This window comes from Methylobacterium dankookense (assembly GCF_902141855.1).
Taxonomy (GTDB): Bacteria; Pseudomonadota; Alphaproteobacteria; order Rhizobiales; family Beijerinckiaceae; genus Methylobacterium; species Methylobacterium dankookense.
In genome coordinates, this window is record NZ_CABFVH010000026.1 from 1 (window position 1) to 55755 (window position 55755).

General features: G+C 72.2%; 48 protein-coding genes and 3 pseudogenes (1 of these 51 only partly in view). 32 read left to right on the top strand and 19 right to left on the bottom strand.

Annotated features, from left to right (window positions below; all coding sequences use genetic code 11):
- The 3 genes and pseudogenes from MTDSW087_RS18130 to MTDSW087_RS18140 all read right to left on the bottom strand — a co-directional run.
- Positions 1-156, bottom strand: a pseudogene (locus MTDSW087_RS18130) (Holliday junction branch migration DNA helicase RuvB); the annotation flags it as partial.
- Positions 157-363: 207 nt separating this feature from the next.
- On the bottom strand, positions 364-594 hold the full coding sequence (locus MTDSW087_RS18135) for a DUF6894 family protein (RefSeq protein WP_144766294.1): 231 nt from the start codon (positions 592-594) through the stop codon (positions 364-366).
- A 352-nt stretch (positions 595-946) separates the two neighbouring features.
- Positions 947-2071: an aminotransferase class I/II-fold pyridoxal phosphate-dependent enzyme gene (locus MTDSW087_RS18140; protein ID WP_144766374.1), complete on the bottom strand. Its 1125-nt coding sequence runs from the start codon at positions 2069-2071 to the stop codon at positions 947-949.
- A gap of 79 nt (positions 2072-2150) precedes the next feature.
- On the opposite strand from MTDSW087_RS18140, the gene MTDSW087_RS18145 reads away from it, so the two are divergent.
- The 3 genes from MTDSW087_RS18145 to MTDSW087_RS18155 all read left to right on the top strand — a co-directional run bounded on the left by MTDSW087_RS18145 (position 2151) and on the right by MTDSW087_RS18155 (position 4780).
- Positions 2151-3398, top strand: a complete 1248-nt coding sequence (locus MTDSW087_RS18145) for an adenosylmethionine--8-amino-7-oxononanoate transaminase (RefSeq protein ID WP_144766296.1) — start codon at positions 2151-2153, stop codon at positions 3396-3398.
- 184 nt (positions 3399-3582) lie between these two features.
- Complete coding sequence (locus MTDSW087_RS18150; protein WP_373321950.1) at positions 3583-3981, top strand: response regulator; 399 nt, start codon at positions 3583-3585, stop codon at positions 3979-3981.
- Positions 3982-4129: 148 nt separating this feature from the next.
- A complete protein-coding gene (locus MTDSW087_RS18155) occupies positions 4130-4780 on the top strand; it encodes a MarR family winged helix-turn-helix transcriptional regulator (protein ID WP_144766300.1) in 651 nt (216 codons plus the stop codon).
- Between the two features lie 200 nt (positions 4781-4980).
- Here MTDSW087_RS18155 and MTDSW087_RS18160 read toward each other — a convergent pair whose 3' ends face one another.
- From MTDSW087_RS18160 to MTDSW087_RS18175, 5 genes are all read right to left on the bottom strand, one after another.
- Entirely contained in the window at positions 4981-5748 is a 768-nt protein-coding gene (locus tag MTDSW087_RS18160; protein WP_144766302.1) for a DUF1698 domain-containing protein, read from the bottom strand.
- A 130-nt stretch (positions 5749-5878) separates the two neighbouring features.
- Positions 5879-6187: a hypothetical protein gene (locus tag MTDSW087_RS18165; protein WP_144766304.1), complete on the bottom strand. Its 309-nt coding sequence runs from the start codon at positions 6185-6187 to the stop codon at positions 5879-5881.
- A 135-nt stretch (positions 6188-6322) separates the two neighbouring features.
- Positions 6323-6475, bottom strand: coding sequence for a hypothetical protein (locus tag MTDSW087_RS30255; RefSeq protein WP_186383893.1), 153 nt, complete (start codon positions 6473-6475; stop codon positions 6323-6325).
- 73 nt (positions 6476-6548) lie between these two features.
- Complete coding sequence (locus MTDSW087_RS18170) at positions 6549-7859, bottom strand: leucine-rich repeat-containing protein kinase family protein (RefSeq protein WP_144766306.1); 1311 nt, start codon at positions 7857-7859, stop codon at positions 6549-6551.
- A 30-nt stretch (positions 7860-7889) separates the two neighbouring features.
- Entirely contained in the window at positions 7890-9479 is a 1590-nt protein-coding gene (locus MTDSW087_RS18175) for a gamma-glutamyltransferase family protein (RefSeq protein ID WP_144766308.1), read from the bottom strand.
- Positions 9480-9789: 310 nt separating this feature from the next.
- On the opposite strand from MTDSW087_RS18175, the gene MTDSW087_RS18180 reads away from it, so the two are divergent.
- From MTDSW087_RS18180 to MTDSW087_RS18190, 3 genes are all read left to right on the top strand, one after another.
- A complete protein-coding gene (locus MTDSW087_RS18180) occupies positions 9790-10371 on the top strand; it encodes a HupE/UreJ family protein (protein WP_238178929.1) in 582 nt (193 codons plus the stop codon).
- 203 nt (positions 10372-10574) lie between these two features.
- Positions 10575-11879 carry an MFS transporter gene (locus MTDSW087_RS18185; RefSeq protein WP_144766309.1) on the top strand — a complete coding sequence of 435 codons (1305 nt, stop codon included), beginning with the start codon at positions 10575-10577 and terminating at the stop codon, positions 11877-11879.
- 22 nt (positions 11880-11901) lie between these two features.
- Positions 11902-12786 (top strand): amidohydrolase family protein, encoded by an 885-nt coding sequence (locus tag MTDSW087_RS18190; RefSeq protein WP_144766311.1) that lies wholly within the window; start codon positions 11902-11904, stop codon positions 12784-12786.
- 138 nt (positions 12787-12924) lie between these two features.
- Here the strand turns inward: MTDSW087_RS18190 and MTDSW087_RS30260 are convergent, their stop codons facing one another.
- Complete coding sequence (locus MTDSW087_RS30260; protein ID WP_186383896.1) at positions 12925-13062, bottom strand: hypothetical protein; 138 nt, start codon at positions 13060-13062, stop codon at positions 12925-12927.
- A gap of 223 nt (positions 13063-13285) precedes the next feature.
- Here MTDSW087_RS30260 and MTDSW087_RS18195 point away from each other — a divergent pair, with 223 nt between their 5' ends.
- The 5 genes from MTDSW087_RS18195 (at position 13286) to MTDSW087_RS18215 (ending at position 18462) form a co-directional block, all read left to right on the top strand.
- The gene (locus MTDSW087_RS18195) at positions 13286-14605 is read left to right on the top strand and encodes a VpsF family polysaccharide biosynthesis protein (protein ID WP_144766313.1); all 1320 of its coding nucleotides are present in this window, start codon (positions 13286-13288) and stop codon (positions 14603-14605) included.
- A gap of 112 nt (positions 14606-14717) precedes the next feature.
- Entirely contained in the window at positions 14718-15809 is a 1092-nt protein-coding gene (locus tag MTDSW087_RS18200; RefSeq protein WP_144766315.1) for an endo-1,4-beta-xylanase, read from the top strand.
- A gap of 22 nt (positions 15810-15831) precedes the next feature.
- Positions 15832-16875, top strand: a complete 1044-nt coding sequence (locus tag MTDSW087_RS18205) for an acyltransferase family protein (protein ID WP_186383897.1) — start codon at positions 15832-15834, stop codon at positions 16873-16875.
- 66 nt (positions 16876-16941) lie between these two features.
- Positions 16942-17913 (top strand): phosphoribosylaminoimidazolesuccinocarboxamide synthase, encoded by a 972-nt coding sequence (locus tag MTDSW087_RS18210; RefSeq protein ID WP_144766318.1) that lies wholly within the window; start codon positions 16942-16944, stop codon positions 17911-17913.
- Between the two features lie 54 nt (positions 17914-17967).
- Positions 17968-18462 carry a DUF2721 domain-containing protein gene (locus MTDSW087_RS18215; protein WP_144766319.1) on the top strand — a complete coding sequence of 165 codons (495 nt, stop codon included), beginning with the start codon at positions 17968-17970 and terminating at the stop codon, positions 18460-18462.
- Positions 18463-18479: 17 nt separating this feature from the next.
- On the opposite strand, the gene MTDSW087_RS18220 is transcribed toward MTDSW087_RS18215, so the two are convergent.
- Together MTDSW087_RS18220 and MTDSW087_RS18225 are read right to left on the bottom strand one after the other, a co-directional pair.
- Positions 18480-21980 (bottom strand): CheR family methyltransferase, encoded by a 3501-nt coding sequence (locus MTDSW087_RS18220; RefSeq protein WP_144766320.1) that lies wholly within the window; start codon positions 21978-21980, stop codon positions 18480-18482.
- A 179-nt stretch (positions 21981-22159) separates the two neighbouring features.
- Positions 22160-23188, bottom strand: a complete 1029-nt coding sequence (locus MTDSW087_RS18225; protein ID WP_144766321.1) for a chemotaxis protein CheB — start codon at positions 23186-23188, stop codon at positions 22160-22162.
- 151 nt (positions 23189-23339) lie between these two features.
- Here MTDSW087_RS18225 and MTDSW087_RS18230 point away from each other — a divergent pair, with 151 nt between their 5' ends.
- From MTDSW087_RS18230 to MTDSW087_RS18240, 4 genes and pseudogenes are all read left to right on the top strand, one after another.
- On the top strand, positions 23340-23744 hold the full coding sequence (locus MTDSW087_RS18230) for a DUF6894 family protein (RefSeq protein ID WP_144766322.1): 405 nt from the start codon (positions 23340-23342) through the stop codon (positions 23742-23744).
- A gap of 143 nt (positions 23745-23887) precedes the next feature.
- A complete protein-coding gene (locus MTDSW087_RS18235) occupies positions 23888-24697 on the top strand; it encodes an IS5 family transposase (RefSeq protein ID WP_144766323.1) in 810 nt (269 codons plus the stop codon).
- Positions 24698-25068: 371 nt separating this feature from the next.
- A pseudogene (locus MTDSW087_RS31450) lies at positions 25069-25635 on the top strand (PAS domain-containing protein); the annotation flags it as partial.
- Positions 25615-27748 (top strand): annotated as a pseudogene (locus tag MTDSW087_RS18240) (ATP-binding protein). The pseudogenes MTDSW087_RS31450 and MTDSW087_RS18240, both read left to right, overlap by 21 nt.
- On the opposite strand, the gene MTDSW087_RS18245 reads toward MTDSW087_RS18240, so the two are convergent.
- The gene (locus MTDSW087_RS18245) at positions 27702-29171 is read right to left on the bottom strand and encodes a PepSY domain-containing protein (RefSeq protein WP_186383898.1); all 1470 of its coding nucleotides are present in this window, start codon (positions 29169-29171) and stop codon (positions 27702-27704) included. The pseudogene MTDSW087_RS18240 and the gene MTDSW087_RS18245 sit on opposite strands and share 47 nt — an antisense overlap.
- A gap of 48 nt (positions 29172-29219) precedes the next feature.
- Positions 29220-30434, bottom strand: coding sequence for an MFS transporter (locus MTDSW087_RS18250; RefSeq protein ID WP_144766324.1), 1215 nt, complete (start codon positions 30432-30434; stop codon positions 29220-29222).
- A 191-nt stretch (positions 30435-30625) separates the two neighbouring features.
- Here MTDSW087_RS18250 and MTDSW087_RS18255 point away from each other — a divergent pair, with 191 nt between their 5' ends.
- The 6 genes from MTDSW087_RS18255 (at position 30626) to MTDSW087_RS18280 (ending at position 37757) form a co-directional block, all read left to right on the top strand.
- Positions 30626-31633, top strand: coding sequence for an ArsR/SmtB family transcription factor (locus MTDSW087_RS18255; protein ID WP_144766325.1), 1008 nt, complete (start codon positions 30626-30628; stop codon positions 31631-31633).
- Positions 31634-31683: 50 nt separating this feature from the next.
- Positions 31684-32604 carry a methylenetetrahydrofolate reductase [NAD(P)H] gene (metF, locus tag MTDSW087_RS18260; protein WP_144766326.1) on the top strand — a complete coding sequence of 307 codons (921 nt, stop codon included), beginning with the start codon at positions 31684-31686 and terminating at the stop codon, positions 32602-32604.
- 162 nt (positions 32605-32766) lie between these two features.
- A complete protein-coding gene (gene metH / locus MTDSW087_RS18265) occupies positions 32767-36516 on the top strand; it encodes a methionine synthase (RefSeq protein WP_144766327.1) in 3750 nt (1249 codons plus the stop codon).
- A 65-nt stretch (positions 36517-36581) separates the two neighbouring features.
- Positions 36582-36824, top strand: a complete 243-nt coding sequence (locus MTDSW087_RS18270; RefSeq protein WP_144766328.1) for an antitoxin — start codon at positions 36582-36584, stop codon at positions 36822-36824.
- Complete coding sequence (locus tag MTDSW087_RS18275) at positions 36824-37225, top strand: type II toxin-antitoxin system VapC family toxin (protein ID WP_144766329.1); 402 nt, start codon at positions 36824-36826, stop codon at positions 37223-37225. Before MTDSW087_RS18270 ends, MTDSW087_RS18275 begins: the two co-directional genes overlap by 1 nt.
- Positions 37226-37316: 91 nt before the next feature.
- Positions 37317-37757, top strand: a complete 441-nt coding sequence (locus MTDSW087_RS18280) for a hypothetical protein (RefSeq protein ID WP_373321951.1) — start codon at positions 37317-37319, stop codon at positions 37755-37757.
- A gap of 30 nt (positions 37758-37787) precedes the next feature.
- On the opposite strand, the gene MTDSW087_RS18285 is transcribed toward MTDSW087_RS18280, so the two are convergent.
- Positions 37788-38027 (bottom strand): hypothetical protein, encoded by a 240-nt coding sequence (locus MTDSW087_RS18285; protein WP_144766331.1) that lies wholly within the window; start codon positions 38025-38027, stop codon positions 37788-37790.
- 50 nt (positions 38028-38077) lie between these two features.
- On the bottom strand, positions 38078-38221 hold the full coding sequence (locus MTDSW087_RS30265) for a hypothetical protein (RefSeq protein WP_186383899.1): 144 nt from the start codon (positions 38219-38221) through the stop codon (positions 38078-38080).
- Between MTDSW087_RS30265 and fae the strand changes: the two genes are divergently transcribed.
- A complete protein-coding gene (gene fae / locus MTDSW087_RS18290; protein WP_144766332.1) occupies positions 38220-38759 on the top strand; it encodes a formaldehyde-activating enzyme in 540 nt (179 codons plus the stop codon). The two genes, MTDSW087_RS30265 and fae, sit on opposite strands and share 2 nt — an antisense overlap.
- Before the next feature lie 34 nt (positions 38760-38793).
- Here the strand turns inward: fae and MTDSW087_RS18295 are convergent, their stop codons facing one another.
- From MTDSW087_RS18295 to MTDSW087_RS18305, 3 genes are all read right to left on the bottom strand, one after another.
- Positions 38794-39234: a hypothetical protein gene (locus MTDSW087_RS18295; RefSeq protein ID WP_144766333.1), complete on the bottom strand. Its 441-nt coding sequence runs from the start codon at positions 39232-39234 to the stop codon at positions 38794-38796.
- Between the two features lie 65 nt (positions 39235-39299).
- Positions 39300-39992, bottom strand: coding sequence for a spermidine synthase (locus MTDSW087_RS18300; protein WP_144766334.1), 693 nt, complete (start codon positions 39990-39992; stop codon positions 39300-39302).
- Positions 39989-41218 (bottom strand): TIGR03862 family flavoprotein, encoded by a 1230-nt coding sequence (locus MTDSW087_RS18305; protein ID WP_144766335.1) that lies wholly within the window; start codon positions 41216-41218, stop codon positions 39989-39991. The genes MTDSW087_RS18300 and MTDSW087_RS18305 overlap by 4 nt, the downstream gene beginning before the upstream one ends.
- Positions 41219-41411: 193 nt before the next feature.
- Here MTDSW087_RS18305 and MTDSW087_RS18310 point away from each other — a divergent pair, with 193 nt between their 5' ends.
- Entirely contained in the window at positions 41412-42437 is a 1026-nt protein-coding gene (locus tag MTDSW087_RS18310) for a TerC family protein (RefSeq protein ID WP_144766336.1), read from the top strand.
- Positions 42438-42559: 122 nt separating this feature from the next.
- On the opposite strand, the gene MTDSW087_RS18315 is transcribed toward MTDSW087_RS18310, so the two are convergent.
- Positions 42560-43729, bottom strand: a complete 1170-nt coding sequence (locus tag MTDSW087_RS18315) for a glycosyltransferase family 2 protein (RefSeq protein ID WP_238178930.1) — start codon at positions 43727-43729, stop codon at positions 42560-42562.
- Between the two features lie 453 nt (positions 43730-44182).
- Between MTDSW087_RS18315 and MTDSW087_RS18320 the strand changes: the two genes are divergently transcribed.
- From MTDSW087_RS18320 to MTDSW087_RS18360, 9 genes are all read left to right on the top strand, one after another.
- Positions 44183-44509: a hypothetical protein gene (locus MTDSW087_RS18320; RefSeq protein ID WP_144766337.1), complete on the top strand. Its 327-nt coding sequence runs from the start codon at positions 44183-44185 to the stop codon at positions 44507-44509.
- 55 nt (positions 44510-44564) lie between these two features.
- On the top strand, positions 44565-46283 hold the full coding sequence (locus MTDSW087_RS18325; protein WP_144766338.1) for an NAD(P)H-dependent oxidoreductase subunit E: 1719 nt from the start codon (positions 44565-44567) through the stop codon (positions 46281-46283).
- Between the two features lie 56 nt (positions 46284-46339).
- Positions 46340-49312 (top strand): formate dehydrogenase subunit alpha, encoded by a 2973-nt coding sequence (fdhF, locus tag MTDSW087_RS18330; protein ID WP_144766339.1) that lies wholly within the window; start codon positions 46340-46342, stop codon positions 49310-49312.
- A 125-nt stretch (positions 49313-49437) separates the two neighbouring features.
- Positions 49438-50532: a molybdopterin-binding protein gene (locus MTDSW087_RS18335; RefSeq protein ID WP_144766340.1), complete on the top strand. Its 1095-nt coding sequence runs from the start codon at positions 49438-49440 to the stop codon at positions 50530-50532.
- Positions 50529-52496, top strand: coding sequence for a molybdopterin biosynthesis protein (locus MTDSW087_RS18340; RefSeq protein WP_144766341.1), 1968 nt, complete (start codon positions 50529-50531; stop codon positions 52494-52496). The genes MTDSW087_RS18335 and MTDSW087_RS18340 overlap by 4 nt, the downstream gene beginning before the upstream one ends.
- A complete protein-coding gene (gene mobB, locus MTDSW087_RS18345) occupies positions 52493-53029 on the top strand; it encodes a molybdopterin-guanine dinucleotide biosynthesis protein B (RefSeq protein WP_144766342.1) in 537 nt (178 codons plus the stop codon). Before MTDSW087_RS18340 ends, mobB begins: the two co-directional genes overlap by 4 nt.
- A 3-nt stretch (positions 53030-53032) precedes the next feature.
- Positions 53033-54283, top strand: coding sequence for a molybdopterin molybdotransferase MoeA (locus tag MTDSW087_RS18350; RefSeq protein ID WP_144766343.1), 1251 nt, complete (start codon positions 53033-53035; stop codon positions 54281-54283).
- Between the two features lie 716 nt (positions 54284-54999).
- The gene (locus MTDSW087_RS18355; protein WP_238178932.1) at positions 55000-55146 is read left to right on the top strand and encodes a hypothetical protein; all 147 of its coding nucleotides are present in this window, start codon (positions 55000-55002) and stop codon (positions 55144-55146) included.
- A gap of 477 nt (positions 55147-55623) precedes the next feature.
- Positions 55624-55755, top strand: the 5' portion of a protein-coding gene (locus MTDSW087_RS18360) for a hypothetical protein (protein WP_144766379.1). The gene runs 114 nt beyond the window's last position; the window shows 132 of its 246 coding nt (coding positions 1-132); its start codon is at positions 55624-55626; its stop codon lies beyond the right edge, outside the window.

Genomic DNA, 55755 nt, shown 5'->3' on the forward strand with positions numbered 1-55755 from the left:
GCCGGTCTTGCGGGCGGCCTCGATGAAGACCTGGAGGTTGGCCCGCGCCGCGCGCTGGCCCACGAACTCCGACAGGCTCAGCGGCCGGATGCTCGACTCCGGCTCGCCGGCCTGTGCCTCCGGATTGAGCGGTGCCTTGTTTCTAGGCTGGGTCATGCGATGAGACTCCGCCCCATGACGGCAATCCGGCTTGCGATATCAAGGGCTTGGCCTGGAGGCGGCTTCACGGCCGCTTCGCGGGCGGCCTCAAGGCCGCCTCATACGACATCCGGGTGATCCCTGGGGATGCCGGATGTCGCCTTCGCTCAAGTGCCGCGCAGGCTTGGCCGAGACCGCGTCCGGTCCGATCAACCGGACGCGGTATCAGGCGGCCCGCGCCTCGGTGGGGAAGGGCTGGAGCAGGACGCGGCGGCCCTTCAGGTCGTGCACCGTGACCTGCCATTGCGACCAGTCGGTGCGCGCGTCGCTGCCCATCACGGCGTGGGCGACGCGCCTCGCCCGGTCGGTCAGCCGGCTCGGCTGGCGGATATCCGCGCCCTTCGCGTCGAGGACGCATTCGTAGCCGTTGGTGCAGTGAAAGCGGTACCGCGCCATATGCTCGCTCCTGATCGTGCCGTTCCGAGGCAACCTCCGTGGATATGTTCTACATATGTTCTTAACGGAGTCCAGGGCGAGACCCGGGCGGCGTGGCGGATTGTCCGGTTTCGTTCTCAGAGCTTGGTTGGGAGAGATCCACCGCGCGTCATGCGGAGGCTCGGCTCATCCCACCCTTCCACCTCATCCTGAGGCGCCGGAGCGAAGCGGAGGCCTCGAAGGAGCCTTCCAGTAGGCTCGGCGATGCCTGGAGGGCTCCTTCGAGGGCCGCTCACGCGGCCGCCTCAGGACGAGGGGGATGGGTGGGATAGGCTTCGCGTGAAGACCTGCTCGATCCGCTCGAACAGGCCCCTCAAGCCCGCCCGGTGAGCGCCGCGATCCGCTCGGCGAGCGCGTCGACATCCGCCTCGGCATGGGCGGCCGAGAAGGCGACGCGGAGCCGCGCGGTGCCCGGCGGCACGGTCGGCGGCCGGATCGCCACCACGAGGAAGCCGTCCGCCTCCAGTGCCCGCGACAGGGCGAGCGCGTCCTCCGCCGCGCCGACGAGGACGGGCACCACCGCGCTCTCGGCCTCGGGCAGGCCGAGCCGGGCGGTGAAGCGGCGGGCGAGCGCCAGGGGCCGCGCGCAGCGCTCCGGCTCCGCTTCCAGGATCTCCAGGGCCGCGAGCGCGGCCGCCGCGGAGGCGGGGGGCAGGCCCGTGGTGTAGACGAAGCTGCGGGCGCGGCTCGTCATCAGGTCGACGACCGCGCGCGAGGCGCAGAGATAGCCGCCATAGGAGCCGAGCGACTTCGAGAGCGTGCCCATCTCGAGGGGCGCCCGGGGGCCGCCCTCGGCCACGCCGAGCCCGTGCGCGTCGTCCACGAGGGTCCAGGCATCGTGCGCCTTGGCCACCCCGAGGATGTCGCCCATCGGCGCCCGGTCGCCGTCCATGCTGAAGACGCGCTCGGTCAGGACCAGGCAATGGCGGTGGGCCGGCCGCTCGGCCCGGAGCAGGCGCGCGAGGTCGGAGACGTCGTTGTGGCGGAAGGCGGCGACCTTCGCCCCCGAGAGCCGCGCCCCGGCCCACATGCAGGCATGGGACAACTCGTCGAGGAGGACGAGGTCGCCGCGCCCTGCGAGAGCCGGGGTGATGCCGAGATTGGCGAGGTAGCCGCTGCCGAAGACGAGGGCCGCCTCCTTGCCCTTGTGGGCGGCGAGCCGCGCCTCCAGCGCGTCGAGGATCGGATGGTTGCCGGTGACGAGCCGCGAGCCGCCGGACCCCGCCCCGTAGGCGGCGACCGCCGCTTGCGCCGCCGCGATCACCCGCGGGTCGTGGCTGAGGCCGAGATAATCGTTGCAGGAGAAGGAGACGAGGCGGCGCCCGGCCCGGCCCGCCGCGGCGTCCGGCCCGCGCTCGGTGGGAACGAGGCGCCGCCGCAGGGCCGCCTCGTCGAGGGCGGCGAGCTTGTCGCGGGCGAAGGCATCGAGACTCGACATGGCGCCCATGGCGCCGCGCGCCGCGCTCGTGTCAAGCACCTCCCTTGACCGGAGCCCTCGGCGCTTCCATCCCCGCCGGATGAGCGAGGCGGAGCCGAAGCGCCATCTCTGGCGCCCCTATACCCAGATGCGGACCGCGCCCGAGCCGCTGGAGGCCGTGCGCACCCATGGCAGCCGGATCGTGCTCGCCGACGGGCGCGAGCTGGTGGACGGCATCGCCTCGTGGTGGACGGCGGTGCACGGCTACAACCATCCGCACATCGCACAGGCCGTCGCCGACCAGCTCGCGCGCATGCCGCACGTGATGTTCGGCGGCCTGACCCATGCCCCGGCCGAGCGCCTGGCCGCCCGGCTCGCCGGCCTGCTGCCCGGTGACCTCGACCACGTCTTCCTGTCCGATTCCGGCTCGGTCGCCGTGGAGGTCGCCCTGAAGATGGCGGCGCAGCTCTGGCTCAACCGGGGCGTTCCCGGCCGCACCCGCGTGCTCGCCTTCCGCGCGGGCTATCACGGCGACACGATGGGGGCGATGTCGGTCTGCGACCCCGAGGAGGGCATGCACCGCCGCTTCGGCCGCTACCTCCCCGAGCAGGTCTTCTGCGATCTGCCGCGGGGCGCCGCCGAGACGGCGGCCCTCGATGCGGCGCTCGCCCGCCATCGCCAGGAACTCTGCGCGGTCATCGTGGAGCCGCTGGTGCAGGGGGCCGGCGGCATGCGCATGCACCCGCCCGAGGTTCTGGCGCGCGTGGCCCGGCTCGCGAAGCGGCACGGCCTGCCGCTGATCTGCGACGAGATCTTCACCGGCTTCGGGCGCACGGGCACGCTGTTCGCCTGCGAGCAGGCGGGCATCGTGCCGGACATCCTCTGCCTGTCGAAGGCGCTGACCGGCGGCACCCTGGCGCTCGCCGCCACGGTCGCCACCACCGAGATCTTCTCCGCCTTCCTCTCGGAGGATCCGGCCGCGGCGCTGATGCACGGGCCGACCTTCATGGCGAACCCGCTCGCCTGCGCGGCGGCCGAGGCCAGCCTCGACCTGTTCGCGCGCGAGCCCCGCCTCGACCAGGCTCGGGCGATCGCGGACAGGCTCGCCGAGGGGCTCGCCCCCCTGCGCGGCCGGCCCGGCATCGCCGACGTGCGGGTGCTCGGGGCGATCGGCGCGGTGCAGTTCGCCGCGCCCCCGGACCTCGCCGAGCTCAAGGCGCGGCTGCTGGCCCGCGGGGTCTGGGTCCGCCCCTTCGGCGACGTGCTCTACCTGACCCCCGCGCTCACCATCGGCCCAGCCGATCTCGACCGCCTCGTCGCGGCGGTGGTGGCGGAGGCCGTCGCCTAAGACGGCCGGTTCCGCGTCCCCGGGCCACGTCCGGCGGTTTTCTCGGCCGGCCCCGGGAGACACCCCGCCGATTGCCGCCTAGGCTGAGCCGTGGGGCGCCGACCATGCCGCTGCAACCCGCACGGGCTTCGCCCGTTGGGTCAAGGCGGACACGCTCGGGCGGCTCCGGACGGAACGCTGGAGGATGCGAAACGTGGCGAGCGAGCAGACGATCCCTCAGGACGACCGGCCCGTGGTTCTTCTGGTCGAAGACGAGGCCCTCACGATCATGGACCTCGGCGACGTGCTCGAGGATGGCGGTTACGACACCGTGCAATGCGCCTCCGCGGAGCGGGCCTTGAGCATCCTCCAGGCGCGCCCCGACATCTGCGGCCTCGTTACCGACGTGGAGCTGTCCGGCAAGACCAACGGGTTCGAGCTCGCCAGCTCGGTGGCCGAGGTGCGCCCGCACCTGCCGATCCTGATCGTGTCCGGCCGCGCCTCCCCCGATCCGGAGCGGATGCCGCCGGGTGCCCAGTTCCTGGCCCGCCCCTGCAGCGGCGCCGAGATCCTCGACCGGTTGCGGCAGCTGATGCCCTGTTGAACGGGAGCTTCCCCGGCGAAGTTCCCGGGGATCGCAGGGCCCGCTGTCATCTCAGCTTCACGCCCAGGCGTCACACGCATCCCGCGTCCCGGGTTCCGCAACGGAACCCGGGATGAGGTGCTTGGATGCCGGGCGAGCGAGGTGCACGATGGCGGCGGTGGACGAATCTTCGGCGACCGCGCCGGGTGGCGAGAGCTTGGGCACCTCCGTGATCAAGGCGAAGCGCGGCAAGCACGACAAGGACCAGGCGAACGGCGCGGGCCGCCGCATCCGGCCGCCGGGCGCCAAGAGCGTCGGCTGGGCCCTCGTCCAGGCGGCGCGCCTGCACCGCGCCCGCATCGGCGACCGGCTCGCCGCCCTCAACCTCTTCGCCGGCCAGGAGCAGGTGGTGCAGGCGCTGGCGGCTGCCGGCACCATGACCATGGGCGACCTCGCCGCGACCCTGTGCGTGCGGCCGCCCACCGCCTCCAAGACCATCTCGCGGCTCGCCGCGCTCGGCGTGGTGGAGCGGCGCGCCGAGGCCGGCGACGGCCGCATCGTGCGCGTGCGCCTGACCGAGGCCGGGCTCGCCAAGGCCGAGGCGATCGAGCGCCTCTGGGACGAGGTCGAGGCCGAGGTGCTCGACGGGTTCGACAGCAAGGACCGGCGGCGCCTGCGCAAGCTCCTGCGCCGCGCGGCGCGCAACCTCGCGGACGCGGCCGGCGTCTCCGGCCACGACAGCGAGGCGGATGGCGAGGAGATCGAGGCCGAGGAGGACGAGATCGAGGCCGGCCCGACCGGGGCGACGCATCTCGTCTGAGAGCCTGATACGATTTCTGTTTGATCGCTTCGGCTGAAGACGCGTCCCCTTCTCCCCGCAAGCGGGGCGAGGGGATTCGCTGAGGCCGGTGTGATGAACCGGAGACCGTAGGATCGACCGGTCTCCATGCGGAGATCCGGTCGATCCTATCCCTCCACCTCGGATGAGGTGCGAGGCGGGGGCGAGCCCCGCGCGCAGGCTTACCGCCGCGCGCAGAGCGCGAGCGCCGGCCCGTTGGCGTGGTTCGGCTCGTCGAAGGAGACCGACACGTCGAAGCCGCGGTCGCGGAAGAAGGCGAGCAGGCTCTCCCGCTCCAGCCAGACCGCGTAGGTCTCGGCGCCGCCGCTGAAGCCCTGCCAGGACTTGGCGACGTCGGGATAGAGCCGGCGCACGCCGCGATAGGGCGTGTCCCCCAGCGGCATCGGCGGCCAGAACAGGGCGCGGTCGCCGCGGCCCGCGAGGCTGTCGGCGTCGAAGACGTGAGTCCAGAGGAAGACGCGGTCGGTGCGGGCGCAGATCAGGTCGAGCAGGCGCAGCGGCTCGGTCATGTGGTAGAGCACGCCGCAGGCGATGATCGCGTCGAAGCGGGGGCAGGTCTCGAGATAGGGCAGGAAGCTGCCGAGCTTGAACCGCGTCCGGGACAGCCCGAACATCTCCTTCACGCACAGGCATTTGAGGAAGGCCCGCGGGTTGGCCTCGATCGAGACGATCGCCCGCGCCCCGAACGATTCCAGCAGCGCCGCATGCGCGCCCTCCAGCGGGCCGAGCTCCAGGATCTCCTTATCCGCGAAGGGCCCGATCAGCCCCTCCGCCCAGTGGATGCGGTGATCGGTGAACAGGTGGGCGTGCCCGGGCTCGGCCACGAGGCCGCGCTCGGCCGGCATGAACGAGGACCACTCGCCCTGGAAGAGGTCGACGATGTTCTGGTCGGACGGCGCCGTGTCCAGAAGCTTCGACTCGATGGCCATGCTGAAACCCTGACGACGCCCGCGCGCTCCCCGCCCGGGCGGATGCCGGTTCCGTGCCGAGCGCGCCGCGGCGAGAACCGGACGCCCGCGACCCTATAGGCCGCCCGGACCGCCCTGTCCCGCCCCCCACTCACGGCGCCGGCGGGCGCGGGGGGCGTAAGGTGCGCCCGTCCTGCTCGCAGCGCAGCGGCCCGCTGCCGTCGAGCGCGGCCACGCGGACCTGCCCGCCGAGCGCCGCGCAGCGGGCGCGGAATCCGCCCTCCGGCCGGTGGAAGCCCCAGATCGCCACCATGGGCACGACCATGATGAGGCAGACGCTGCCGATCACCAGGGCCGCGGCCCAGGCATGGCCGCCGGACGGAGCGGGGCGCTCGGGCCGCTCGGGCGGCGGGGGTGCCAGGAAGGCCAGCGTGAGCCCGATTGCACCGATTGCACTCATCGGCCGCTCCACCCGTGTGGCGCAAGATGTGGCACTGGCCGCGATCGGCCGTCCCCACCGGAGATTAGGGCGCCGCCGGCCGCTTGCGAAGCGGCACGGGCGCGGGCCGTGGTCGCGGCGGGGCCGCAGCCGCCCTCAGCCGAACACGTCCCAGCGGATGAACATGGCGAGCGACACGATCGCGAAGATCGCGAGCAGCAGCGGGTTGCCGAGATAGAGCGCGGCGGCCAGCAGCCCCACCCAGGCCACCAGGATGCCGAACATGATCGCGATGGCGACGGGGTTCACGAAGGGGCCTCGCAGCGATCGGCCGTGCGGCGGCCATCCTGGCCCGGCCGCCCGCCCGCGTCCACCGGCCCGTCTACGACCGGAGCGATGGCCCGTCGAGGGCGTCGCGCAGGTCCGCCGCCAGCGGGCGGGCGGACGGGTCCGCCTGGAGGCAGGCTTGCGCCAGGGCGCGCAGGCCCGGAGGCTCGGGCCGGCAGCGGTCGAGGATCTCCGCGATCAGGATCCCGAGGGCCCGCGTCTCGATCCGCTGGAGGGCTGCGCCTGCCGCGCCGGCGGGCAGCGCGCTCGCCGCGCCGAAATCGCTGAGCACCGCCTCGCCCGAGACCCCGTCCCAGAGCAGGTTGTGGGCGTAGAGGTCGCCGTGGAGCAGGCCGCCCGCATGGAGATGCGCCGCGGCCGAAGCGGCGGCGCGGACGAGCCGCAGGCCGACAGCCGGGGCGAGGGCGAGATCCGGGGCGTAGACGTCGCGGCTGCAGCTCGCGAGGCTCGGCGGCCCGGCGAGCGCCCGCCAGCCGGTGGGCAGGAGCGGCATCAGCAGCCCCTCCGCGCCCTCGGGATGCCCGGTGACACGCCCGAGGGCCCCCGTGAGATGCGGGTGCGTGCCCGCGGCGAGGCAGGCCGCCATCTCGCGCTCGGGCAGGCCGTCGCTCGTCATCGCCCCCTTGAACAGCTTGAGCGCGACGGGCCGGGCCTCGGCCTGCCCGCCGGGCCGCCACAGGGCGGAATGGATGCGGCCGGACGCCCCCTCGCCGAGGAGCGCGCCGGCCTCCAGCTCGTCCCAGGGCACGCCCGTCGCCGCGACGGCGGTGGCGGGCTCGCACGGGTTGCCGGCACAGGCGAGCCAGGCGAGGCTCGGCAAAGCGGAGATCCAGCCGGGCAGGGCGTCCAGGCGGTTCGCGGCGATCCGCAGGAGTTCGAGATCGGGCGCGCCGGCGAGGCTGTCCGGCAGGGCGGCGAGGCGGTTGCCGGAGAGCATCAGCTTCTGCAGGAGCGGGCGCTCGCCGATCGCCCGCGGCAGATCCGCGATGCGGTTGTCGGTCAGCGTGAGCCAGCGCAGGCGCGGCGGAAGGCTCTCGGCCGGGACCTCGGCGACGCCCGAGCCGCGGCAGCCGATCTGGCTCAGCGCGGCGCAGTCGCCGAGCGCGGGCGGCAGCCGCGCGAAGCGGTTGCCCGAGCAGAACAGCACGCGCAGCCGGCTCAGCCGCCCGAGATCCGCCGGCAGGTCGGTCAGGCTTCCGGGACCGAGATCGAGCAGCTCCAGCGTGTCGGCGAGGCCGAGGATCTCGCGCGGGAACTCGGCGAGGCCGCCCGGCAGGCGCAGCTCGCGCGCGCCCGCGAGGTCGCCGCGGCGGAGCGCGGCGAGGGTGTCGGCCTTGGCCTGCATCGGATCGGTCGAGCCCCGTGGCGCGCCGGATCAGTAGCCCAGCGCGCTGCCGTCCTTGCGTGGATCGGAGCCCGCCACAAGGGTGCCGCGCGCGTGGTCGATCCAGATGATCTGGCCGCCGCCGATCGGCAGCGGCGCCGGGATGGCCGCGTGGCCGCGGGCCCGCATGCCGGCGAGGACGTCCGCGGAGAAGCCGGATTCCAGCTCGACCACGCCGCCATAGGCGAAGCTGCGCGGCGCATCGAGGGCCTCCTGCACGTCGAGGCCGCGGTCGAGGAGGCCGGTCAGCAATTCGACATGGCCCATCGCCTGATAGTGCCCGCCCATCACGCCGAAGGGCGCGACCGCGCGGCCGTCGCGCATCAGCATGCCGGGGATGATCGTGTGCATCGGGCGCTTCCGCGGCGCGATGGTGTTCGGGTGGCCCGGCTCGATCCGGAAGCTGAAGCCGCGATTGTGCAGCAGCACGCCGCTCTCCGGCCCCATGAGGCCGGTGCCGAAGCCCTGGAACAGCGAGTTGATCAGCGAGAGCGCGTTGCCGTCGCGGTCCACCACGCAGAGATAGACCGTGTCCTTGTGCGCCACCTCGTTGGCGATTTCCGGGTAGATCTCGGGCTCGCGGGCGCGGGCCATGTCGATGGCCCCCCGTGCCGAGGCGCGCCACGCATCGGAGAGCAGGTGCTCGACGGGCACGGCGTGCAGGTCCGGATCGGCGAAGAGCGCGTCGCGGTGGTGGTAGCCCTGCTTGCAGGCCTCGGCCAGGAGATGCACCCGGTCGAGCTCGGACAGGGCGCCGACGTCGAAGGGCTCGAGCACGTTCAGCATCATCAGGGCGGCGAGGCCCTGGCCCGAGGGCGGGCATTCGTAGACGTCGTAGCCGCGGTAGCGCGTGGTGATCGGCGTCACGATCTCGGGCGCCGCCGCCGCGAAATCCTCCTCCGTGTGCAGGCCGCCGAGCCCGCGCAGGTGGGAGACGATGTCGCGCGCGACCGGCCCTTCGTAGAAGCCGCGCGGGCCGGCCTCGGCGATGCGGCGCAGGGTGGCAGCGAGCTTCGGCAGGCGCATCGTGGCGCCGATCGCCGGGGCCGCGCCGTCCACGAGATAGGCCGCCGCCGCGCCGGGATCGTGGCTGACGCGCTCGACGTTGCGCGCCCAGTCCCAGCCGACCCGCGGCTGCACGGGAAAGCCGGCTTCCGCATAGCGGATCGCCGGCTGGAGCAGGTCGCCGAGGGCGCGGGTGCCGTGGTCGGCGGCGAGCCGCGCCCAGGCGGCGACGGCGCCCGGCACGGTGACGGCGTGGGGCGAGGTCGGCGTGATCGCGACGCCGTTCTCGAGGTACCACGCATCGGCCGCCGCGGCCGGGCTGCGGCCCGAGCCGTTGAGGGCGATCGGCACCGCGGCGCCCTTCGGCGCGTAGAGCGCGAAGCAATCGCCGCCGATCCCGGTCATCAGGGGGTCGACCACGCATTGCACCGCCACCGCCGCGATGCCGGCATCGACCGCGTTGCCGCCTGCGCGCAGAACCTCGATCGCCGTCAGCGTGGACAGCGGATGCGACGTCGCCACGGCGGCCGCGCCGGCATGGACGGGCGAGCGCCCGGCCCTCTGGAAATCACGCACGCAATCGTCCTCCCATCACCCCTCGCGCCCGGCATGATGCATGCCAGAGCGCGGCCGAGCCAGGGCACAGCCCTGCGGCCGGTGCAGAGCTGCGACGGCACGGCCAGGAACGCCGCCTAGAGCCGTTCCCGATCGCTTTGCAATCGGGAACGGCTCTAAGCTCTTGTTTTGACGCGCTCTCTTGCGCCGAACCGGTATCCACTTCCGCGGAGAGCGCTCTAGCTCGGCGAGGACGTATCCAGCGTCCAGAAGCTTGCCCCGAGGATGGAATGAGGCTTCCATGCGGCGCACTCCAATACGAAGGCTTCCGATGATCCGACGCGCCCTGCCGCTCCTGCCGGCCCTTCTCCTGCTCGCGCCGGGGGCGGCGCTCGCCCATCCGGGCCACGGCGAGGCGGTGGGCTTCGCGCAAGGGTTCGCGCACCCGCTCGGCGGCCTCGACCACGTGCTCGCCATGGTGGCGGTGGGCCTGCTCGCCGGCATCCGCGGCGGCGCGGCGCGCTTCGTTCTGCCGGCGGCCTTCCTCGCCATGATGGCGGCGGGTGCCGGGCTCGGCGTGGCCGGGATCGGCCTGCCCTTCGCCGAGACGGGCATCGCCCTCTCGATCGTCGCCTTCGGCCTCGCCATCCTGTTCGGCCTGCGGCTGCCCCTGCCGGGCCTCGTGGCCCTCGTCGGCGCCTTCGCGGTGTTCCACGGCTACGCCCACGGCACCGAGATGCCCGAGACCGCCTCCGGCCTCGCCTACGGCCTCGGCTTCCTCGGCGGCACCGCGCTGCTGCACGCAGTCGGGCTGGGGCTCGGCCTCCTCGTCGCCCGCGAGCGCCGCGCCGCCCCCGCCATGGGCGCCGCGGTGGCCCTGTCCGGCCTGACGCTGCTCGTCGGCGCGTTCTGACGGGATCCGCCCGCCCTCGTGGACGCCGCCGGGCCGTCCAGGAGGGCAGGCGGCGCAAGGCCTGAGGCGGCTGCCCCCCGCCGCGCGCGGTGCACGAACATCCGCCACTTCTCATCCTCAGCCGTATGCCAGGCGCCCGTATGCCCTGTGCCCGCGCGGTGCTACGCATCGGGGAGGGATCGGGACATCCGGTAGGAGGCGTCATGGGTGCGGCGGCGGAGCCCGGCGGGGCCGGGCTGGAGCAGGTGGCGATCGAGGATGCCAGCCTCGGGGCCTTCTACCGCAGCATGAACCCCACCGAGCGGCACACCTTCTGGGCCTGTGCCGCGGGCTGGGCGCTCGATGGCATGGACTTCATGATCTACCCGCTGGTGATCGGCACGATCATCAGCCTGTGGAAGGTCGATGCCGGCACCGCGGGCCTCGCGGCCACCGTCACGCTCCTCGCCTCGGCGCTGGGCGGCTGGCTCGCCGGCTACCTCGCCGACCGCATCGGCCGGGTGCTGACGCTGCAGATCACCATCCTGTGGTTCTCGTTCTTCTCGCTGGTCTGCGCCTTCGCGCAGAGCTTCGAGCAGCTCCTCGTCGCCCGGGCGCTGCTCGGGCTCGGCTTCGGCGGCGAGTGGGCGGCGGGCGCCGTGCTGATGGGCGAGACCATCCGGGCGCAGTATCGCGGCCGCGCGGTGGGCTCGGTCCAGTCCGGCTGGGCCGTCGGCTGGGGCATGGCGGTGCTGGCCCAGGCCCTGCTGTTCTCCTGGCTGCCGCCCGAGAGCGCGTGGCGCTGGATGTTCGTGGTCGGGGCGCTGCCCGCGCTCCTCGTGTTCTATCTCCGCCGCTACGTGAAGGAGCCGGAGGTCGCCCGCGAGAGCCGGGCCCGGGCCGCGGCCTCGGGTGACCGGCCGCAGATCTGGGAGATCTTCTCCGGGCCGGTGCTGCGCACCACGATCCTCGCCTCGCTCGCCGCGGCCGGCTGCCAGGGCGGCTACTACGCCATCACCACCTGGCTGCCGCGCTTCCTCACCACCGAGCGCGGCCTCTCCATCGTCTCCTCCACCGGCTATCTCGCCGCGCTCATCGTCGGCTCGTTCGTGGGCTACCTCGTCGGCGCCTGGCTCGCCGACCGGCTCGGGCGGCGCCCGCTCTTCCTGATCTTCTCGCTCGGCGCCATCGCGGTCATCGTCGCCTACACGCAGCTGCCGCTCTCGAACGCGGTGCTGTGGGTGCTGGGATTCCCCCTCGGCTTCTTCGCCTCCGGCTACTTCTCCGGCATGGGCGCCTTCCTGACCGAGCTCTACCCGACCCGCCTGCGCGGCTCGGGGCAGGGCTTCTGCTACAATTTCGGCCGCGGCATCGGCGCCCTGTTCCCGGCGCTGGTCGGCTACCTGTCGGCGCAGGTCGGCCTCGCCTCGGCCATCGCGATCTTCGCGGCTTTGGCCTACGGCGTGTTCTTCGCGGCGGCCTTCGCCCTGCCGGAGACGCGCGGCCGCGTGCTCCATGCCGATTCCTGAGGAGCGGGCCAAGGAGAAGGCCATGACCGAGACGACGGCCGCGATCCGCGCCTGCCCGGCGCCGGACCCGAACCCGAGCGGGCCGAGCCGCTACGCCGTGCCCGCGGGCGCGGTCGACACCCATGCCCACGTCATCGGGTTGCCGCCGGACTATCCCCTGGTCGAGGACCGCAGCTACACCCCGCCCGCGGCGCCGGCCGGGCGCTACCTCGCCATGCTCGACGCCACCGGCATGCGGAACGGCGTGCTGGTCCAGGTCAGCGTCCACGGCACCGACAACCGCCTGATGGTCGATACCCTGCGGGCGAACCGGGAGCGCCTGCGCGGCGTCGCGGTGATCCCCCTCGGCCTGCCCGACCGGGAGCTCGCCGCGCTCAAGGAGGCGGGCGTCGTGGCCCTGCGCCTCAACGTGCTGTTCGGCGGCGGCGTCGGGTTCGAGGACCTGGAATCCTACGGCGCGCTCGCCCGCGAGATGGGCTGGCACCTGCAATTCCTGGTCGATGCGCGCCAGCTGCCGCCGATGGCCCAGCGCCTCGCGCGGCTGCCGGTGCCCTTCGTCGTCGACCATATGGGCCACATGCCGACCTCGGCCGGGCTCGACGATCCGGGCTTCCGCACCCTGGTCGACCTCGTGCGCGACGGCGCCTGGGTGAAGCTGTCCGGTGCCTTCCGCACCTCGGTCGCAGGCGCGCCCTTTGCCGACACCATCCCCTTCGCCCGCGCGCTCAACGACGCCGCGCCGGAGCGCTGCCTGTGGGGCTCGGACTGGCCGCACGTGGCCGCCTGGGACGGGCCGCCGCCGGTCGGCGACCTCCTCGACCTCGTGGCCGCATGGATCCCCGACGAGGCCCGGCGCCGGCTCTACTTCGTCGACAACCCACGCCGCCTCTACGGCTTCCCGGGCTGAGACCGCGCGGCGCTTGAGCGAAGGCGACATCCGCCATCCCGGAGGGATCACCCGGATGTCGTATGACACAGCAAAGCCCGCCGCGGACTGGCCGGGCGGGCTGGATCGAAGGGGCCGCCGGAGCGGCCGGTTCGCGGCTCAGGCGGCGGTCGGGACCGCGCCGATGATGCCGGCGATCTGACCCTCGTGGCCGAAGCGGTCGGCGAGGGCGATGACGAGGGAGATCTGGGCGCCGGCGGCGAGAGCGACGAGGGCGGTGGCGGCGAGGAGGGTCATCGGAGGCTGTCCTGGCAGGTGGTCTGTGCGTTGCGGTGAAGCTCATATCGCACTGCAAAAGACAGGTTGGTATGCCACATTCCGCACGCCAATCATGCGTCGGCTGCATGGGCCGCGGGTTCGGGCGGTTCCGAATCCCGCAGCTACCCGCTCCCAGCATGACCGGAACCTTTAAGCTTCTGAGCGAGACTGCCGCCGCGATCTCATCGACCGGCGAGCGGCCTTGATCTCACGGGATGCCCAAATCGGCCTGCTGAATCCGGCTCGGGCACCCGCGCGCTTCGGCTGGGCCGACCTGCGCGTGCTCCTGACGGCGCTGGCGGTGGCCTGCGTGTTCGGCTGCTCGTCGATGCTGCTGACGCATATCGGCTACCGCTACGGCAGCACCGGCGGCTCGCCGCTGGAGAAGTTCCACCCGTCGAGCATCGTGCTCTCCGCGGCCTTCGCGATCCTGCTGTTCGAGCACGGCTTCAGCCGCAGGGCGGCGGAATTGCTGACGCGCCACGCGCTCACGGCGATCTACTTCGCCTGCGTCGCCTATCATGCGGCCTACGTGGCCCTCATCGTGGGCCGCCCCGTCACCATGGTGGTCGACACCTTCCTGGCGCCCGGGATGCTGTTCCTGCTCCTGTGCAACACGAATGTGGGGGCGGTGCGCCGGATCGCGGGCCTGATCCACGGGATCCTCGCGCTCAACGCGCTGATCGGCTTCTCGGAATCGGCCTTCAAGTGGCGGCTGATCCCCTATTACCTGAACGAGGGGGCGGTCACCTACGACTGGCGCTCCACCGCGCTCCTCGGCCACCCGCTCCAGAACGCGGCGATCACCGCGATCTACGCCTTCCTGCTGCTCGCCGGATCGCGCGGCGGCCTGCCGCGGAACCTCGTCCTGCCGGCCTTCGCCCTGCAATTCGCGGCGCTGCCGGCCTTCGGCGGGCGCACGGCCACCGTGCTGCTGATGGTGCTCGGGATCCTCTGGCTCGTGAAGGAGGGGGCGCTGATCCTCATCGGCAAGCGCTTCCCGCTCAACCGCCTGCTCTGGCTCTGCCTCGGCCTGCCGATCCTCGCCCTCGGGCTCTGGTACCTGTCCGACAGCACCTACGTCACCGCCTTCCTCGACCGGTTCGTGGAGGACGAGGGCAGCGCCGAGACCCGCGTCATGATGCTGGGCCTGTTCTCGCATTTCTCCTGGACGGAGCTGTTCTTCGGCCCGGAGGCGGCGCGGCTCGACGCCATCGCGGTCAGCGCGGGCCTCGAATACGGCATCGAGAGCTTCGTGATCGCGTTCCTGCTCCAGACCGGCATCTTCGCCGCCAGCCTGATCTTCATCGCGCTCGCCGCCTTCTCGCTGGATCTCGCCCGGACCCTGTCGCGGCCCGGCATCCTGGCGCTGCTCGTCTTCCTGGCGCTCAACGCCTCCACCACCGGCCTGTCGAGCAAGGGCACCACCTTCACCCTCTTCGTCGCGATCGCCATGGCCCTCGACGGCGCCCAGTCCGGCACCCGTCTGAACCGCAGGCTCGCGGAGACCGGCTCGGCCTGATCCCGTCCCGGCAGCGGGGATTTCCGTGCCGGAATGGCGCAGCCGGGGCCGGCACGGCGGTTGCGCCCGTCGCCGCGGCCGCGTCCGGCGGCCATGGGGGGGTTGCAAAGCGATGATGCGCCGTCTCGATCCGACGCGCCGGGGCCTGCTCCTGGGTGCCGGTGCCCTCCTCGCCGCGGGCGGGGCGGGGGCGGCGGATTCCGTCGGGATCGCCTCCGTGCCCTCGCTCGGGACGCTCGCGGCGCGGCGCAGCCTGCTCTTCGGCGCGGCCGTCGACCGCACGGTGCTGGACGATGCCCAGCTCGCCGACCTCTACCGCCACCAGACCCGCGTGGTGACCATCGACACCGCCCTGAAGTTCCCGGTGATCCGGCCCCGGCCCGAGGTGGCGGATTTCTCGGAGGCCGACGCGCTGGTGGATTTCGCCGCGCGGGCGGGCCTCGCGATCCGCGGGCACACCCTCATGTGGAACGAGTGGCAGCCGGACTGGGTCAAGCGGCTGTCCCGCCGCGAGGCCGGCTACTGGCTCGACCGGCACATCGCGGAGACCGTCGGCCGCTATGCCGGCCGCCTGCATTCCTGGGACGTGGTCAACGAGCCGATCTGGCCGGATCACGGCCTCCCCGGCGGCCTGCGCGACGGCCCGTGGTACGCCGGCCTCGGGGCCGACTACATCCGCCGCAGCTTCGTCGCCGCCCACCGCGCCGACCCGAACGTGCCGCTGGTGCTGAACGAGGCCGGGCCCGAATGGAAGCAGGGCTTCGTGCCGGGCGCGCGCTACTGGGCCGACCTCCTGCGCCTCGTGGACGAGCTGCAGCATGCGGGCGTGCGCCTCGACGCGGTCGGGCTCGAATGCCACTGGTTTCCCGGCTTCACCTTCGATCCGGACGCCTTCGCGGAATTCGTGCAGCAGCTCGCCCGGCGCAAGCTCGACGTCTACCTCACCGAGATCGACGTGAACGACCGCGATTTCCCCGGCGACGTCGCCCAGCGCGACGCCCAGGTGGCGGCCCGCTACGCCGAATTGATGCGCGCGGCCCTGCGCGAGCCGGCGGTCAAGGTGGTGCAGACCTGGGAGCTGACCGACGGCCAGACTTGGCTGCGCGACGTGGAGCGCGGCCCCCGCCGGCCGCGCCCGCTGCCCTTCGATGAAACCTGCCGGCCGAAGCCGGCCTACCACGCCCTCGCCGAAGCCTTCGCGTGAGCCGGACGAGAGGAGGAATCCGATGCTGATCGGCCTGCAATATCTCCGCGGCGTCGCGGCCCTGATGATCGTGTATTTCCACGCGGTCGGCCCGGTGGAGCGCCTGACCGGGACGGCGCTGCCCGTCTCGATCAGCGGCAGCGGCGTCGACCTGTTCTTCGTGCTGAGCGGCTGCGTGATGTGGCTGTCGACCCATGACAGGGCGGTCGGCCCCGGGCAGTTCCTGCTCAACCGGCTGGTGCGGGTCGCGCCCCTCTACTGGATCCTGACCCTCGTCGTGGCCGGCCTCGCCTTCGCGGCGCCGGCGCTCCTGCGCTCGACCGCCTTCGATCCGGCCCACCTCGTCGCGTCCCTGCTCTTCCTGCCCTGGCCGAACCCCCGCTATCCGGGGCTGTTCCCGGTGATCATCCCCGGCTGGACCCTGAACTACGAGATGTTCTTCTACGCCGTCTTCGCGCTGATGCTGCCGTTCCGGCCGGCCTGGCGCGTCGCCGGCACCCTCGCGGTCCTCGGCGGCCTCGTCCTCGTCGGGCAGGCGGTGCAGCCGGGCCCGGGGGTGGCCGCCTTCTACACCGACGCGATCGTGCTCGAATTCGGCCTCGGCGTGCTCGTCGGCGCGCTGTTCACCGCGCGGATCGCTGTCCCGCGGGCGGCGGCGCTGGCCGCTTTCGTGATCGGGCTCGGCCTGCTCGTCGCCCTCGACGGCGCCCTGCCGAAGTTCCTCGCGGCGAGCCTGCCCGCGGCGCTCGTCGTCGGCGGGCTCGCGCTCTACGAGCGGGGTGCCGCCGTTCCGCGGTTCGCCCCGGCACGGCACCTGGGCGACGCCTCCTATGCCCTCTACCTCTCGCACCCGCTGGCGCTCGGCGTACTCGCCGCCGTCCTTGCGAAGCTCGGCCCGGCCGCGTCGCCGCACTGGCTCCCCGTCCTGGCGGTGCTGATGGTCGGCTCGATGGTGGCCGGCAGCCTGATCTACCGCCTCGTCGAGCGGCCCGCGACGGAGGGCGCGCGCCGGCTCGTCCGGCCGCGCGCGCGGCCCGCGCCCCCGGCGGTCGCCCCGGCCCGCTGAGGGCGACGCCGCTTGCGCTCGCCCGGGCGCCCTCCTATCACGGCCCGGCCGCATGGAGGGCCCCGGATGGATGCCGCCGACCTCGCCCCGCACGCCCATCAGGTGCTGACGGAGGCGACCCTTCCGGACCTGCCGAACCATTACCGCGGCAAGGTCCGGGACAATTACGACCTGGCGGATGGCCGGCGCATCCTCATCACCACGGACCGGATCAGCGCCTTCGACCGGGCGCTCGCCGCGATCCCCTTCAAGGGCGAGGTCCTCACCCGCACCGCCCGGTTCTGGTTCGAGCGCACGGGCGACATCTGCCCGAACCACGTCCTCGCCTATCCCGATCCCAACGTGGTGGTGGGGCGCCGCCTCGACATCCTGCCCGTGGAGGTCGTGGTGCGGGGCTATCTCGCCGGCACCACCTCGACCTCGATCCTCACCCGCTACAAGGCGGGCGAGCGGACGATGTACGGCCACCGCTTCCCCGAGGGCATGCGGCCGAACGAGCGGCTGCCGCAGGCGATCATCACGCCCACCACCAAGGCCTTCGACGGCGGTCACGACGAGCCGCTGACCGAGGCGGAGATCCTGGGCAAGGGCCTGCTGACGGAGGCGCAGTGGCGCACGGTCTCGCAGGCCGCGCTCGCCCTGTTCGCGCGCGGCCAGGAGATCGCGGCCGCCCGCGGCCTCATCCTCGCCGACACCAAGTACGAGTTCGGCCTGGACGCGGACGGCGCCATCGTGCTGGCCGACGAGATCCACACGCCGGATTCGAGCCGCTACTGGTTCGCCGGGAGCTACCCCGAGCGCTTCGCCGCCGGCGCGAGCCCGGAGAGCTTCGACAAGGACTTCGTGCGCAACTGGGTGGTGGCCCGCTGCGACCCCTACACGGATCCGATTCCCGAGATCCCGGCGGAGGTCGTGCTGGAGACGGCCGCCGTCTACATCCGCGCCTTCGAGACCATCACGGGCGAGCGCTTCGCGCTGCCCGACCCGGCGGAGGTGCCGCTGGAGCGCATCCGGCGCAACCTCGCAGCCTATCTGTAGGCTCGGGCGGGAAGCCTCTCGCCGCGGCTGCGGGCGCGGGCTATCTGCCCGCCCATGCCCGATCCCGCCAGCCTCGCTCCCGAGGACATCGCCCATGTCATCCAGGTCGCCCTCGCGCCCGCCTTCCTGCTGACCGCGCTCGCCACCCTCCTCAACGTGTTCTCGACGCGGCTCGGGCGGGTGGCCGACAAGGTCGACGCCGCCTCCGCCAGGCTGATCGGGGCCGACCCGAAGGAGGCGGGGCGGCTCTCGCGGCAATTGTCCTACCTGCGGCGGCGCTCCTTCGTGCTCGACGTGGCGGTGGTGCTCGCCTGTTCCGGCGCCGCGATGACCGGCGCGGCCGTGCTGACCCTGTTCGTGGGCGCGCTGCGGGACGCCGCCACGGCCTCCGTGCTGTTCGGCTGCTTCGGCGTGGCGCTGGTCTGCACGGTCGCGGCCATCGCCGCCTTCCTCGTGGAGATCCTGATGGCGGGCCGCGGCGTCCGCGACGAGGTCGACCACCAGAAGGACGAGGCCACCGACCGCGGCGCTCGTCCCGATCGTAATTGAAGAGTATTCGAGCAGCCTTATGTGAGGGGCAGCTCGATCCGGCAGCGCATTTCATCGGCGCCGAGCTTGTACTCGGTCCGGCCGCGTAGCGCGTAGGCGAGGGCGCGCTCGATCAGTTCGCGGCCAAAGCCTTGCCGCTGCATCGTCTCGGGCGCCACCTCGATGCCGGTCTCGACCCAGGTGAGGGCCACGCGCTCGGCCTCGCCGTTGGCGCGGATCCGTTCCCAGGTCACGACGAGGCGGCCCGTCGGGCTCTGCAGGGCGCCGTATTTGGTGGTGTTGGTGGCGAGCTCGTGCAGGGCGAGGGCGAAGTTCTGCACCTGGTGCGAGCCGAGCAGCACCTTCGGGCCCGAGATCGCGATGCGCGTCGACGAGGTGTCCGTGTAGGCCGCGAGTTCCGCACGCACCAGGGCGCCGACCTCCACCGTGTCGCTGCCGGACTGGCTGAGCAGGGATTGCGCCCGGCTCAGCGCCTTCAGCCGCGTGGTGAAGCTCTCCACCGGCGCGCCCTGGCCGATCGTGCGGTTGGCGAGCGCGGTGACGACGCCGAGCAGGTTGCGCGAGCGGTGCTGCAGCTCCTTGACGAGGATCTCCTGGCGCTCGGCGGAGCGCTTGGCGTCGGTGACGTCCGAGCCGATGCCGCCGATGCGCTGCACCTGCCCGCCCGCGTCGCAGAGCGGGAAGTCGGTATGGGCGAGCCAGCGCTCCTCGCCGTCGAGCGGCCGGCGGATGCGGAAGGCGTGGCTCACCCGCGCGCCCGCGCGCACCCGGCGGAAGGCGTCGAGCACGCGGGGCCGGTCCTCCGGCACGATCAGCCGGAGCCAGGGGCGCAGGTCGTTGCCGTCGACCGTCCGGAACGGCACGCCGTAGAGCGCCTCGAAGGCAGGGCCGACATACTCGAATTGCAGCGAGCGGGCGTTGCGGACCCAGAGCACGTCCGAGGAGGCGTCGGCGAATTGCCGGAAGCGCTCCTCGCTCTCGCGCAGGGCCGCCTCCGCGCGCTTGCGCGCGGTGATGTCCACGAAGGTGACGACCACGCCCGCGATGAAGTTGTCGACGCTGCGATAGGGCAGGACGCGGACCATGTAGCGCGCGCCGGTGGCCGTGTTCTCGATCTCGCGCTCGATGCTGTTCAGGGTGCGCAGCACCCGGCGCGCGTCGTCCTGCAACTCGTCGTAGGCGATGCGCGACTTGATGTGGGCGATCGGGCGGCCGGCATCGGATTCCACGAGGTGGAACAGCTCGGTGGCGGCCGGCGTGTAGCGCATCACCCGCAGGTCGTTGTCGAGGAAGATCGTGGCGATCTGCGTGCTCTCGAGGAAGTTGCGCAGGTCGCTGTTGGCGCGGCCGAGCTCCTGCACGCGCAGGCCGAGCTCGCCGTTGACGGTGGTCAGCTCCTCGTTGACCGATTGCAGCTCCTCCTTCGAGGTCTGCAATTCCTCGTTGGCCGATTGCAGCTCCTCGTTGAGGGACTGGTACTCCTCGTTCGAGGCCTTCAGCTCCTCGTTGGTGCTCTCGAATTCCTCGATCGTCGCCTGGAGGCGGTCCTTGGTCTCGCGCAGCTCCAGCTCGATCTGCTGGAGGCGGTCGTGCCGCTCCGGCCGGGTGGCCGGCCCCTCCGGCGGCTCGACGGCGATGCCGCCGTCCTTGAACAGCACGAAGAAGCTCTGCGGCGGGCTGCCGCCGTCCCGCACCGGCTCGACATAGAGGTCGACCGCGAAGCTCTCGCCGTTCTGGCCGAGGCGGCGGTTCGCGAGATGGACGGTGCGGCCGTTCTCGGCGGCCTGGGCGAAGGCCGTGCGCAGGTCGAAGCGCAGGTCCGGATGGACGAGCTGCAGCAGGTTCAGCGTCGCCGCGCCGCCGGCCGGGTCGAGGTAGCGGCCGGTCCGGGCCGAGAAGTGCAGGACGTTGTGGGCCTCGTCGGTGATCACGTAGGCCGGCGCGTAGCGCTCCGCGAAGCGCTCGGCGCGCTGGGCGAGCGAGGGCTCGACCGTGCGCGTCGTGCGCAGCTCCGGCGCCGCCCGGCCGTCGAATTGCGGCAGGGCCACGGTGAAGGTGAGGTCGGGCAGCACACGCGCGCTCGTCTCGAGGCGGCGGAAGATCCGGGAGCGGCTCTCGATCGCCGCGAACAGGTTCGTGTGGCGCGAGACGTTCTCCGAATTGCCGAGGAACAGCGCGCCGTCCGGGCGCAGGGCGAAGTGGAAGACCGGGATGATCCGGCTCTGAAGCTCGGCGTCGAGGTAGATCAGCAGGTTGCGGCAGGAGACGAGGTCGAGCCGGGAGAAGGGCGGGTCCTTGATGATGCTGTGCTGCGAGAAGATGCACATCTCCCGCAATTCCTTGACGATGCAGTAGGTGTCGCCCTCGCGCACGAACCAGCGCGCCAGCCGCTCGGGGCTGACGTCGTGCGCGATGGTGTCGGCGTAGCGGGCCGCCCGCGCGGCGGCGAGCGCCCGGCCGTCGAGGTCGGTGGCGAAGATCTGGACCTGGGGCACCTCGTCGAGGGTCGCCATGTGCTCGCGCAGCAGGATGCCGAGGGAATAGGCCTCCTCGCCGGTCGAGCAGCCGATCACCCAGATCCGGAGCTGGTCGTTGCGGGTCTTGCCCACGAAGAGCTTCGGCACGACGCTGCGGGCGAGAAGCTCGAACTCCTTGGCGTCGCGGAAGAACTGGGTGACGCCGATCAGGAGGTCGTTGAAGAGCTGCTGCACCTCCTCGGGCTGGGCGCGCAGCAGCTCGACATAGGCGTTGACGTCGGCCTCCTGCACCACCTGCATCCGGCGCTGGACCCGGCGCAGGAAGGTGCCCGGCTTGTAGCCGTGGAAATCGTGGCCGGTCTTGTTGCGCAGCACCGCGGCGATGCTGGCGAGCGCGGCGACCGTCTCGCCGGCATCGGCGGCCGCGGGCACGGCCTCCCCGCTGGCGAGCTGGCGCGCGGTGGCGGCGATCCGCGCGGCGAGGGCGGCGATGGGCAGGACCGCGTCGGCGAGCGCGGCGGGGCTGGTGCTGCCGGCGAGGTCGCCCGCGCGCGACTCGTCGGTCTCCTCGGCGAGCGTCAGGCCGCCCGCCTCCTTCACCGCCTTGAGGCCGAGCGTGCCGTCGGCGCCCGTGCCCGCGAGCACGACCGCGATGCTCTGCCCGTCCTCGTCGCTGGCGAGCGAGAGGAGGAAGCTGTCGATCGTGCCCCGCTCGCCGATCCGCTGCTCGGCCGGCCGGATCCGGAAATGGCCGCTCTCGACGCTGACGATCACGTCCGGATCGGGGAGGTAGGTCCGGCCGGCCAGGAGCGGCGCGCCGGCCTCGATCGCCTGGAGGCCGTGGCCGGCGGCCTGCAGGGTCGCCGCGAAGGCCGTCCGGTCGAGGGCCTCGCGGTGCTGCAGGATGACGACGACCGCCCGGTCGGATTGCGGCGGCAGTTGCGCGAGGAGGCTCTCCAGGCTCCGCGTGCTCGCCGCCGAGGCGCAGATCGCGACGATGGCGGGCCGTCCGCCGTCCGGATGCTCGGGGGACATCAGCATGGCCGGATCTTGCTGGGTGTCATGGCCGCTCCGGCGCGGGCCGCGCCTGAGAAACCAACCGGCATTCCGGTCGGACGGATCCGGGCCCTGCGCGGCGCGGTCCCTTCACTACTGCCCGAAGGCATACCGGCGCGAAAGCGTCCGGCGGCCACACCCGCAATCCTCCGCCTCGCCCTGCCTCAGCCGCCCTCCGGATCGATGTCCCCCGGCGGCTCTCCGGCCGCGGGCGGCAGGGTGCGCAGGAGGGCGCGGCGGATCGTTTCGGCATAGCTGCGGTACTCGGCGGCGCGGGCGTCGTACATGGTGCTCACCGCAGGGCGCCCGGCGCTGCGCCCGTCCGCCGCCATGCGCGCCACCAGCTCCGCCCGCTCCTCGACGATGCGGAGCGCCACCCGCATGGCCTCGTCCACGGCGCCCTCCTGCTCGGTGGCCAAAGCCTCGGCGCTGTAGGCGTGGCCGACCTGGCAGCGGAAGCGCAGGGGCTTGGCGTTGCGCACCGCGGAGAGCACGCCGCCGCATTGCGGGCAGGAGAGGGCCGCCGGATCGGCGAAGCGGTCGAGGATGTCGCTGCCGGAGCGCTCGCCCGCCGCGATGTCGATCTCCAGCCGCAGCTCGGGCGGCACCGGCAGGCGCGGCCCCGGCAGGTCTCGGGCGAGCTCGCCGAGCACGTCGCCGATCCGCCCGGCCGGCAGGGTGAGGTCGACCTCGACCGACGAGAGCGCGCTGCGCGGCATCTCGTCGGCGATGGCGTCGGCCGGATCCTGGACGAGGGTCACCCCGCCGCAGCGCTTGATCGCCTCCAGGCCCGAGGCGCCGTCGTTGAGGAACCCGCTGAGGACGACGCCGATCACGCGGGGGCCGTAGCTGGCGGCGGCCGAGCGGAACAGCGGGTCGATGGAGGGCCGCGCCATGTTCTCCCGCGGTCCCCGCCCGAGGCGGATCCGGCCCTCGTCCACGAGGAGGTGGTGGTCGGGCACGCCGAGATAGACGTTGCCCGAGGCGATCACCATGCCCTCCGCCGCCGGGTGGACCGGCAGCCGGCCCGCCGCGGCGGTGACGGTGGCGAGCAGGCCGAGGCTGCGCGCCGGGACATGGAGCACGATGAGGACGGCGGCCGGCAGGTCGGCCGGGAGCGCCGCGAGGATCGTGCGCAGGGGCGCCGTGGCGCCCGAGGACCCCCCGATGACGATGATGTCGCGGTTGCTCATGCTGGACCCGTCCCGAATCGTCCGTGGTCCCCCATGGGCCAACGTGCCGGGCGCCCGCTCGTCACCGGCCGTCGCGCCGCCGGGCGTTTCTCCGTGATCCGGGACGGCCGTTTCGGGTTGTCCCGACGTCAGTCGCGTGAGGGCCCTGTGCATGCCGCGATACTATTTCCACCTGAATCGCCCCGACGGCCTCGACCGGGACGACATCGGCCTCGAGCTGCCCAACCTGGAGGCCGCCTATCTCGGCGCCTTCGAGGCGATCCTGACCATGACGGTCGACCTGACGCGCCGGAACGAGAATCCCCGCCGCTACGCCTTCGAGATCGCCGACGAGACCGGCACCGTCCTGCTCGACGTACCCTTCTCGGAATTCCTCGACCGTGGGCGCAGGCCCACCGCGCCGCAGCGCCAACCGCGCCGCGCCGGCGCCGAGGCGGCGCGGACGGTGGAGCTGATCGCCGCGATCGGGCGCGAGCGGGATGCCCTGACGGCCACCCTCGCCGAGACGCGCCGGCTCCTCGCCGCGGCGCGGCGGGCGGTCTGCCCGCCCGTGTGATGTCTGCGCATTGATTTCTGCGCCCGATATCGGTCCACGCGGGCCGCGCCCCGCCGCTCTCGTCCCGGTCTTGCCTCGGCGCTATACCTCGGGTCTAGAGGCTGTTATGGACCTGGGTTGGTGTGGTGCTCAGATGAGCGGGGATGAGGATTGCCCGCAAGCCGTACCCGTCCGACGTTTCCGATGAGGAGTGGGCGCTGGTCGCGCCTTACCTGACGCTCCTGCGAGAGGATGCCGGTCAGCGCGAGCATGCGTTGCGGGAGGTGTTCAACGGGCTGCGCTACGTCGTCAGGAGCGGCTGCCCGTGGCGGCTGATGCCCCACGACCTGCCGCCCTGGTTTGCCGTGTATCAGCAGGCCCAGCGCTGGCTGTCGGCCGGCTGCTTCGAGCAACTGGCTGAGGATCTACGCGCGGTGCTGCGCATGGCCTCGGGTCGGGCGCCGGAGCCGACGGCAGCCGTGCTCGACAGTCGGACCTTACGGTCCTCACCTGAGAGCGGAGAGCGGGCCGGTTACGATGGGGCCAAGCGCAAGAAGGGCTCGAAGCTGCACATGGCGGTGGACACCCTCGGCCATCTCCTGGCGCTGCACGTCACGCCCGCCGATGCCGATGATCGGGCTCAAGTCGGCCGCTTGGCCAAGGCCGTGCAAGCCGCCACCGGCGAGAGTGTCGAACTCGCCTTCGTCGATCAGGGCTACACGGGTGAGAAGCCGGCCACGGCAGCCCGCGAGCATGGCATTGCACTGGAGGTGGTGAAGCTGCCCGAGGCTAAGCGCGGCTTCGTGCTGCTCCCGCGCCGTTGGGTCGTGGAGCGCTCCTTTGCCTGGGCGACCCGCTTCCGCAGGCTCGTCAAAGATTACGAGCGCTATGCCAGCACCCTGGCAGACCTGCACCTCGTCGCCTTCGTCTGCATCATGCTCAGACAGGCCGCTCAGCTCGCCACGGGTTCATAACAGCCTCTAGGCACGGGACCGTCGCGGGTTCCGGTGGCCGGGGGATGCCCGCGGGATCCCGTGTCACGGGAGAGGAGCGGGCCGGTGTCGAGGATGGGTGGTCCGGCAGGTCTCGGCAGCGAGGCGCCGCGCGCATGAGCGGCGGGCTGGGATTCCTGGCGGGCGGCGGCGAGGCCGCCCGCATGATCCGCGCGCGCGACTGGTCCGGCCATCCGCTCGGGGCGCCGCAGGACTGGCCGGAGGCCCTGCGCGTGGCGCTCGGCCTCGTGCTGAACTCGCCCGAGTCGATGATCCTCGCCTGGGGCCCGGAGCTGCACTTCTTCTTCAACGACACCTATTTCCCGCTGCTCGGGCCGCGCCTCCCCTGGGCGATGGGCGAGCGCTTCGACCGGGTCTGGGCCGATGCCTGGGACCAGGCCAAGCCGATCATCGACGACGCCATGGCCGGGCGCAGCCGCCGCTTCCAGGACCTGCCCTGGACGCTCGGCACCGACCGCGGCGCCGCCGAGACGTGGTGGAGCTTCTCCTATTCCCGCGTGCTCGACGCGGACGGCGCTGTCGCGGGCCTGTTCATCCTCACCAGCGAGACCACCGAGCGGGTGCTGGCCGAGCGGCGTCGCCAGGAGGCGGAGGACGCGCTGCGGGCCGAGCGCGACCGGGCGCAGGGCGTGCTCGACAAGATGGACGAGGCCTTCGCGCTCCTCGGCCCAGACCTGCGCATCCTCGACCTGAACGCCGCCGCGGAGCGGATGGAGCGCCGCCCGCGCGCCGAGATCGTCGGCCGCTCCCACCGCGACCTCTATCCCGATGCCGATCCGGCCCTGGAGCGGACCCTGGCCCGCGCCGTGGGCGAGGGCGTGCCGGTCGCGCTGGAGCACCGCTTCGCCTGGCCGGACGGGCGGGTGAGCTGGATCGAGATGCGCGCCTATCCCGTCCCCGGCGGGCTCGCCGTGTTCTACCGGGACGTGACCGCCCGGCGGGAGGACCAGGAGCGCTTGCGCCGGAGCGAGGCCTTCCTCTCGGCGACGCTGGAGGCGCTGCCGGTGGGCGTGATTATGGCCGATGCGGATGGCCGGATCCTGCGCGACAACGCCGCCAACCGCGAGATCTGGGGCGTCCCGCCGGAGACGGCGAACTGGGAGGGCTACGGCGACTGGGCCGGCTACTGGCCGGAGACCGGCGAGCGCCTGCGGGCCGAGGATTGGGGCATGGCCCGGGCGCTGCTGCGCGGGGAGACGGTGCGCAGCGAGCTCGTCGAGATCGAGCGCTTCGACGGCGGCGGCCGGCGCCTCTTCCTCAACAACGCCGCGCCGATCCGGGGCGGGGGCGGCGCCATCATCGGCGGGGTGGTGGCCGAGCTCGACGTGACCGAGCGCGTCGAGGTCGAGCGGCGCCTGCGCGCGAGCGAGGCGCTCGCCCGCGAGAACGTGGAGCGCGTCCAGCTCGCCTTCACCGCGGGCGCCATCATCGGCACCTGGCTCTGGGACCTGCCCACCGACCGCTTCACCGTGGACGAGGCCTTCGCCCGCAATTTCGGCCTCGACCCGGCGCTCGGCCGCGACGGGCTGAGCCTGGAACAGGTGATCGGGACGGTCCATCCCGACGACAAGCGGGCCCTGATCGCGGCGATCGAGGAGGTGGTCCGGCGCGGCGGAGCCTACGCGCACCAGTACCGGGTGCGGCGGGCGGACGGCCATTACTACTGGCTGGAGGCGAATGGCCGCGTCGACCACGGGCCGGACGGGACGCCGCTGCGCTTTCCCGGCGTGCTCATCGACGTGGAGGAGCGCCGGGCCGTCCAGGCCGAGCGCGACCGCGCCAATCGCGCAGCTGCGTGCGCTCACCGACACGCTGGAGAGCCGCGTCGCCGCGCGCACGGCCGAATTGATGCTCGCCGAGGAGGCGTTGCGGCAATCGCAGAAGATGGAGGCGGTGGGCCAGCTCACGGGCGGGCTGGCGCACGACTTCAACAACCTGCTCACCGGCATCACCGGCTCGCTGGAACTGATGAGCGCGCGCATCGCGCAAGGCCGCTACGGCGACGTTGACCGCTACGTCGCCGCCGCGCAAGGAGCGGCCAAGCGCGCCGCCGCGCTCACGCATCGCCTGCTCGCCTTCTCGCGCCGCCAGACCCTCGACCCCAAGCCCACCGACGTGAACCGCCTCGTGCGCGGCATGGAGGAGCTGATCCGCCGGACCATCGGCCCCGAACTCGCCCTGGAGGTGGTCGCGGCCGGCGGCCTCTGGTCGGTCCTGGTCGATCCGAGCCAGCTCGAGAACGCGCTGCTGAACCTCTGCATCAACGCCCGCGACGCCATGCCGGACGGGGGCCGCATCACCATCGAGACCGCCAACCGCTGGCTCGACACCGTGGCGGCGCGCGAGCGCGACCTGGAGCCGGGGCAATACGTCTCGCTCTGCGTGTCGGATACCGGGACCGGCATGAGCCCGGACGTGATGGCCAAGGCCTTCGACCCGTTCTTCACCACGAAGCCCATGGGCCAGGGCACGGGCCTCGGCCTCTCGATGATCTACGGCTTCGTGCGCCAGTCCGGCGGGCAGGTGCGGATCTATTCCGAGCTCGGCCAGGGCACCACCATGTGCCTCTACCTGCCCCGCCATTACGGGGAGACGGAGGAATCCGACACCCTGGCGCTGCTCGGCGAGGCGCCGCGGGCGCGGGTGGGCGAGACGGTCCTGATCGTGGACGACGAGCCGACCGTGCGCATGCTGGTGACGGAGGTTCTGGAGGATCTCGGCTACGCGGCGATCGAGGCGGCGGACGGGGCCTCGGGCCTCAAGGTCCTGCAATCGGACGTGCGGGTGGACCTGCTCATCACCGATGTCGGCCTGCCGGGCGGCATGAACGGGCGCCAGATGGCCGATGCCGGCCGCGTCTCCCGGCCCGGGCTGAAGGTCCTGTTCATCACGGGCTATGCCGAGAACGCGGCGCTCGGCGGCGGACGCCTGGAGCCCGGCATGCAGGTGCTGACCAAGCCCTTCGTCATGGAAGTGCTGGCGAGCCGGATCCGCGAGATGATCGAGACCTGACCGGGCGCCGCAGCCTGCGCCAGCCGATCACGATGCCGGAGAGCGAGACCGCGAGCCCGGCCGCGCAGAGCACCAGCAGCACGAGGTCCCAGGCCGGCCGGTTCTCGGTCAGCACCGCGAGGTCGAGGCTGTGCAGGGCGTTGAACAGCCAGCGCGAGGCCCGGTTCGAGCTGTCCATCCGGTCGAGCACCTCGCCCGTCTCCGGGTCGATGTGGAACCACGTCCCGGCCGGGTCGGCGAAGGCCGCGCGCAGCACCGGCAGGCGCCGGTCCGGCCCGTACCAGTAGAGGTCGGAGCGGGTGAGCCGTTCGAGCCGGGGCGCTCCCACCTCCGCCATCAGGGCGGGGGCGGCCTCGCGGATCGAAGCCTCCAGCGGCGCCGGCGGTCCGAGCACGACGGTGCCGCCGTCGCGGCAGGCGATCACCGTCACCGGCCGTCCCGCGACCCGGTGGAGCCGGACGTCCAGCGCCGGGCAGGCGGCGGCCAGCGCCGCGCGGTCGAAGGGGAGGGGGGCGTCCGGCCCGGCATAGTGCCGGAGCGCGGCGGGGTCGGGCGCGGGCGGCGAGACCCAGCGGCCCGGATTCATCGAGAACCAGCCGCTCGCGATGAAGACGAGGAGCGCGACCCCGCCGGTCAGCCCGGCGACGTGATGCCAGGCCATCCAGCCGCGATAGGGCGTCCCGAGGCCGCGCAGGCGCATCAGGCCGATCGCGAGGCCGGTCGCCGCACTGAGGACGCAGATCCCCGACAGCCACAGTACGACGCCGCGCCACAGCTCGGTCCGCGCCCGCAGGGGGGTGAGGTAGAGCCAGTGCGGCACCGCGCCGAGCCAGTTCCAGAACCGCTCGTGCCGGCTGGTGTCGAGGACGATCTCGCCGCTGACGGCGGAGACGTAGAGCTCGGTCCCGGCCGCGTCGCCGAGGGCGACCCGGTGGAAGGGCCGCGCCCCGTCGTAGCGCTGGTGCACCGTCCAGAGGTCGCGCGCGATCTCGTCGAGCACGGCCGGGTCGCGGGCCGCCGGGTGGTGGGAGGCCACCGCGCGGGCGAGGTCCGCGTCGGCGCCGGCAATCATCCGCCCGTCCCGGGCCGAGACGATGCGGCGCGCGCCCGTCCAGGGCAGGATCCGCCAGACCGGCTCGTCGCCGAGCATGGCGAGGTCGAGCCGCCGCGCCGCGCCGGGCGCGAGCCCCGCCCGCGCGAGCGCCGCCTCGGGGCGAACGGCGACGCTCTCCCAGGCGATGGCGGGCAGGGCGGCGCGGCGCTCCGCCTCGGTCAGGCGCGGGAAGGCCACGTACATCATCACCACGCCTGAGACGAACCACGTCGCGAAGAACAGGCAGGTGAGGATCCCGAGCCAGCGGTGGCCGAGGAGGAGCCAGCGCTTCAGGCGCTTCGGCGTAGGCAGGGCGAGGGAGGGGATCATGGCGCGGCCGAGCCGTGGCGCGGGTAGAGCCCCCGCGTCAAGCCGCGCTCAACGCCCCGCCTGCGGCAGCGGGGCCAGGCGCGCGAGGCGCAGCGCGATGGCGAGCGCGATGCCGTAGAGCCCGCCGACGAAGGCGACGACCCCCGGCCAGCCGCCATGGGCGAAGGCCCAGCCCCCCGCGGTGCCGAGCACCGACGAGCCGAGATAGTACAGGCTGAGATAGATCGAGGAGGCCTGCGCCCGGTCGCGCAGTGCCCGGCGCCCGACCCAGCTGCTCGCCACCGAATGGGCCCCGAAGAAGCCCACCGTGACCACGACGATGCCGCCGATCACCACGAGCAGGTTGTCGGAGAGCGTCATCAGGATGCCGACGAGCCCCACCGTGATCGCGAGCCAGAGCACCCGGCGCCGGCCGAGCCGGCTCGCGATCTCGCCGGTCACGGTCGAACTCGCCGTGCCCGCGAGATAGACCACGAAGATCGCCCCGATCGCGGTCTGGCTCAGGGAGAAGGGCGGCTCCAAGAGGCGGAAGCCGATATAGTTGTAGATGCAGACGAAGCCGCCCATCAGCAGGAAGGGCTCGGCGAACAGCCAGGGCAGGCCGGCATCGCGGAAATGCTGGCCGAAGGTCGCCGGCACCTCGCGCCAGCGCATCGGATGGGCGGTGAAGTTGCGCGCGGGCGGCAGCGCCCGCCAGAAGGCCACGGCGGCGAGCAGCGCCAGCGCCCCGATCACGCCGATGCCGAGGCGCCAGGGGGCGTGGTCGGCGAACACGCCCGCGATCAGCCGCCCGGTCATGCCGCCGAGCGCGTTGCCGCCGACGAGGAGGCCCATCGACAGGCCGATCGCCCGCGTGTCCATCTCCTCGCTGAGATAGGCCATGGCCACCGCCGGCAGCCCGCTCGCCGCGAGCCCGGCCAGCGCCCGGAGCGCGAGGAAGCCGTGCCAGCCCGGCATCAGGGCCGCCACGATGGTGAGGGCCGCCGAGGCGAAGAGCGAGGCGAGCATGACCGGCTTGCGGCCGAACACCTCGGAGAGCGGGCTCACCACGAGGAGCGCCACCGCGAGCAGCGCGCAGGGCAGCGACAGGGCGAGGCTGCTCTCGGCCGGCGAGACGCCGAAATCCTCGGAGAAGATCGGCAGCAGCGGCTGCACGCTGTAGAGGACCGCGAAGGTCGAGAACCCGGCCGCGGCGAGCGCCACCGTCGTCCTGCGGAATTCCGGTGTGCCGCTGCGGATCAGCCGGCTCTCGCTCCCGTCCATGCCTGCGCCCCTTCCTCCCGGCCCGGCGCGGTGTTGGAGCGTAGCGGACGGCCGCGTCAACGGCCTGCGGACGGGGCAGGGTGGCGGCGGGCGCGCATCGTCAGCGATCGGCGCCCCGGATCCGGCGGGAACGGCTTCAGGCACGAAAAAGTCGCTTGCGTCCCATTCGAAACGAACATAAAGATATCTTTATGTCTCTCGAACGCGCTATCGCGGCGCCCGCTCTCGCCTTCTCCAACGCGCTCGGCGTCCTCCGCGCCGCGGCCGAGGAGACGCGCCTGCGCATCCTGGCGCTGCTGGCCGAGGGCGAGCTCTCGGTCTCCGACCTCACCGACATCCTCGGCCAGTCGCAGCCGCGGATCTCGCGCCATCTCAAGCTTCTCGTCGAGGCGGGCCTCGTCGAGCGCCACCGCGAGGGCGCCTGGGCCTTCTTCCGCCTGGCCGAGGGTCGCCTCGCCCTGGTCGATCCGCTGCTCGCGGGGCTGGAGCGCGAGGGGCCGCCGCTCTCCGAGGACCGCGCCCGGCTGGAGGCCGTGCGCGGCCAGCGCGCCGAGGCGGCGCAGAGCTTCTTCGCACGGCTCGCGCCGAAATGGGACGAGCTGCGCTCGCTCCACGTGCCCGAGGCCATCGTCGAGACGGCGGTGCTGGAGACGCTCGGGCACAGGCCCATCCGCAGCCTGATCGATCTCGGCACCGGGACCGGGCGCATGCTCGGCCTGCTCGCGCCCCATGCGGAGCGGGCGACGGGCCTCGATTCGAGCCACGCCATGCTCTCGGTGGCGCGGGCGAATCTCGAGCGGCTCGGCCTCAACCGGGTCGAGCTGCGCCAGGGCGACATCCACGCCCCGCCCTTCGCCCGGGCGAGCTTCGACCTCGTGGTGGTGCATCAGGTTCTGCACTATCTGGACGATCCGGCCCGGGCCCTGCGCGAGGCGGCCCGCCTCGTGGCGCCGGGCGGCCGGCTGCTGGTGGTCGATTTCGCGCCGCACGAGCTGGAGTTCCTGCGCGAGTCGCAGGCCCATCGCCGCCTCGGCTTCGCCGCCGAGCAGGTGGCCGTCTGGCTTGCCGAGGCGGGTCTCGGCAGCGTGACGACCCGCGGCCTCGCCCCGGCCGACCACGGCCAGCTCACCGTGACCCTCTGGCTCGCCACGGAGTCCGAGGCCCCCGCCGAGGCCGCGCCCGCCCGCGCGGTCGCCTGACCATTCGCCAGCTCCGTCGTCTGAACCGACCGACATAGAGGACGATCTCGATGCCCACAGCCTCCCAACACCGCGCCAGCCGGGATGGCTACCGCCCGATCCGCGTCTCCATCGAGTTCTTCCCGCCGAAGACCGAGGAGATGGAGCGGATCCTCTGGAACTCGATCGAGCGCCTCGCGCCGCTGCAGCCGAAGTTCGTCTCGGTGACCTACGGCGCGGGCGGCTCCACCCGCGAGCGCACGCACAACACCGTCGCGCGCATGGTGCGCGAGACCGGCCTGAAGCCCGCCGCCCACCTCACCTGCGTCGCCGCGACGAAGGAGGAGATCGACGACGTCGTGCAATCCTACTGGGATGCGGGCGTGCGCCACATCGTGGCCCTGCGCGGCGACCCGGCGGAAGGCGTCGGCCACGCCTACCGGCCCCATCCCGGCGGCTACGCCCAGACCTCCGACCTCGTCGCCGGCATCAAGCGCATCGGCGACTTCAAGGTCTCGGTCTCGGCCTATCCCGAGAAGCATCCCGAGGCCGCCTCGCTCGATGCCGACATCGACGCCCTGAAGGCCAAGGTCGATGCCGGGGCCGACCAGGCGATCACCCAGTTCTTCTTCGACAACGAGATCTACCTCCGCTACCTCGACAAGGTCCGCGCGGCCGGGATCGAGATCCCGATCATCCCGGGCATCCTGCCGGTGCAGAACTTCAAGCAGGCGGCGAACTTCGCCCGCCGCACCGGCGCCTCGGTGCCCTACTGGCTCGCCGCCCGCTTCGAGGGCCTGGAGGACGACGTGGAGACCCGCCGCCTCGTCGCCGCCGCGGTGGCCGCCGAGCAGGTGCTCGACCTCGTCGACCAGGGCGTGGAGGATTTCCACTTCTACTCGATGAACCGCTCCGACCTCGTCTACGCCATCTGCCACCTGCTCGGCCTGCGCGCGCAGGCCCCGAAGGCGGCGGCGGCGAAGGCGGCCTAGGCTCCCTATCGGAGCACCTCCTCCGAAGTGTCGCGCGAGCGGCCTAGGAGGCTCCGGCAGGCGCACACGATATCTGGAGGCCTCCTTCGAGGCCTCCGCTTCGCTCCGGCACCTCAGGACGCGGTGCCTGGACGGGCGATGCGAATCTTCGGAAGGCTAGACATGACCGACTTCCCCCCCGTCGACGGCCGCGAGATCGAGAAGGCGCTGCGCCAGCGCGCCTCGGAGAAAATCCTCGTCCTCGACGGGGCGATGGGCACGGTGATCCAGCGGCTCGGCCTGACCGAGGCGGATTTCCGGGCCGAGCGCTTCAAGGACCACGGCCACGATCAGAAGGGCAACAACGACCTCCTGATCCTGACGCAAGCGGACGCGATCCGGCAGATCCACCTCGACTACTTCCTCGCCGGCGCCGACGTCTGCGAGACCAACACCTTCTCGGGGACCACGATCGCCCAGGCCGATTACGGCATGGAATCGATCATCCACGAGCTGAACGCGCAGGGCGCCCGCCTCGCCCGCGAGGCCGCCAAGCTCGCCGAGGCACAGGACGGCCGCCGCCGCTTCGTGGCCGGCGCCCTCGGCCCGACGAACCGCACCCTCTCGATCTCGCCGGACGTGAACAATCCGGGCTACCGGGCCGTCACCTTCGACCAGGTGAAGCAGGCCTATGTCGAGCAGGTGCGCGGCCTGATCGACGGCGGCGCCGAGCTGATCCTGATCGAGACGATCTTCGACACGCTGAACGCCAAGGCGGCCATCGCCGCCACGTGGCAGGTCTTCGAGGAGACCGGCATCCGGCTGCCGATCCAGATCTCGGGCACGATCACCGACCTGTCGGGCCGGACGCTGTCGGGCCAGACGCCGGCCGCCTTCTGGAACTCCCTGCGCCATTCCGACCCGCTGACCTTCGGCCTGAACTGCGCGCTCGGCGCGCGTGAGATGCGCGGCCACATCGCGGAGCTGTCGCGGATCTGCGACACGCTGGTCTGCGCCTATCCGAATGCCGGCCTGCCCAACGAGTTCGGCCTCTACGACGAGAGCCCTGAGGCGATGGGCAAGCTGGTGGGCGAGTTCGCGGCCTCCGGCCTCGTCAACATGGTCGGCGGCTGCTGCGGCACCACGCCGGACCATATCCGCGCGATCAGTGAGGCCGTCGCCGACAAGAGCCCGCGGAAAATCCCCGAGATCCCGCGCCTGATGCGGCTGTCGGGCCTGGAGCCCTTCGTGCTTACGAAGGAGATCCCCTTCGTGAATGTCGGCGAGCGCACGAACGTCACGGGCTCGGCCAAGTTCCGCAAGCTCATCACCAACGGCGACTACGCCGCGGCGCTCGATGTCGCCCGCGACCAAGTCGCGGCGGGCGCCCAGGTCATCGACGTCAACATGGACGAGGGCCTGCTCGACTCGCAGAAGGCGATGGTCGAGTTCCTGAACCTCGTCGCCGCCGAGCCCGACATCGCCCGCGTGCCGGTGATGGTCGATTCCTCGAAGTTCGAGGTGATCGAGGCCGGCCTCAAGTGCCTCCAGGGCAAGCCGATCGTGAACTCGATCTCCATGAAGGAGGGCGAGGAGAAGTTCATCCACGACGCGAAGGTGTGCCGCGCCTACGGCGCCGCGATCGTCGTGATGGCCTTCGACGAGAAGGGGCAGGCCGACTCGCTGGAGCGCAAGGTCGAGATCTGCACCCGCGCCTACAAGGTGCTGACCGAGACCGTCGGCTTCCCGCCGGAGGACATCATCTTCGACCCGAACATCTTCGCGGTCGCCACCGGCATCGAGGAGCATAACGGCTACGGCGTCGCCTTCATCGAGGCGACCCGGCAGATCCGCGAGACCCTGCCGCACGCCCATATCTCGGGCGGCGTCTCGAACCTGTCCTTCGCCTTCCGCGGCAACGAGCCGGTGCGCGAGGCGATGCACGCGGTGTTCCTGTACCATTGCATCCATGCCGGCATGGACATGGGCATCGTCAATGCCGGCCAGCTCGCGGTCTATGACGAGATCCCGGCGGAGCTTCGCGAGCTGTGCGAGGACGTGGTCCTCAACCGCCGCGACGACGCCACCGAGCGCCTGCTCGACGCCGCCGCGCGCTTCAAGGGCGGGGGCGAGAAGGCCAGGACCGCCGACCTCACCTGGCGCGAGGGGACGGTCGAGAAGCGCATCGAGCACGCGCTGGTGAACGGCATCACCGAGTACATCGTCCAGGATACCGAGGAGGCGCGCTCGGGCGCCGCGCGTCCGCTCCACGTCATCGAGGGCCCGCTGATGGCCGGCATGAACGTGGTCGGCGACCTGTTCGGCTCGGGCAAGATGTTCCTGCCGCAGGTGGTGAAGTCGGCCCGCGTGATGAAGCAGGCGGTCGCCTATCTCGAGCCCTTCATGGAGGAGGAGAAGAAGGCGGGCGGCGGCGACGGACGGCGCCAGGCCGCCGGCAAGGTGCTGATGGCCACCGTCAAGGGCGACGTGCACGATATCGGCAAGAACATCGTCGGCGTCGTGCTCGCCTGCAACAACTACGAGATCATCGATCTCGGCGTGATGGTGCCGGCCGCCAAGATCCTCGAGACGGCCAAGCGCGAGAACGTCGACATCGTCGGCCTGTCGGGCCTGATCACGCCCTCCCTCGACGAGATGGTGCACGTCGCCGGCGAGATGGAGCGCGAGGGCTTCGACGTGCCGCTCCTCATCGGCGGCGCCACCACCAGCCGCGTCCACACCGCCGTGAAGATCCACCCGGCCTACGAGCGCGGCCAGGCGGTCTACGTCACCGATGCCAGCCGCGCCGTCGGCGTGGTGTCGAGCCTGATCTCGAAGGAGACGCGCGACTCGACCATCGAGACCGTGCGGGCCGAGTACGCCAAGGTCGCCGAGGCGCATCGCCGCTCGGAGGCCGACAAGCAGCGCCTGCCGCTGGCCAAGGCCCGCGCCAACGCCTTCAAGCCCGACTGGTCGGGCTACCGGCCCGCGAAGCCGAGCTTCACCGGCACGCGCGTGTTCGGCTCCTACGAGGTCGCCGACCTCGTCCCCTATATCGACTGGACGCCGTTCCTGCAGACCTACGAGTTCAAGGGCCGCTTCCCCGCGATCCTCGACGATCCCGAGCAGGGCCCGGCCGCGCGCGCCCTGTTCGAGGATGCGCAAGGGATGCTGAAGCAGATCGTGGAGGAGCGCTGGTTCAACCCGAAGGCGGTGATCGGCTTCTGGCCGGCCAACGCCGTCGGCGACGACATCGTCCTCTACACGGGCGAGAGCCGCGCCGAGACGCTCGCCACCTTCCACGGCCTGCGCCAGCAGCTCTCCAAGCGCGATGGGCGCGCCAATACCTGCCTGTCGGACTTCGTGGCGCCCGCCGGCAGCGGCCTCGCCGACTATGTCGGCGGCTTCGTGGTCACCGCGGGCATGGAGGAGGTGCGCATCGCCGAGCGCTTCGAGCGGGCGAACGACGATTACCGCGCGATCCTGGTCAAGGCGCTCGCCGACCGCATCGCCGAGGCCTTCGCCGAGCGCATGCACGAGCGCGTGCGCAAGGAGTTCTGGGGCTACGCGCCCGACGAGAGCTTCACGAGCGACGAGCTCGTGCACGAGAAGTACGACGGCATCCGGCCGGCCCCCGGCTACCCGGCCCAGCCCGACCACACCGAGAAGGTCACGCTGTTCGACCTCCTCAAGGCGGAGAGCCGCATCGGCGTGACGCTCACCGAATCCTACGCCATGTGGCCGGGCTCGTCGGTGTCGGGGATCTACATCGCCCATCCGGAGGCGCACTACTTCGGCGTCGCCAAGGTGGAGCGCGATCAGGTCGAGGACTACGCCCTGCGCAAGGGCATGGACGTCGCGCAGGTCGAGCGCTGGCTCGGCCCGATCCTCAACTACGATCCCAGCCGCTACCTCGCCGCGGCGGCGGAGTAGCTTTCCCGTCGGCCGCCCCCGATATATCCTCGTGAGATATATCGGGGGCGGCCCGGGAGTGCGCCATGTCGGACATCGCCAAGGTCTTCTGGTCCGGCCGCTCGCAGGCCGTGCGCCTGCCCAAGGCCTACCGCTTCGATACCGAGGCGGTGCGCATCCGCCGCGAGGGCGACGCGGTGATCCTGGAACCCGTCGCGGAGAGCTGGGACCTGATCGCCGGCAAGCTGCAGCCCTTCGACGACGATGCGGTCGCCGCGATGGAGGAGGAGGTTCCCCAGCAGGAGCGTCCGGAGCTCGACGACCTCTGATGCGCTACCTGCTCGACACGAATGCGGTCACCGCGCTCGTGAAGAAGGATGCCGGCTTCTGGGCGCGCCTGCGCCGGACGGAGCCGCGCGACATTGTCCTCTCGGCGATCGTCGCGCACGAGATGTTCTACGGCGCCTATCGCGGGACGCGGACCGAGCGCACCCTTGAACAGATCGCCGACCTGCCGTTCGCCTGCCTCGACTTCACGGTCGAGGATGCCCGCAGGGCCGGCGAGATCCGCGCCGCGCTCGCCACTGCCGGCACGCCGATCGGGCCCTACGACGTGCTGATCGCCGGCCAGGCGCTCGCCCGGGATCTCGTGCTGGTCAGCCGGAACCTGCGCGAATTCGCCCGCGTGCCCGGCCTCAGGGTCGAGAACTGGGAGCAGCCGGTCGCATGATCCACCCCCTGTGTCCTCCAGGCGCTTGACCGGGCAAGCGCAGCCGTTTCAATGCGCCGATCCCGCGGTGTGTGAAGGAGTGGCGACGACGATGCGACGGCTCGCAGGCCCGCTCGCCCTCGCGCTCGGTCTCGGGGGCTGCACCGGCTTTTCCTACATCTCGAAGACCTATGTCAGCCTCACCCCCCAGGTGGTGACGATCGGCTGCAAGGATCCTTACGAGGTCTACGACCAGCGCCAGCAGCGCCGGATGCTCGTGGTGTCGAACACCCTGCGCGAGGTGACCGGCTGCAGCGTCGGGGAGGCCTTCACCGGGCGCGACCCGGCCGAGACCCGGGCCGAGCGCTTCCGCGTCGCCGCGCGCACCTATCTCGACGAGACGGTGCGCGAGGATTGCAAGATCGCCGGCGAGCGCGTGTTCAGCGACCTTCAGACGGAGTTCCGCTACACCTGCGCCGGTCCGATCGAGCCGCGCGGCACCAAGGTGCCCCGTCTGCCCGGCCGCGTGAATCCGGGCCTCGGCCCGCGCTGACGCGTTCCCGACAGGCGTGGAGGCCGGCGCTCAGCCCTCGTCGGGCGGCGTCCGGAAGGTTCGCTCGGTGGCGTCGCCCGCGGCGGCCAGCAGGGCCCGTGCGAAGGCGCGCGCCTCGCCCCGTTCCAGCACGAGCACGGCGCTGGCCGGCGCGCCGTTGAGGTCGGGCAGGGCGAGTTCGAGGCGCACGCCATCGGCCATCGGCGTCGCCGACAGGCTCCAGCCCTGGCCGTCGGCACCTCGCTCGGTTCCTCGTCCGGGTTCCCGCATGCCGCCCCCCGTGCTCGTCGCGTGGCCGTTCGCAGACCTGCCCGGTTCGGTCAATCCGTGATCGCCCGCGGCAAGGGCACGATCCCCTGTTGACGAGACAGCTGCGCGATGATGTCTCCCGCGCGGACGATCGCGTCCGCTCCGGCGCCATCCCAGACGCGATCGTCCAACAGGCATCCGAAGGAAAGAAGCATGTCCGAGATCTGGTTCCGCACCGGCGAGGCCACCGTCCTCGCCGCCGAGGGGCAGTACACCGACGCGATGCCCGAGGTTCTGATCGGTTCGACCCGCGGCCCCGTGGGGCAGGCCTTCGCCTCGATGATGGGGCAGGTCCAGGGCCATACCCGCATGTTCGTGGTACGCGACCTCAACCAGCTCGTGCGCCCGGCCACGATGATGACCACCAAGGCGACGATCCACACGGCCGAGTATGTCGAGCTTCTCGGCGGCGTAGTCCAGGCGGCGACCGGCGACGCCATCGTCGACTGCATCATCGAGGGCATCCTGCCCAAGGACGGCCTCGACGAGCTGTGCATGATCATCATGATCTGGCTCGACCCGCGCTGCGCCGACCACGACGACCTCGACCAGAAGGACCTCTACCGGACCAACTACGAGGCGACGAAGCTCGCGATCGCCCGCGCCCTGAAGGGCGAGCCGACCGTCGAGGAGCTGATCGCCAACCGCAAGACGGTGAAGCACTACGCGCTCGAGGACGTGATCGAGTACTGATCGCGCGGGGCCGGCGTGGCCCCCGGGGCGCGCCTCAGCCCGGCGGGATGCGCCCGACCGAGCAGAGCGTGCGCAGCGCGCTGCTCGCCGGGTCGGTGTAACAGCTCGCCGACCAGCCGTTCTGCTGGACGAAGGACTTGCGCCGCTCGGCGAGCGAGGTGGCATGCGCCCGGGCGATGATCGGCGCCACCGAGGCGGCCGGCTCGCCGATCACGATCTGCGAGGCCAGCGCGAGGTCGTTGAAGAAGGTAGCCGAGGGCTGCGCCTCGCTGGAGCTCGCCTGCACGATCGGCTCGGCGCGGCAGGTCAGGTCGACCTTGATCGCGCCGGGCATGCGGATGTCGATGCTCGGGCCGGAGCGGCGCCCGACCTTGCCGCCGATCGCCTCGGCGATCTGGCGGGCGAGGCCGTCGCACTCGTCGGCTTGGGCCGCGGCGGTGGTGAGGAGAAGGCAGGCGAGGGCGAGGCGAAGCATGCCGCCTGGATGCCGCAGGGCCGGGCCGCTGTCGAGGCCGACCCGCCTGACGGAGCCGTGATCCGTCAGCGCCGCCCGCCGCCCGCGGGCTTCTCGGCGAGCCAGATCCGGTGGCGGGCCCCACCGCGGCGGCCGTTGGCGCGGGCGGGCACCTCCTCCACCGCGAAGCCGGCATCGCGCAGGCGCCGCGTGAAGGCGGCGTCGGGATGGGCCGACCAGACCGCGAGCACGCCGCCAGGCCGCAGCGCCCGGCGGGCCTGGCCCAGCCCGGCATGGTCGTAGAGCCGGTCGTTGCCCGGATGCGTGAGCCCGTCCGGCCCGTTGTCGACATCGAGCAGGATCGCGTCGAAGGCGCCGGCCGCCTCTGCGATCGGCGCGGCGACGTCCGTCTCGCGCAAGCGGACGCGCGGATCGTCGAGGATGCCGCCGAAGATCTCGGCGAGCGGCCCGCGCGCCCAGGCGGCGACCGCGGGCACCAGCTCGGCCACCACCACCTCCGCCCGCTCGGGCAGGGCCGCGAGCGCTGCCCGCAGGGTGAAGCCCATGCCGAGACCGCCGATCAGGATGCGCGGGCTCGGGCGCGCCGAGACCCGGCCGCAGGCGAGCTGGGCCAGCGCCTCCTCGGAGCCGCTGAGGCGGCTGTTCATCAGCTCGTTCTGGCCGAGCTGGATCGAGAACTCGCTGCCCCGCCGCATCAGCTTGAGCGTGCCGCCATCCTTCGGGATCGCCGCGGTGTCGATGTGGACCCAGGGAATCACGCCGCGCCTCCGGTCTCGTCGAGCCAAGCCAGCATGCCGGCCGCCGCCGCCCGGCCGCTGGCGAAGGCGCCCTGCAGCAGGTAGCCGCCGGTGGGCGCCTCCCAGTCGAGCATCTCGCCCGCCGCGAACAGGCCGGGGCGGTCTCTCAGCATGAAACGCGCATCGAGCCCCCCGAGGCCGCCCGCCGTCGAGATCGCCCGGTCGATCGGCTCCGGCCCGTCGATACGCAGGGGCGCGGCCTTGATGCGGGCGGCAAGCGCAGCCGGATCCGCGGGCAGCGGCCCGCCCGCCGATTCGCGCAGCAGTCCCGCGGTCACGGGCGCGAGCCCGGCACCCTTGCGCAGGCGGTTGGCGAGGGATTCCCCCGGCCGCTGCGCGGCGAGCCGCCGGGCGAGGGCCTCCGCGGCGAGGTCGGGGCGCAAGTCGAGGGTGAGTTCGGCCGCGCCCTCCGCCGCAGCGGCCTCGCGCAGGAGCCGCGAGAGCGCGTAGACTGCCCCACCCTCCAGGCCCGTGCGCGTGACCACCATCTCGCCGAGCACCGAACGGCCGCCGACGGAGAGCCCGACGCGCTTGACCGGCTCGCCCGCGAAGCGCGTGCGGAAGACCTCGGACCACGCGACCCGGAAGCCGACATTGGCCGGGCGTAGCGCCGAGACCGGCGCGCCGAGGCCGGCCAGCAGCGGCACCCAGGACCCGTCCGCGCCGAGGCGCGGCCAGCTCGCCCCGCCGAGCGCGAGCAAGGCCGCTTCGGGCGCGTGCCGGACCGGCCCCTCCGGCGTCTCGAAGACGAGGCTGCGCCCCTCGATGGCGACGAGCCGGTGCCGGGTGCGGATGCGGACGCCGAGGGCTTCGAGCCGCGCGAGCCAGGCCCGCAGCAGGGGCGAGGCCTTGAAGCGCTCGGGGAAGACGCGCCCGCTGGACCCCACGAAGGTCGGCTCGCCGAGATCCGCGCACCAGTCGCGCAGGGCCTGGGGCGGGAAGGCGCGGATCGCCGCCTCCAAGCTGCCGGCCGGATGGTAGCGGCCGAGGAAGGTGGGCAGCGGCTCGCTGTGGGTGATGTTGAGCCCGCCGCGTCCCGCCATCAGCAGGCGCCGGGCCGGCGAGGGCATGCGCTCGTAGACGGTGACGGCGCGGCCGGAGCCCGCGAGCAGCTCGGCCGCCGCGAGCCCGGCCGGGCCGCCGCCGACCACCGCGAGGGCCGGCGCCTCTGTCGGATCTGTGGACATGGCTGTGGGCAAGGCGTCAGAGCGGCGGCCCTGTCAAGGCAGCATGGCCAGCCATGTCCCGGCTGCCCTTGATTCGCCCCTTTCGCCCACCTAACTCGCGCCCATCGGCTGCGGGCCCCTCTGGCGGGATGCACTTCGCTGCTTCCGTGATGTCGGAGCCGATGCCCTCTCAAGGAGCATCGCGGTCCCGTCCATGATGGATTTTCTGTTTTTCCTGTGGCTCGGCAAGCCCGTCTGGATGTGGCTCGGCTTCCACGCGCTCATCGTCGGCCTGCTCGCCTTCGATCTCGGCCTCCTGCACCGCGACAAGGAGCACGAGATCGGCGTGAAGGAGAGCCTCCTCCTCACCGCCTTCTATTTCGGCCTCGGCCTCGCCTTCGGCGGCTGGGTCTGGTGGTATTTCGGCCCGCAGGCCGGCCAGGAATACGTCACCGGCCTCGTGGTCGAGAAGTCGCTGTCGATGGACAACGTCTTCGTCATCGCGGTGATCCTGTCGGCGCTCGGCATCCCGCGGGCGGCCCAGCACCGGGTCCTCCTCTGGGGCATCCTCGCGGCCGTGCTGCTGCGCGGCCTGATGATCGGCTTAGGCGCGGCGCTCGTGCACCAGGCGCACTGGGTGCTGTCCCTGTTCGCCGCCTTCCTGATCTATGCCGGCCTCAAGATGCTCTTCTCCAAGGAGGAGGACGAGGGCGACATCCAGGACAGCGCCTCGGTGCGCTTCCTGCGCCGCGTCCTGCGCATCACGCCGGAGCTGCACGGCCAGCGCTTCCTGGTGCGCAAGACCGATCCGAAGACCGGCAAGGCCGCGCTCTGGCTGACGCCGATGGCCTTCGCCCTGGTGCTCGTGAACGGCGCCGACGTGATCTTCGCCGTCGACAGCGTGCCGGCGATCTTCGCGATCACCACCGACACCTTCGTGGTCTACACCTCGAACATCTTCGCGATCCTGGGGCTTCGCGCGCTCTACTTCGCGCTCGCCGCGATGGTGGACCGCTTCGCCTACCTGAAGACGGCGCTCGCCTTCATCCTGATCTTCATCGGCACCAAGATCGTCGTCGCCGACACCTTCGGCCTCGTCCACGTGCCGACCTGGGTCTCGCTCGCCGTCACGGTGGTCGTGCTGATCGCGGGCATCCTCTACAGCCTGTGGCGCACCCGCGGGGAGGCGCCCCACGCCGAGCCCGTCGAGCCGCGGGCCGAGATCCGCAGCCGGGCCTGAGCTACGGGGATCCCGAAGGGACGATGTCCCTTCTGTGGGGTGCCGGGGCAAAGCCCCGGCGTCGATCCCAGGCCTCCGCCCTGGACCCGCGAAAGGGATGATCCCTTTCGAAACCCGGGATCCTATGCGTCGGCCAGCGCCGCGGACCCCGCAGCGGGGCGGCGGCTCGCCAAGGCGGCGAGGCGGCCGGCCGGGCGGAGCAGCCGCAGGGCCGCCCCGGTGAGCCGGATCTGGCCGGGCAGGTGCTTCGGCCCGACCGGGTGGAAGGCGAGGCGCGGGCTCGCGCGCTCGGCCGCGGCCACCGCCTGGGCGGCGCGCGGCAGGGCGGCGATGCGCGCGGCCTCGTCGTCGGGAATCGCCAGGGCCCGGGCCCAGCTGCGGCTCGTCGCGAGCCGGCCCGAGGCGTGGAGGCGGCGCAGGCGCCGCCGCAGCCAGCAGCGCAGCATCAGCCGCGGCAGGCGCTCCATGCGCGCGTCGCAGAGGGCGTCGGGCTCCTCGCAGCGGGCCCGGATCGTGTCGGCGACGCCGCCGGGCGCGCGTCCCGTGAGGCGGGCCGAGATCGTCACCACCACGTCGCGCGGATGGCGGACGCGGAAGCCCTGCTGGAGCAGGGCGGCCACGAAGGCGCCGTCCTCGCCGAGCGGGATCTCCGGCATGCCGCCGACCTGCCGGTAGGCGTGGAGGCGCACGCCGAGCGAGGCGCCGATCGTGGTGCGGTGGCAGGGCCAGGGATCGTGCGGATCGGGATCGAGGATGGTCTCGACCTCGGTGATCAGCGCGTCGTAGGCGTCCTCCAGCCGGCCGCGGGCGGGCAGCGAGGGCGGCAGGAGCGCGGCCTCCTCCGGCGCCAGCTCGACCCGGCCGGCCACCGCGTCGGCCCCGGCATCGAGGGCGGCGAGGTTGCGCGCGACCCAGTCCGGCGGCACCCGGCTGTCGGCATCGGTGGTGAGGATCGTCCCGGTGCCGGGCCCACCCTCGATCCAGGCGGCGGCCTCGTCCATGGCGGCGCGGCGCGCCCAGCCCGCATGGGCGCCGGCATAGGTCACGTTCAGGACGCGCAGCGCGATCGACAGGTCCGGCCGCAGCGATTCGGCGATCGCCTCGGTGCCGTCGGTGCAGTTGTTCAGGAACAGCACGAGGCCGAGCCGGCCGGGGGCCAGTCCGGCCTGGGCGTCGATGGCCCTGAGGCAGGCCGCGATCCGCTCGCTCTCGTTGCGCACGGGCACGGCGATCACGACGTCGGGGCCCGTGCTCGGCACGGCCTCGGCGGTGGGAAGGGATGTGGGGGACACGTGCGGCTCCGGTCGAATGGCGGAGCTTTGCACGCCGCTCGCCGAACGCGGGATGAACGCCCGGCCGGCGGGTCGTCGGATGCGTTTTCTGGTCGCTCGGACCTGTCGTTCGCGACGCGCTCTCCTCGCGGAGCGGATTTCCCCTCCCCGCAAGGGGGAAGGAGAGACCGCGGGTGAGCCGAAGCGATCGATCGGCTCCAGCCTGGACGATCCCGAAGGCCGCGATACGGCTTGGCGTCGAGAATTGGTCTATGGTATGCCAGATAATGTGAGGCGCCCGGCCGACCGATCCGGATCGGAACGCGGCGCCAACGCATTGAATCAACGACGGTCCTGCTGCCGGAGCCGATCTTTGACGCAAGTCTGGATCGATTTTAAGCTGGACCGTCGCGGCAGAACCGCCCGGGCCTTCGGGTCGCAGAGGCGGTCCGACACGGACGGGTGGAGCGCGCCATGACGGACGACAATCCCGCAAGCGGCCCCGGACGCGGCCTCGATTGGGCCGCCCTCGTCGCGGACGCCTATGCCGCCGAGGCGCGGCCGCCGCTGACGCCTGAGCTCTCGGAGCGGGTGCGCGCGGATCTGGCCGCGGCCCTGGCCGGGCCGGCGGACGACGCGGCACGGGTCGAGGCGCTGAACGCGGCGCTCGATGCCTTCGAGCTGGACCTGCGCGCGGTGGTCGGCCCGCGGGTCAAGGCGCTCGATGCCGGCGCCGGCACGGTGGCGATGGAGCATCGCTCCGAGGCCGGCCAGCCCCTGCGCGCCTTCGGCGGCCAGTGAGCCCGACGGCACGGATCCCGGAACGCCTCTCGACAAGGACGGTCGGAACAGCGCCATGAGCGAAGCGAACCATCAGAACGTCCAGCGCTTCTCGCATCCGGGCCGCGGCCGGGACAGGGCGCGGCCGGTTCCGAAGGGCCGGCAGGTCGATCCGCGGGCCAAGGTCGAGATCGAGGCGCTGCTCGGCGACCGCCCGCGCCGGCGCGACCTGCTGATCGAGCACCTGCACCTGATCCAGGACACCTACGGCCAGATCGGCGCCGCCCATCTCGCCGCGCTCGCCGACGAGATGCGCCTCGCCTTCGCCGAGGTGTTCGAGACCGCGACCTTCTACGCGCATTTCGACGTGGTGCGGGAAGGCGAGGCCGACATCCCCCGCCTCACGGTGCGCGTCTGCGACAGCATCACCTGCGCGATGTTCGGCTCGGAGAAGCTGCTCGAGACCCTGCAGGCGGAGCTGAAAGGCGACGTGCGCGTCGTGCGCGCGCCCTGCGTCGGCCTCTGCGACCATGCCCCGGCCGTCGAGGTCGGGCACAATTTCCTGCACCGGGCGGATGCGGCCGCCGTGAAGGCGGCGGTGGAGGCGGGCGACACGCACGCCCACATCCCGGCCTATAGCGATTACGAGGCCTACCGGGCGCAGGGCGGCTACGCCACGCTGGAGCGGATCCGCAGCGGCGAGCTTCCGGTCGACGCCGTGCTGGACCTGCTCGACGACGGCGGCCTGCGCGGCCTCGGCGGCGCGGGCTTCCCCACGGGCCGCAAATGGCGCTCGGTGCGCGGCGAGCCCGGCCCGCGCCTGATGGCGGTCAACGCCGACGAGGGCGAGCCCGGCACCTTCAAGGACCAGCTCTACCTCAACACCGATCCGCACCGCTTCCTGGAGGGCATGCTGATCGGCGCCCACGTGGTCGAGGCGGCCGACATCTACATCTACCTGCGCGACGAGTACCCGATCGCCCGCGAGATCCTGGCCCGCGAGATCGCAAAGCTGCCGGAGGGCGGCCCGCGCATCCATCTCCGCCGCGGGGCGGGGGCCTATATCTGCGGCGAGGAATCGTCGCTGATCGAATCGCTCGAAGGCAAGCGCGGCCTGCCGCGGCACAAGCCGCCCTTCCCCTTCCAGGTCGGCCTGTTCGACCGCCCGACCCTCATCAACAACGTCGAGACCCTGTTCTGGGTGCGCGATCTGATCGAGCGCGGCGCCGCGTGGTGGAAGGGCCATGGCCGCAACGGGCGCGTGGGCCTGCACTCCTACTCGGTCTCGGGCCGCGTGAAGGAGCCGGGGGTGAAGCTCGCGCCCGCCGGCCTCACCATCCAGGAGCTGGTCGACGAATATTGCGGCGGCATGGCCGAGGGGCACGCCTTCGCGGCCTACCTCCCGGGCGGGGCCTCCGGCGGCATCCTGCCGGCGGCGATGAACGACATCCCGCTCGATTTCGGCACGCTGGAGAAATACGGCTGCTTCATCGGTTCGGCTGCCGTCGTGATCCTCTCGGACAAGGACGACGTGCGCGGCGCGGCGCTGAACCTGATGCGCTTCTTCGAGGACGAGTCCTGCGGCCAGTGCACGCCCTGCCGCTCGGGCACGCAGAAGGCGCGGGTGTTGATGGAGCAATCGGTCTGGGACACGGGCCTCCTCGCGGAGTTGTCCCAGTGCATGCGCGACGCCTCGATCTGCGGGCTGGGCCAGGCTGCCTCGAACCCGCTGACCAGCGTCATCACCTATTTCCCGGATCTCTTCCCCGAGCCGCGTCCGATCGCCGCCGAGTGATGGACGATGCGGACGAGTGGCACGATAGTTCCGGTATGCGTGTTGGGAGCGGCAGAATGAACGACGGCCCCGATCTCCACGGCAAGGCGACGGACCGGACCGAGGTCCGGGCGCAGACGCGCCAGGATGCGGGCGGCGCCGCTCCGGAGGCACGGCCCGGCGCGGGGGGCGCCTATTCGCAGGGCGCCAAGGCGGGCGGGCAGGCCTCGCCCGAGCCGAGCGGGCTCGCCGGCCTGAAGGAGCGGCCCGCGGCGCCGCCCACCATCGCGTTCGAACTCGACGGCGAGACGGTCGAGGCCCGGCCGGGCGAGACCATCTGGGCGGTCGCCAAGCGCCTCGGCACGCATATCCCGCATCTCTGCCACAAGCCGGAGCCCGGCTACCGGCCGGACGGCAATTGCCGCGCCTGCATGGTCGAGATCGAGGGCGAGCGCGTGCTCGCGGCCTCCTGCAAGCGCACGCCCGCCATCGGCATGAAGGTGAAGACCGCTACCGAGCGCGCGGAGAAGGCCCGCGCCATGGTGATGGAGCTGCTGGTGGCCGACCAGCCGGACCGGGCGACGGCGCACGATCCGACCTCGCATTTCTGGGCCCAGGCCGACTTCGTGGAGGTCACCGCGAGCCGCTTCCCCGCGGCCGAGCGCTGGCAGGCCGATCCCAGCCACCCGGCCATGCGGGTGAACCTCGACGCCTGCATCCAGTGCAATCTCTGCGTCCGCGCCTGCCGCGAGGTGCAGGTCAACGACGTGATCGGCATGGCCTACCGCTCGGCCGGCGCGAAGGTGGTGTTCGACTTCGACGACCCGATGGGCGGCTCGACCTGCGTCGCCTGCGGCGAGTGCGTGCAGGCCTGCCCGACCGGGGCGCTGATGCCCTCGGCCTATCTCGACGCGAACGAGACCCGGGTCGTCTATCCCGACCGTGAGGTCGCCTCGCTCTGCCCCTATTGCGGCGTCGGTTGCCAGGTCTCCTACAAGGTCAAGGACGAGCGCATCGTCTATGCCGAGGGCCTGAACGGCCCGGCCAACCACAACCGGCTCTGCGTGAAGGGCCGCTTCGGCTTCGACTACGTCCACCATCCCCACCGGCTGACGAAGCCGCTGGTCCGGCTCGACAACGCGCCGAAGGACGCGAACGATCAGGTCGATCCGGCCAATCCCTGGACGCATTTCCGCGAAGCCACCTGGGAGGAGGCCCTCGACCGTGCCGCGGCCGGACTGCGGACAGTCCGTGACAGCCATGGCCGCAAGGCGCTCGCGGGCTTCGGCTCGGCCAAGGGCTCGAACGAGGAGGCCTACCTCTTCCAGAAGCTGGTCCGCCTCGGCTTCGGCTCGAACAACGTCGACCATTGCACCCGCCTCTGCCACGCCTCCTCGGTGGCGGCCCTGATGGAAGGGCTGAACTCGGGTGCCGTGACCGCGCCCTTCTCGGCGGCGCTCGACGCCGAGGTGATCATCGTCATCGGCGCCAACCCCACCGTGAACCACCCGGTCGCCGCGACCTTCCTCAAGAACGCGGTGAAGGAGCGCGGCGCCAAGCTGATCGTGATGGATCCGCGCCGGCAGGTCCTGTCCCGGCACGCCTACAAGCATCTCGCCTTCAAGCCGGGCTCGGACGTGGCGATGCTTAACGCGATGCTGAACGTCATCATCGAGGAGAAGCTTTACGACGAGCAGTACATCGCCGGGTACACCGAGAACTTCGATGCGCTGCGGCAGAAGATCGTCGACTTCACGCCCGAGAAGATGGAGGCCGTCTGCGGCATCGATGCCGGGACCCTGCGCGAGGTCGCGCGCCTCTACGCCCGCTCCAAGGCCTCGATCATCTTCTGGGGCATGGGCATCAGCCAGCACGTCCACGGCACCGACAACTCGCGCTGCCTGATCGCGCTCGCCCTGGTCACCGGCCAGATCGGGCGTCCGGGCACCGGCCTGCACCCCCTGCGCGGCCAGAACAACGTGCAGGGCGCCTCCGATGCCGGCCTGATCCCGATGGTCTATCCGGACTACCAGTCCGTCGAGAAGGCGGCGGTGCGCGAGCTGTTCGAGGCGTTCTGGGGCCAGTCCCTCGATCCGAAGCGCGGGCTCACCGTGGTCGAGATCATGCGGGCGATCCATGCCGGCGAGATCCGCGGCATGTTCGTCGAGGGCGAGAACCCGGCCATGTCGGATCCCGACCTCAACCATGCCCGGCACGCCCTGGCGATGCTCGACCATCTCGTGGTGCAGGACCTCTTCCTCACCGAGACGGCCTTCCACGCCGACGTGGTGCTGCCGGCCTCCGCCTTCGCCGAGAAGGCGGGCAGCTTCACCAACACCGACCGGCGCGTGCAGATCGCCCGGCCCGTCGTCCCGCCCCCGGGCGACGCGCGCCAGGACTGGTGGATCATCCAGGAGCTCGCCAGGCGGATGGGGCTCGACTGGAACTATGCCGGGCCGGCCGACGTGTTCGCCGAGATGGCGCAGGTCATGCCCTCGCTCGCCAACATCACCTGGGAGCGCCTGGAGCGCGAGGGCGCCGTGACCTACCCGGTCGACGCGCCCGACAAGCCCGGCAACGAGATCATCTTCTACGACGGCTTCCCGACCGAGAGCGGGCGCGCGAAGATCGTGCCGGCGGCGATCGTGCCCCCGGACGAGGTGCCGGACACCGAGTTCCCGATGGTGCTCTCCACCGGCCGCGTGCTGGAGCACTGGCACACCGGCTCGATGACCCGGCGTGCCGGCGTGCTCGACGCGCTGGAGCCCGAGGCGGTGGCCTTCCTGGCCCCGCGCGAGCTCTACCGCCTCGGCCTCGAGCCCGGCATGACGATGCGCCTCGAGACGCGCCGCGGCGCCGTCGAGGTGAAGGTCAGGTCCGATCGCGACGTTCCGGACGGCATGGTGTTCATGCCCTTCTGCTACGCGGAAGCCGCGGCGAACCTCCTCACCAACCCCGCGCTTGACCCGCTCGGCCTGATTCCCGAGTTCAAGTTCTGCGCGGCCCGGGTCTCGCCGGTACAGGCCGCCTCGCCGATCGCCGCGGAGTGAGGGAGGCCGGGCGACGGACGCTTGATCCCCGCCCGAGGATGGCGCATCGCTCGGGCGATGACGCCAGCCGGAGACCCTTCGCGGCCCAGCCCCGCGCGCCCGGCCTGGGGAGAGGCCGGACGCCGATGAGCCGATCCGCTTCCGCGGCCCTGGTGCCGCTCGCGGACGCGCTGGCCCTGCTCCTCGCCGAGGCCGCGCCGGTCGCCCCGCGTGCCGTGCCGCCGGCCGAGGCGGGCGGCCTGATCGCCGCGGCCCCGGTCCTGGCGGGCCGCGACCGGCCTGAGCGGCGGATCGCGCTGCGCGACGGCTACGCGGTCGAGGCCGCCGCCGTCGGCGGCGCCTCTCCCTACGCGCCCGTGCCCGTCGTTGGAGCGCCGCCCTGGCTGGAGGCGGGCGAGGCGCTGCCCGCGGGCAGCGATGCCGTGCTCACCCCCGACGGGTTCGCCGATGGCGCCATCGTGGAGGATGTCGCCGCGCGCGAGGGCACGCGCGGTCCGGGCGAGGACCTCGCCGCCGGCGACACCCTGCTCGCGGCGGGCGAGCGGATCGGACCCCTTCACGTCCTCGCCCTGATCGAGGCGGGCATCGGCACGGTCGAGATCCGCCAGCCGCGCCTGCGCCTGGTGGTGACCGGCGCGCCCGGGCGGGACGGCCTGTCGCCCGCCCTCCGTGGCCTGATCGCGGCGCGTGGCGGCCAAGCGGAGATCGTCGCCGCGCCCGACGAGGCCGGAGCCGTCGCCGCGGCGATCGGCGCGGCCGGGGCCGATGCGGTCTTCGTGCTCGGCGGCAGCGGCCTCGGCCGGACGGACCGGAGCGCGGAGGCCCTGGCGCGGGCTGGGCGGCTCCTCGCCCACGGGATCGCGCTGCGGCCGGGCGAGAGCGCGGCGATCGGCGCGGCCGGGGGACGCCCGGTCCTGCTGCTGCCGGGGCGCCCCGATGCCGCGCTCGCGGCCTTCCTGGCGCTGGGCGCGCCGCTCCTGGCGCGGCTCTGCGGCGCGCAGCCGGGACGGGCGGCGATGATGCCGCTGACCCGGAAGATCGCCTCCGTGATCGGGCTTGCCGAGATCGTCTTCGTCCGGTCCGGCGCGGCCGGAGCCGAACCGCTCGGGGGAGCCGAGCTTCCGCTTCGCCGGTTGATCCGGGCGGACGGGGTCGTCCTGGTCGCGCCCGAGCGCGAGGGCCATCCCGCGGGCGAGCAGGTCGAGGTCTGGCCGCTGTGAGTTCCGAGACACCGAGCGCCTTCGCCGAGCGGCTCGCCGCGGCCTCGCGGCAGGAGCAGTTCCTCACCGTGCTGAGCCGCGAGGCGGCGCTTGCCGCCTTCCGGACCGCGGTCCCGCACGCGGCCCTGCCGGCCGAGAGCGTGCCGCTCGCCGACGCCCTCGGCCGGGTGCTCGCCCGGGACGTCGCCTCGCCGATCGACGTCCCGCCCTTCGACCGCGCCCTGGTCGACGGCTTCGCCCTGCGGGCCGCCGACACCGAGGGCGCCGGCCCCGCCGATCCGCGGCGGCTCGTCCTCAACCGGGAGATCCTGGCCTGCGGCGTGGCGCCGGCCCTGACGGTGGAGGCCGCCACCGCGACGCCGATCGCCACGGGCGGCGTGATCCCGCGCGGGGCCGACGCGGTGGTGATGGTCGAGCAGACCGAGTTCGAGGGCGAGGCCATCGCGGTGGTGACGGCGGTCCGGCCCGGGCAGTTCGTGGGCTATGCCGGCGCCGACATGGCCTCGGGCGAGACGGTCCTGCGCAAGGGCGCGGTGATCACCGCCCGCGAGATCGGCATGCTCGCGGCCTGCGGATTCGCCCTGGTCCCGGTGGTGCGGCGCCCGAAGGTCGGGGTGCTCTCGACGGGCGACGAGCTGGTGGCGCCCGGCGCGCCGCTGCGCCCGGGCGCGATCTACGATTCGAACGGCGCCATCGTCGCGGCGTCCGTCACCGAGAACGGCGGCGAGCCGGTGCATCTCGGCATCCTGCGCGACGACGAGGCGGTGCTGGAGGCGGCCCTCCGCGAGGCACTCGGCCGCCACGACCTCGTCGTCCTGTCGGGCGGCACCTCGAAGGGGGCGGGCGACGTCTCGCACCGCATCCTCTCCCGCCTCGGCGAGCCCGGCATCCTCGTCCACGGCGTCGCCCTGAAGCCGGGCAAGCCCCTCTGCCTCGCGGTGGCGCAGGGCACCCCGATCGTCGTGCTGCCGGGCTTCCCGACCTCGGCGATGTTCACCTTCCACGACTTCGTGGTGCCCCTGGTGCGGGCGCTCGCCGGCCTGCCGCCGCGCGAGGAGGACGCTGTCGCGGCGGTGCTGCCCCAGCGCCTTCCCTCGGAGCTCGGACGCACCGAGTTCGTGATGGCCTCCCTCGCCCACGGGCCGGAGGGCCTGGTGGCTCTGCCGCTGCCGAAGGGCTCGGGCTCCGTCACCGCCTTCTCGCAGGCGGACGGCTTCTTCGCGGTGCCGGCCGCCCGCTCGGGCGTGGAGGCGGGCGAGACCGTGTCGGTGGTGCGCCTCGGCGCGGGCGTGCGGCCGCCGGACCTCACGATCGTCGGCAGCCACTGCACCGGCCTCGACCGGGTGGTCGGGCTGCTGGCGGACCGGGGCTATCGCGCCCGGACCATGTGGGTCGGATCGAGCGGCGGCCTCGCGGCCCTGCGCCGGGGCGAGTGCGACCTCGCCGCCATGCACCTCTTCGACCCCGAAACCGGCCGCTACAACGCGCCGTTCCTCGCGCCCGGCCTGGCGCTGGCGCCGGGCTGGCGCCGGCTCCAGGGCGTGGTCTTCCGCGCCGGCGACCCGCGCTTCGAGGGCCGGGATGCCGCGCGCGCCGTCGCGGCGGCGCTCGCCGACCCGGATGCCGTGATGGTCAACCGCAATGCGGGCTCGGGCACGCGCCTCCTCGTCGACGGACTCCTGAACGGGAGCCGCCCGGCCGGGTTCTGGAACCAGCCGCGCTCGCACAACGCCGTAGCCGCCGCGGTGGCGCAGGGGCGGGCGGATTGGGGCGTCGCCATCGCGAGCGTCGCCGAGGCCTACGGGCTCGGCTTCCTGCCGCTCACCGAGGAGCATTACGACCTCGCCTACCGGGAGGCCGACCGGGACAAGCCGGCGCTCGCCGCCTTTCTCGACCTCCTTGTCGCCCCCGAGACCGCGGAGGCGCTCCGCGCCCTCGGCTTCCTGCCCGGAGGCCCCGCATGAGCGGCCTGCGCGTCATCGGGCTAGCCGGCTGGAGCGGGGCGGGCAAGACCACCCTGCTCGCCCGGCTGATTCCGCTCCTCGTCGCGCGCGGCGTGCGCGTCGCGACCCTCAAGCACGCCCACCACGCCTTCGATATCGACCAGCCCGGCAAGGATTCGCACGTCCACCGGCAGGCGGGGGCGAGCGAGGTGATCGTCTCCTCCGCCCGCCGCTGGGCGCAGATCCGCGAAGTGGGGGAGGACGGGGAGGCGGGCCTGCCCGAGCTGCTGCGCCGCCTCGTGCCGGACGGGCTCGCCCTGGTCGAAGGCTTCAAGCGCGAGGGGCATCCCAAGCTCGAGGTGTTCCGCGCCGCCAACGGGCGTCCTCCGCTCCATCCCGAGGATCCCCGCATCGTCGCCATCGCCAGCGACAGGCCCTTCCCGGAGGCCGGGCGGCCGGTGGTCCCGCTCGACGATGTCGAGGCGATCGCCGACCTCGTCCTCGCCCGGGCCGAGCCCCTCGACGCGGTTCTCGCCAGGCTGGAGACTCCCTGAGCCATGGCCCAGCTCACCGACGATTGCTTCGCCTTCGGCGCGAAGCTCATGCGGATCGAGGAGGCGGCCGCCCTCATCGCCGAGCGGATGCCGGTGCTCGCGGGCATCGAGACCGTGCCGCTCGCGGCGGCGGACGGCCGGATCGCGGCCGAGGACGTCTTCGCCGGGCACGACCTGCCGCCCTTCGCAAATTCCGCGGTGGACGGCTACGCCGTGCGCCATGCCGACCTCGCCCGCGCGGCCGAGACCGTGCTGCCCGTGAGCGGCCGGCTCGCCGCCGGCGCCGCGGCGGGGGCGGGGCTGGCCGGGGGCGCGATCCGCATCTTCACCGGCGCGCCGATGCCGCCGGGGGCCGACACGGTCTTCATGCAGGAGGACGTGCGCACGGAGGGCGGCCACGTCGTGCTGCCGCCGGGGCTGAAGCCCGGTGCGAATGCGCGGCCGGCCGGCGAGGATCTGGCCCGCGGCGGCCTCGCGATCCCCGCCGGCCGGCGTCTGCGCCCGCAGGATCTCGCCCTCGCCGCCGCCACGGGGCACGGGAGCCTCGCCGTCCGGCAGCGCCTGCGGGTCGCCCTGTTCTCCACCGGTGACGAGTTGGCGGAGCCCGGCACCCCCCTGCGGCCCGGGGCGATCCACGATTCGAACCGGGTGCTCCTCGCCGCCCTGCTCACCCGGCTCGGGGTCGTGGTGGCGGATCTCGGCATCCTGCCCGACGAGCCCGCGCACCTCGCCGGACGCCTCGCCGAGGCCGCGCGCGGCCACGACCTGATCCTGACCTCGGGCGGCGTCTCGACCGGCGAGGAGGATCACGTGAAGGGCGCAGTCGAGGCGCAGGGGCGGCTGATGCTGTGGCGCCTCGCGATCAAGCCGGGCCGGCCGGTGGCGGTCGGGCTCGTCGGCAACACGCCCTTCGTCGGCCTGCCGGGCAACCCGGTCGCGGTCTACGTCACCCTGCTCTTCGTGGTGCGCCCGCTGCTGGCCCGCCTCGGCGGTGCGAGCCCCGACCTGCCGACGCCCCTGCCGGTGCGCTCCGCCTTCGCCTACCGCAAGAAGGCGGGCCGCCGCGAATTCGTGCGGGTCTGCCTCGTGCGCGGCGCCGACGGCGCCGTGGAGGCGCGGAAGTTCCCCCGCGACGGGGCCGGCATCCTGACCTCGCTCACGGGAAGCGACGGGCTGGTGGAGCTGCCCGACGACGCCACCGAGATCGCGGCGGGCGACACCCTGGCCTATCATCCGCACGCCCTGCTCTGGTGAGCGGGCGATCCGGGCCTGCGTCCCGGTCGCGCTCAGGGCTCCTTCCAGGCCTTGGCGATCTGATCGGTGAGCGGCTTGGTGAGGTCGGAGAGGACGGAGCGCTCGCCGATCTGCATATGCGCCTCCACCGGCATGCCCGGCACGATCAGCATGGCCGGCTCTGGCTCAGATAAATGTCCACACTGCCTAGGGCACGTCCACACCTTCGGAGCGGAGCCTGGAGCGGCTTCGAGGCCCGAAGAGCTTGGCCGTCTATCCGGGGTGGGAAATTAGGATTGTCAAAAACGGCCCGAATATGTCCTGAATCCAATAGGATGTGCTTGCGTCGATCGCGATCGGTGACTGCCGGTCGATGGCCATTCGCTCGCGTAGGCGTATTGCTCGGGCGTCCCGCGGCTCGGTGAGCCAGGCGAAGTTCCGCCACGCCGCTGTGCTGACTTTTGGGGCTCCGAACAGGGATACAGGTCGTCGAAGCTCGCAGATCGGCTGGCTTGGATACAAAATTCGACGCCTCATCTGCAAATCGAGGCCGAATTATCTGACGCTCTGTCGGGTGTTAACGATTTGTTAACCATTCGTCCTGAGGTTGCCGATGTGCGTGGAGGAATTTTGCCATGCCGAATCAGAGCTGTCGTGCAGTCGAAGGAATACGATCCTCTTCGGACGATGGGCAATCGACGTATCGCGTCTATAGATTGTCGCGCTGCGATCGAATCGTGGCTGCGGAAGTCTTGGACGTCATCACCGATGCGGAGGCCGTTGATGCCGTCCGGTCCATGGTCGGCGCCTTCGTCCTCGAATTGTGGGAGCGGGCGCGCTTCCTCGGCCGCTTCGAGCCCGTGCTTCCGTCGCCGCCGCGTTAGAGCCGTTCCCGATCGCGTTGCAATCAGGAACGGCTCCAACGCATTGTTTTGACGCGTTCTCCTGCACCGAACGAACTGGTGTCCCCTTCGGTGGAATGCGCTCCAGGAGCCGCGTGAACGCCCTGTGATCGTCTGGCTCAGGGGCGTCGACGTTCCGTGCCTTCCGGTCCGGGCTCGCATCCCGCTCGGCGGGCCGCGCCTTTGCGGCCTGTGGCGTTTGCCCTCTCTGAAGGGCAAATAGAAAGTCTCGCGGCTTACGCAGCGGATGATGGTGGCTGGTCGCCTGAAGCGAGCCGCCATCGGAAGTGACACGCCGCCACGCATGGCGCTAAACGCCGCGAGCAGCTTGAGCGCTCCCCGCCGACATGGATGCCGGGTCGGTGCGAAGGAGCGCGTGAGATCAATGATCCGGGGGCGTGGCCTGATCCTGCGCGATCGGGCTTGGGCTCCGGGTGCAATCCGCGGGAGAGAGCGGTGGTGTCGCGTATCGATGAATTGAAGGGTGATCCCGCGTTCCGCGAGGCCGTGCATGCCGTGCGCGGCGCGGCGAGTATTCTGAGCGGACGCGCCGTGACCCATGAGGAGGCTGAGCTTCTGGTGAGCTTCGCG

What these genes read in the sequence shown, in the direction of transcription:
- MTDSW087_RS18250 (WP_144766324.1), bottom strand. Translation starts at nt 30,434, where the DNA reads ATGGACGGGAGCGAGAGCCGGCTGATCCGCAGCGGCACACCGGAATTC.
- MTDSW087_RS30265 (WP_186383899.1), bottom strand. Translation starts at nt 38,221, where the DNA reads ATGCTTCTTTCCTTCGGATGCCTGTTGGACGATCGCGTCTGGGATGGC.
- MTDSW087_RS18275 (WP_144766329.1), top strand. Translation starts at nt 36,824, where the DNA reads ATGCGCTACCTGCTCGACACGAATGCGGTCACCGCGCTCGTGAAGAAG.
- MTDSW087_RS18140 (WP_144766374.1), bottom strand. Translation starts at nt 2,071, where the DNA reads ATGTCGAGTCTCGATGCCTTCGCCCGCGACAAGCTCGCCGCCCTCGAC.
- MTDSW087_RS18235 (WP_144766323.1), top strand. Translation starts at nt 23,888, where the DNA reads ATGAGGATTGCCCGCAAGCCGTACCCGTCCGACGTTTCCGATGAGGAG.
- MTDSW087_RS18230 (WP_144766322.1), top strand. Translation starts at nt 23,340, where the DNA reads ATGCCGCGATACTATTTCCACCTGAATCGCCCCGACGGCCTCGACCGG.
- MTDSW087_RS18180 (WP_238178929.1), top strand. Translation starts at nt 9,790, where the DNA reads ATGATCCGACGCGCCCTGCCGCTCCTGCCGGCCCTTCTCCTGCTCGCG.
- MTDSW087_RS18170 (WP_144766306.1), bottom strand. Translation starts at nt 7,859, where the DNA reads ATGCAGGCCAAGGCCGACACCCTCGCCGCGCTCCGCCGCGGCGACCTC.
- MTDSW087_RS18325 (WP_144766338.1), top strand. Translation starts at nt 44,565, where the DNA reads ATGAGCGAAGCGAACCATCAGAACGTCCAGCGCTTCTCGCATCCGGGC.
- metH (WP_144766327.1), top strand. Translation starts at nt 32,767, where the DNA reads ATGACCGACTTCCCCCCCGTCGACGGCCGCGAGATCGAGAAGGCGCTG.
- fae (WP_144766332.1), top strand. Translation starts at nt 38,220, where the DNA reads ATGTCCGAGATCTGGTTCCGCACCGGCGAGGCCACCGTCCTCGCCGCC.
- MTDSW087_RS18225 (WP_144766321.1), bottom strand. Translation starts at nt 23,188, where the DNA reads ATGAGCAACCGCGACATCATCGTCATCGGGGGGTCCTCGGGCGCCACG.
- MTDSW087_RS18285 (WP_144766331.1), bottom strand. Translation starts at nt 38,027, where the DNA reads ATGCGGGAACCCGGACGAGGAACCGAGCGAGGTGCCGACGGCCAGGGC.
- MTDSW087_RS18165 (WP_144766304.1), bottom strand. Translation starts at nt 6,187, where the DNA reads ATGAGTGCAATCGGTGCAATCGGGCTCACGCTGGCCTTCCTGGCACCC.
- MTDSW087_RS18205 (WP_186383897.1), top strand. Translation starts at nt 15,832, where the DNA reads ATGCTGATCGGCCTGCAATATCTCCGCGGCGTCGCGGCCCTGATGATC.
- MTDSW087_RS30260 (WP_186383896.1), bottom strand. Translation starts at nt 13,062, where the DNA reads ATGACCCTCCTCGCCGCCACCGCCCTCGTCGCTCTCGCCGCCGGCGCC.
- MTDSW087_RS18350 (WP_144766343.1), top strand. Translation starts at nt 53,033, where the DNA reads ATGGCCCAGCTCACCGACGATTGCTTCGCCTTCGGCGCGAAGCTCATG.
- MTDSW087_RS18210 (WP_144766318.1), top strand. Translation starts at nt 16,942, where the DNA reads ATGGATGCCGCCGACCTCGCCCCGCACGCCCATCAGGTGCTGACGGAG.
- mobB (WP_144766342.1), top strand. Translation starts at nt 52,493, where the DNA reads ATGAGCGGCCTGCGCGTCATCGGGCTAGCCGGCTGGAGCGGGGCGGGC.
- MTDSW087_RS18185 (WP_144766309.1), top strand. Translation starts at nt 10,575, where the DNA reads ATGGGTGCGGCGGCGGAGCCCGGCGGGGCCGGGCTGGAGCAGGTGGCG.
- MTDSW087_RS18150 (WP_373321950.1), top strand. Translation starts at nt 3,583, where the DNA reads ATGCGAAACGTGGCGAGCGAGCAGACGATCCCTCAGGACGACCGGCCC.
- MTDSW087_RS18320 (WP_144766337.1), top strand. Translation starts at nt 44,183, where the DNA reads ATGACGGACGACAATCCCGCAAGCGGCCCCGGACGCGGCCTCGATTGG.
- MTDSW087_RS18280 (WP_373321951.1), top strand. Translation starts at nt 37,317, where the DNA reads ATGCGACGGCTCGCAGGCCCGCTCGCCCTCGCGCTCGGTCTCGGGGGC.
- MTDSW087_RS18160 (WP_144766302.1), bottom strand. Translation starts at nt 5,748, where the DNA reads ATGGCCATCGAGTCGAAGCTTCTGGACACGGCGCCGTCCGACCAGAAC.
- MTDSW087_RS18200 (WP_144766315.1), top strand. Translation starts at nt 14,718, where the DNA reads ATGATGCGCCGTCTCGATCCGACGCGCCGGGGCCTGCTCCTGGGTGCC.
- MTDSW087_RS18245 (WP_186383898.1), bottom strand. Translation starts at nt 29,171, where the DNA reads ATGATCCCCTCCCTCGCCCTGCCTACGCCGAAGCGCCTGAAGCGCTGG.
- MTDSW087_RS18135 (WP_144766294.1), bottom strand. Translation starts at nt 594, where the DNA reads ATGGCGCGGTACCGCTTTCACTGCACCAACGGCTACGAATGCGTCCTC.
- metF (WP_144766326.1), top strand. Translation starts at nt 31,684, where the DNA reads ATGCCCACAGCCTCCCAACACCGCGCCAGCCGGGATGGCTACCGCCCG.
- MTDSW087_RS18220 (WP_144766320.1), bottom strand. Translation starts at nt 21,980, where the DNA reads ATGCTGATGTCCCCCGAGCATCCGGACGGCGGACGGCCCGCCATCGTC.
- MTDSW087_RS18305 (WP_144766335.1), bottom strand. Translation starts at nt 41,218, where the DNA reads ATGTCCACAGATCCGACAGAGGCGCCGGCCCTCGCGGTGGTCGGCGGC.
- MTDSW087_RS18310 (WP_144766336.1), top strand. Translation starts at nt 41,412, where the DNA reads ATGATGGATTTTCTGTTTTTCCTGTGGCTCGGCAAGCCCGTCTGGATG.
- MTDSW087_RS18255 (WP_144766325.1), top strand. Translation starts at nt 30,626, where the DNA reads ATGTCTCTCGAACGCGCTATCGCGGCGCCCGCTCTCGCCTTCTCCAAC.
- MTDSW087_RS18215 (WP_144766319.1), top strand. Translation starts at nt 17,968, where the DNA reads ATGCCCGATCCCGCCAGCCTCGCTCCCGAGGACATCGCCCATGTCATC.
- MTDSW087_RS18295 (WP_144766333.1), bottom strand. Translation starts at nt 39,234, where the DNA reads ATGCTTCGCCTCGCCCTCGCCTGCCTTCTCCTCACCACCGCCGCGGCC.
- fdhF (WP_144766339.1), top strand. Translation starts at nt 46,340, where the DNA reads ATGAACGACGGCCCCGATCTCCACGGCAAGGCGACGGACCGGACCGAG.
- MTDSW087_RS18190 (WP_144766311.1), top strand. Translation starts at nt 11,902, where the DNA reads ATGACCGAGACGACGGCCGCGATCCGCGCCTGCCCGGCGCCGGACCCG.
- MTDSW087_RS18145 (WP_144766296.1), top strand. Translation starts at nt 2,151, where the DNA reads ATGAGCGAGGCGGAGCCGAAGCGCCATCTCTGGCGCCCCTATACCCAG.
- MTDSW087_RS18155 (WP_144766300.1), top strand. Translation starts at nt 4,130, where the DNA reads ATGGCGGCGGTGGACGAATCTTCGGCGACCGCGCCGGGTGGCGAGAGC.
- MTDSW087_RS18270 (WP_144766328.1), top strand. Translation starts at nt 36,582, where the DNA reads ATGTCGGACATCGCCAAGGTCTTCTGGTCCGGCCGCTCGCAGGCCGTG.
- MTDSW087_RS18335 (WP_144766340.1), top strand. Translation starts at nt 49,438, where the DNA reads ATGAGCCGATCCGCTTCCGCGGCCCTGGTGCCGCTCGCGGACGCGCTG.